53 protein-coding genes and 2 tRNA genes (1 of these 55 running past the window's edge) are annotated in these 57,671 nt (G+C 41.7%); 29 read left to right on the plus strand and 26 right to left on the minus strand.

Going from position 1 to position 57,671, the window contains the following annotated elements:
- Window positions 1–60 precede the first annotated feature (60 nt).
- The 3 genes from ACN0T8_RS11125 (at window position 61) to ACN0T8_RS11135 (ending at window position 1,545) form a co-directional block, all read left to right on the plus strand.
- Window positions 61–135, plus strand: a tRNA-Gln gene (locus ACN0T8_RS11125).
- A gap of 121 nt (window positions 136–256) precedes the next feature.
- Window positions 257–341 (plus strand) — tRNA-Leu (locus tag ACN0T8_RS11130).
- A gap of 166 nt (window positions 342–507) precedes the next feature.
- Window positions 508–1,545, plus strand: a complete 1,038-nt coding sequence (locus ACN0T8_RS11135) for a lactonase family protein (protein WP_417880700.1) — start codon at window positions 508–510, stop codon at window positions 1,543–1,545.
- Window positions 1,546–1,633: 88 nt separating this feature from the next.
- Here the strand turns inward: ACN0T8_RS11135 and ACN0T8_RS11140 are convergent, their stop codons facing one another.
- Complete coding sequence (locus tag ACN0T8_RS11140; RefSeq protein WP_417880701.1) at window positions 1,634–2,815, minus strand: 2-octaprenyl-3-methyl-6-methoxy-1,4-benzoquinol hydroxylase; 1,182 nt, start codon at window positions 2,813–2,815, stop codon at window positions 1,634–1,636.
- A 302-nt stretch (window positions 2,816–3,117) separates the two neighbouring features.
- On the opposite strand from ACN0T8_RS11140, the gene miaB reads away from it, so the two are divergent.
- From miaB to lnt, 5 genes are all read left to right on the plus strand, one after another.
- Complete coding sequence (miaB, locus tag ACN0T8_RS11145) at window positions 3,118–4,542, plus strand: tRNA (N6-isopentenyl adenosine(37)-C2)-methylthiotransferase MiaB (protein ID WP_417880702.1); 1,425 nt, start codon at window positions 3,118–3,120, stop codon at window positions 4,540–4,542.
- Window positions 4,543–4,628: 86 nt separating this feature from the next.
- Window positions 4,629–5,747: a PhoH family protein gene (locus tag ACN0T8_RS11150; RefSeq protein ID WP_417880703.1), complete on the plus strand. Its 1,119-nt coding sequence runs from the start codon at window positions 4,629–4,631 to the stop codon at window positions 5,745–5,747.
- A gap of 8 nt (window positions 5,748–5,755) precedes the next feature.
- Window positions 5,756–6,220, plus strand: a complete 465-nt coding sequence (gene ybeY / locus ACN0T8_RS11155; RefSeq protein WP_417880704.1) for an rRNA maturation RNase YbeY — start codon at window positions 5,756–5,758, stop codon at window positions 6,218–6,220.
- Window positions 6,221–6,428: 208 nt separating this feature from the next.
- A complete protein-coding gene (gene corC / locus ACN0T8_RS11160; protein WP_417880705.1) occupies window positions 6,429–7,334 on the plus strand; it encodes a CNNM family magnesium/cobalt transport protein CorC in 906 nt (301 codons plus the stop codon).
- Between the two features lie 20 nt (window positions 7,335–7,354).
- Window positions 7,355–8,875, plus strand: a complete 1,521-nt coding sequence (lnt, locus tag ACN0T8_RS11165; protein ID WP_417880706.1) for an apolipoprotein N-acyltransferase — start codon at window positions 7,355–7,357, stop codon at window positions 8,873–8,875.
- A 106-nt stretch (window positions 8,876–8,981) separates the two neighbouring features.
- Here the strand turns inward: lnt and ACN0T8_RS11170 are convergent, their stop codons facing one another.
- Window positions 8,982–9,464: a zinc ribbon-containing protein gene (locus ACN0T8_RS11170; RefSeq protein WP_417880707.1), complete on the minus strand. Its 483-nt coding sequence runs from the start codon at window positions 9,462–9,464 to the stop codon at window positions 8,982–8,984.
- 139 nt (window positions 9,465–9,603) lie between these two features.
- Between ACN0T8_RS11170 and leuS the strand changes: the two genes are divergently transcribed.
- The 10 genes from leuS (at window position 9,604) to ybeD (ending at window position 20,730) form a co-directional block, all read left to right on the plus strand.
- Window positions 9,604–12,198 (plus strand): leucine--tRNA ligase, encoded by a 2,595-nt coding sequence (leuS, locus tag ACN0T8_RS11175; RefSeq protein WP_417880708.1) that lies wholly within the window; start codon window positions 9,604–9,606, stop codon window positions 12,196–12,198.
- A gap of 178 nt (window positions 12,199–12,376) precedes the next feature.
- The gene (gene lptE, locus ACN0T8_RS11180) at window positions 12,377–13,078 is read left to right on the plus strand and encodes an LPS assembly lipoprotein LptE (RefSeq protein ID WP_417880709.1); all 702 of its coding nucleotides are present in this window, start codon (window positions 12,377–12,379) and stop codon (window positions 13,076–13,078) included.
- A 5-nt stretch (window positions 13,079–13,083) separates the two neighbouring features.
- On the plus strand, window positions 13,084–14,121 hold the full coding sequence (gene holA / locus ACN0T8_RS11185) for a DNA polymerase III subunit delta (RefSeq protein ID WP_417880710.1): 1,038 nt from the start codon (window positions 13,084–13,086) through the stop codon (window positions 14,119–14,121).
- A gap of 105 nt (window positions 14,122–14,226) precedes the next feature.
- Entirely contained in the window at window positions 14,227–14,544 is a 318-nt protein-coding gene (gene rsfS / locus ACN0T8_RS11190) for a ribosome silencing factor (protein ID WP_417880711.1), read from the plus strand.
- A 28-nt stretch (window positions 14,545–14,572) separates the two neighbouring features.
- Window positions 14,573–15,043: a 23S rRNA (pseudouridine(1915)-N(3))-methyltransferase RlmH gene (gene rlmH / locus ACN0T8_RS11195; protein WP_417880712.1), complete on the plus strand. Its 471-nt coding sequence runs from the start codon at window positions 14,573–14,575 to the stop codon at window positions 15,041–15,043.
- A 6-nt stretch (window positions 15,044–15,049) separates the two neighbouring features.
- Window positions 15,050–16,957 (plus strand): penicillin-binding protein 2, encoded by a 1,908-nt coding sequence (mrdA, locus tag ACN0T8_RS11200; RefSeq protein ID WP_417880713.1) that lies wholly within the window; start codon window positions 15,050–15,052, stop codon window positions 16,955–16,957.
- 1 nt (window position 16,958) lies between these two features.
- Entirely contained in the window at window positions 16,959–18,083 is a 1,125-nt protein-coding gene (rodA, locus tag ACN0T8_RS11205) for a rod shape-determining protein RodA (protein WP_417880714.1), read from the plus strand.
- Between the two features lie 4 nt (window positions 18,084–18,087).
- Window positions 18,088–18,873 carry a septal ring lytic transglycosylase RlpA family protein gene (locus tag ACN0T8_RS11210; protein ID WP_417880715.1) on the plus strand — a complete coding sequence of 262 codons (786 nt, stop codon included), beginning with the start codon at window positions 18,088–18,090 and terminating at the stop codon, window positions 18,871–18,873.
- A 146-nt stretch (window positions 18,874–19,019) separates the two neighbouring features.
- Entirely contained in the window at window positions 19,020–20,207 is a 1,188-nt protein-coding gene (locus tag ACN0T8_RS11215) for a serine hydrolase (protein WP_417880716.1), read from the plus strand.
- Between the two features lie 253 nt (window positions 20,208–20,460).
- Window positions 20,461–20,730, plus strand: coding sequence for a DUF493 family protein YbeD (ybeD, locus tag ACN0T8_RS11220; RefSeq protein WP_027697515.1), 270 nt, complete (start codon window positions 20,461–20,463; stop codon window positions 20,728–20,730).
- 70 nt (window positions 20,731–20,800) lie between these two features.
- Here ybeD and ACN0T8_RS11225 read toward each other — a convergent pair whose 3' ends face one another.
- Window positions 20,801–20,950 carry a hypothetical protein gene (locus ACN0T8_RS11225; protein ID WP_417880717.1) on the minus strand — a complete coding sequence of 50 codons (150 nt, stop codon included), beginning with the start codon at window positions 20,948–20,950 and terminating at the stop codon, window positions 20,801–20,803.
- Between the two features lie 116 nt (window positions 20,951–21,066).
- On the opposite strand from ACN0T8_RS11225, the gene lipB reads away from it, so the two are divergent.
- Both lipB and lipA read left to right on the plus strand, forming a co-directional pair.
- Window positions 21,067–21,759 carry a lipoyl(octanoyl) transferase LipB gene (gene lipB, locus ACN0T8_RS11230; protein WP_417880718.1) on the plus strand — a complete coding sequence of 231 codons (693 nt, stop codon included), beginning with the start codon at window positions 21,067–21,069 and terminating at the stop codon, window positions 21,757–21,759.
- Window positions 21,760–21,795: 36 nt separating this feature from the next.
- Window positions 21,796–22,761, plus strand: a complete 966-nt coding sequence (lipA, locus tag ACN0T8_RS11235; RefSeq protein WP_417880719.1) for a lipoyl synthase — start codon at window positions 21,796–21,798, stop codon at window positions 22,759–22,761.
- A gap of 193 nt (window positions 22,762–22,954) precedes the next feature.
- On the opposite strand, the gene ACN0T8_RS11240 is transcribed toward lipA, so the two are convergent.
- The 7 genes from ACN0T8_RS11240 to ACN0T8_RS11270 form a co-directional block, all read right to left on the minus strand.
- Complete coding sequence (locus ACN0T8_RS11240) at window positions 22,955–24,205, minus strand: glutamate-5-semialdehyde dehydrogenase (protein ID WP_417880720.1); 1,251 nt, start codon at window positions 24,203–24,205, stop codon at window positions 22,955–22,957.
- Window positions 24,206–24,233: 28 nt separating this feature from the next.
- On the minus strand, window positions 24,234–25,388 hold the full coding sequence (gene proB / locus ACN0T8_RS11245; RefSeq protein WP_417880721.1) for a glutamate 5-kinase: 1,155 nt from the start codon (window positions 25,386–25,388) through the stop codon (window positions 24,234–24,236).
- 167 nt (window positions 25,389–25,555) lie between these two features.
- Window positions 25,556–25,942 (minus strand): sigma factor-binding protein Crl, encoded by a 387-nt coding sequence (crl, locus tag ACN0T8_RS11250; RefSeq protein WP_417880722.1) that lies wholly within the window; start codon window positions 25,940–25,942, stop codon window positions 25,556–25,558.
- Window positions 25,943–26,028: 86 nt separating this feature from the next.
- On the minus strand, window positions 26,029–27,270 hold the full coding sequence (gene frsA, locus ACN0T8_RS11255; RefSeq protein WP_417880723.1) for an esterase FrsA: 1,242 nt from the start codon (window positions 27,268–27,270) through the stop codon (window positions 26,029–26,031).
- Window positions 27,271–27,298: 28 nt separating this feature from the next.
- Window positions 27,299–27,577, minus strand: coding sequence for a GNAT family N-acetyltransferase (locus ACN0T8_RS11260; RefSeq protein WP_417880724.1), 279 nt, complete (start codon window positions 27,575–27,577; stop codon window positions 27,299–27,301).
- A gap of 139 nt (window positions 27,578–27,716) precedes the next feature.
- Window positions 27,717–28,181 (minus strand): xanthine phosphoribosyltransferase, encoded by a 465-nt coding sequence (gpt, locus tag ACN0T8_RS11265; protein WP_417880725.1) that lies wholly within the window; start codon window positions 28,179–28,181, stop codon window positions 27,717–27,719.
- Window positions 28,182–28,219: 38 nt separating this feature from the next.
- Window positions 28,220–29,515 (minus strand): NCS2 family permease, encoded by a 1,296-nt coding sequence (locus ACN0T8_RS11270; RefSeq protein ID WP_417880726.1) that lies wholly within the window; start codon window positions 29,513–29,515, stop codon window positions 28,220–28,222.
- A 766-nt stretch (window positions 29,516–30,281) separates the two neighbouring features.
- Here ACN0T8_RS11270 and ACN0T8_RS11275 point away from each other — a divergent pair.
- Window positions 30,282–31,754, plus strand: coding sequence for an aminoacyl-histidine dipeptidase (locus ACN0T8_RS11275; protein ID WP_417880727.1), 1,473 nt, complete (start codon window positions 30,282–30,284; stop codon window positions 31,752–31,754).
- A 72-nt stretch (window positions 31,755–31,826) separates the two neighbouring features.
- Here the strand turns inward: ACN0T8_RS11275 and dinB are convergent, their stop codons facing one another.
- From dinB to bolA, 10 genes are all read right to left on the minus strand, one after another.
- On the minus strand, window positions 31,827–32,885 hold the full coding sequence (dinB, locus tag ACN0T8_RS11280; RefSeq protein ID WP_417880812.1) for a DNA polymerase IV: 1,059 nt from the start codon (window positions 32,883–32,885) through the stop codon (window positions 31,827–31,829).
- 167 nt (window positions 32,886–33,052) lie between these two features.
- On the minus strand, window positions 33,053–33,286 hold the full coding sequence (nqrM, locus tag ACN0T8_RS11285; RefSeq protein ID WP_417880728.1) for a (Na+)-NQR maturation NqrM: 234 nt from the start codon (window positions 33,284–33,286) through the stop codon (window positions 33,053–33,055).
- A 12-nt stretch (window positions 33,287–33,298) separates the two neighbouring features.
- Window positions 33,299–34,309, minus strand: coding sequence for an FAD:protein FMN transferase (locus ACN0T8_RS11290; protein WP_417880813.1), 1,011 nt, complete (start codon window positions 34,307–34,309; stop codon window positions 33,299–33,301).
- 189 nt (window positions 34,310–34,498) lie between these two features.
- Window positions 34,499–35,731: an NADH:ubiquinone reductase (Na(+)-transporting) subunit F gene (gene nqrF, locus ACN0T8_RS11295; RefSeq protein WP_417880729.1), complete on the minus strand. Its 1,233-nt coding sequence runs from the start codon at window positions 35,729–35,731 to the stop codon at window positions 34,499–34,501.
- Between the two features lie 31 nt (window positions 35,732–35,762).
- Complete coding sequence (nqrE, locus tag ACN0T8_RS11300; protein ID WP_417880730.1) at window positions 35,763–36,359, minus strand: NADH:ubiquinone reductase (Na(+)-transporting) subunit E; 597 nt, start codon at window positions 36,357–36,359, stop codon at window positions 35,763–35,765.
- Window positions 36,360–36,364: 5 nt separating this feature from the next.
- Window positions 36,365–36,994, minus strand: a complete 630-nt coding sequence (locus ACN0T8_RS11305) for an NADH:ubiquinone reductase (Na(+)-transporting) subunit D (protein WP_417880731.1) — start codon at window positions 36,992–36,994, stop codon at window positions 36,365–36,367.
- Complete coding sequence (locus ACN0T8_RS11310; protein ID WP_417880732.1) at window positions 36,994–37,764, minus strand: Na(+)-translocating NADH-quinone reductase subunit C; 771 nt, start codon at window positions 37,762–37,764, stop codon at window positions 36,994–36,996. The genes ACN0T8_RS11305 and ACN0T8_RS11310 overlap by 1 nt, the downstream gene beginning before the upstream one ends.
- Window positions 37,754–38,998 carry an NADH:ubiquinone reductase (Na(+)-transporting) subunit B gene (locus ACN0T8_RS11315; protein ID WP_417880733.1) on the minus strand — a complete coding sequence of 415 codons (1,245 nt, stop codon included), beginning with the start codon at window positions 38,996–38,998 and terminating at the stop codon, window positions 37,754–37,756. The genes ACN0T8_RS11310 and ACN0T8_RS11315 overlap by 11 nt, the downstream gene beginning before the upstream one ends.
- A 3-nt stretch (window positions 38,999–39,001) precedes the next feature.
- Complete coding sequence (locus tag ACN0T8_RS11320; protein WP_417880734.1) at window positions 39,002–40,342, minus strand: Na(+)-translocating NADH-quinone reductase subunit A; 1,341 nt, start codon at window positions 40,340–40,342, stop codon at window positions 39,002–39,004.
- Window positions 40,343–40,705: 363 nt separating this feature from the next.
- A complete protein-coding gene (gene bolA, locus ACN0T8_RS11325) occupies window positions 40,706–41,014 on the minus strand; it encodes a transcriptional regulator BolA (protein ID WP_417880735.1) in 309 nt (102 codons plus the stop codon).
- 170 nt (window positions 41,015–41,184) lie between these two features.
- On the opposite strand from bolA, the gene ACN0T8_RS11330 reads away from it, so the two are divergent.
- The 7 genes from ACN0T8_RS11330 (at window position 41,185) to csdA (ending at window position 48,388) form a co-directional block, all read left to right on the plus strand.
- A complete protein-coding gene (locus ACN0T8_RS11330) occupies window positions 41,185–42,348 on the plus strand; it encodes a methyltransferase (RefSeq protein WP_417880736.1) in 1,164 nt (387 codons plus the stop codon).
- 11 nt (window positions 42,349–42,359) lie between these two features.
- Window positions 42,360–42,935 carry a YajG family lipoprotein gene (locus ACN0T8_RS11335; protein WP_417880737.1) on the plus strand — a complete coding sequence of 192 codons (576 nt, stop codon included), beginning with the start codon at window positions 42,360–42,362 and terminating at the stop codon, window positions 42,933–42,935.
- Window positions 42,935–43,477 (plus strand): peptidylprolyl isomerase, encoded by a 543-nt coding sequence (locus ACN0T8_RS11340; RefSeq protein ID WP_417880738.1) that lies wholly within the window; start codon window positions 42,935–42,937, stop codon window positions 43,475–43,477. The genes ACN0T8_RS11335 and ACN0T8_RS11340 overlap by 1 nt, the downstream gene beginning before the upstream one ends.
- Window positions 43,478–43,592: 115 nt before the next feature.
- Window positions 43,593–44,936 carry an AmpG family muropeptide MFS transporter gene (locus tag ACN0T8_RS11345; RefSeq protein ID WP_417880739.1) on the plus strand — a complete coding sequence of 448 codons (1,344 nt, stop codon included), beginning with the start codon at window positions 43,593–43,595 and terminating at the stop codon, window positions 44,934–44,936.
- A 283-nt stretch (window positions 44,937–45,219) separates the two neighbouring features.
- Window positions 45,220–46,035: an outer membrane protein OmpK gene (locus tag ACN0T8_RS11350; RefSeq protein WP_417880740.1), complete on the plus strand. Its 816-nt coding sequence runs from the start codon at window positions 45,220–45,222 to the stop codon at window positions 46,033–46,035.
- Between the two features lie 133 nt (window positions 46,036–46,168).
- Window positions 46,169–47,053 (plus strand): ketopantoate reductase family protein, encoded by an 885-nt coding sequence (locus tag ACN0T8_RS11355; RefSeq protein WP_417880741.1) that lies wholly within the window; start codon window positions 46,169–46,171, stop codon window positions 47,051–47,053.
- 105 nt (window positions 47,054–47,158) lie between these two features.
- The gene (gene csdA / locus ACN0T8_RS11360) at window positions 47,159–48,388 is read left to right on the plus strand and encodes a cysteine desulfurase CsdA (protein ID WP_417880742.1); all 1,230 of its coding nucleotides are present in this window, start codon (window positions 47,159–47,161) and stop codon (window positions 48,386–48,388) included.
- Window positions 48,389–48,550: 162 nt separating this feature from the next.
- On the opposite strand, the gene csdE is transcribed toward csdA, so the two are convergent.
- From csdE to mltA, 3 genes are all read right to left on the minus strand, one after another.
- On the minus strand, window positions 48,551–48,982 hold the full coding sequence (csdE, locus tag ACN0T8_RS11365) for a cysteine desulfurase sulfur acceptor subunit CsdE (RefSeq protein ID WP_417880743.1): 432 nt from the start codon (window positions 48,980–48,982) through the stop codon (window positions 48,551–48,553).
- 246 nt (window positions 48,983–49,228) lie between these two features.
- A complete protein-coding gene (gene tcdA, locus ACN0T8_RS11370; protein ID WP_417880744.1) occupies window positions 49,229–50,047 on the minus strand; it encodes a tRNA cyclic N6-threonylcarbamoyladenosine(37) synthase TcdA in 819 nt (272 codons plus the stop codon).
- Window positions 50,048–50,215: 168 nt separating this feature from the next.
- A complete protein-coding gene (gene mltA / locus ACN0T8_RS11375; RefSeq protein WP_417880814.1) occupies window positions 50,216–51,298 on the minus strand; it encodes a murein transglycosylase A in 1,083 nt (360 codons plus the stop codon).
- A 292-nt stretch (window positions 51,299–51,590) separates the two neighbouring features.
- Between mltA and argA the strand changes: the two genes are divergently transcribed.
- Window positions 51,591–52,928 carry an amino-acid N-acetyltransferase gene (gene argA, locus ACN0T8_RS11380; RefSeq protein WP_417880745.1) on the plus strand — a complete coding sequence of 446 codons (1,338 nt, stop codon included), beginning with the start codon at window positions 51,591–51,593 and terminating at the stop codon, window positions 52,926–52,928.
- Between the two features lie 139 nt (window positions 52,929–53,067).
- Here the strand turns inward: argA and ACN0T8_RS11385 are convergent, their stop codons facing one another.
- The 3 genes in view from ACN0T8_RS11385 to recB are tightly spaced (at most 34 nt apart) and all read right to left on the minus strand, a layout consistent with a single transcriptional unit that may run on beyond the window.
- Entirely contained in the window at window positions 53,068–53,532 is a 465-nt protein-coding gene (locus ACN0T8_RS11385; protein WP_417880746.1) for a YhcH/YjgK/YiaL family protein, read from the minus strand.
- 34 nt (window positions 53,533–53,566) lie between these two features.
- Window positions 53,567–55,918: an exodeoxyribonuclease V subunit alpha gene (gene recD, locus ACN0T8_RS11390; RefSeq protein WP_417880747.1), complete on the minus strand. Its 2,352-nt coding sequence runs from the start codon at window positions 55,916–55,918 to the stop codon at window positions 53,567–53,569.
- On the minus strand, window positions 55,918–57,671 hold the 3' portion of the coding sequence (recB, locus tag ACN0T8_RS11395; RefSeq protein WP_417880748.1) for an exodeoxyribonuclease V subunit beta. 1,921 nt of this gene lie beyond the right edge of the window; 1,754 of the gene's 3,675 nt are visible here — the last part of the coding sequence; the start codon falls outside the window, past its right edge — the gene reads right to left on this strand; the stop codon is at window positions 55,918–55,920. The genes recD and recB overlap by 1 nt, the downstream gene beginning before the upstream one ends.

Raw genomic sequence — 57,671 nt, forward strand, 5'->3', positions numbered from 1 at the left:
TTCAAGTCTCTCCGACCGCACCATAATTAAAACGTTTCTCGAGTATCGAGTTCCGTCAACTGGGCTATCGCCAAGCGGTAAGGCACCGGCTTTTGATGCCGGCATTCCCTGGTTCGAATCCAGGTAGCCCAGCCATATTAAAGTTCCTAGTGCCTGGTTTTCTAGTTTCTAGGAAGAGCAAAAGCTCATAAAACGTTATTAAGATTCTCCAATTATCTTTTTAACTATGAATTCTTCTTAATCCATAAGAAGCGCTGCGGACGTGGCGGAATTGGTAGACGCACCAGATTTAGGTTCTGGCGCCGCAAGGTGTGAGAGTTCAAGTCTCTCCGTCCGCACCATTATTTAACAAAGCCCACTTAATTGTGGGCTTTGTTGTTTCTGAAGCTCTTAATTTCTATTTTTTGCCATTCATATCACCCAATCTCTTTGCATATTATTTTTCTTATCGATTAAAACACCGCAAAATGTTATTCAATATTTTCAATAAAAGGTGAAAAGAAAGTAATGACAGATTTATCACTTATCATTGGTGGTTATACCGATAAAAATGAAGCTACCGGGCTTTACTTGGCAAAAATAGATACCAAAACTGGCCATCTATCCCTCAAGCCATCACAGATAACTTTACGTCACCCTTCTTATTTCGATATCCATAATCAAACGCTGACTGTTATTTCAGAAATACTCGAAGCACATAAACCCAGCATTCAGCAGTACTCATTACAGAATCACCAAAACGAGCTAGAAACAAAATTCTCATTATCCGGCAGTGCGCCTTGTTATGTTCAAAATCATATCCAGAATCACCTAGTCACCACGGCTCAATATGGTTCAGGTCATATTGATATTTTTACTACTGATATCAATCACCATATCACTCAACACCTACAAACGATCGATAGTCAATCTTTGTGCTCATCAGAAAATCAAGAATCACACGCTCATCAATCACTGATTCTCAATGATCCAAAAACCTTAGTTACTGTTGATTTGGGTTGTGACTGTATCGGCTTTTTCCCATTTGATGCCACAGAACAAAAATTCTCAATTGAGCAACATTACTTCATCGAACTTCCCGATGAAAGCGGCCCGAGACATATGGTGTTTGATAAACAAGAACGTTTTGGGCTGCTCTTATGCGAGATATCAGAACAGCTCTTCACCCTATTTAAACCACAAGATAAGTGGCAAGTACTTTCCAGCCAACCTGCTTTCCCTAATACTCAAAATGGACAAGCAGCAGGCGCAATAAAATTTTCGCCAGATGAACGCTTTATTTATCTAACAGGGCGAAGACAAAACCTGATCGCATGCTTTGAGTTCAATAAGCAAACCGGGGAAGCGAACTATGTATTTTCGACTGATTGTGGTGGGGACTTTCCTAGGGACTTTGCTATCTCACCTTGTGGGCAGTGGCTCGTTGTTGCCAATCAAAACAGCAATAACTTGGCAACCTACCATAGAGATATTTCAACAGGGAAATTGGAAGATACGGGGTGTAGGCAAAAAATGCCGTCACCGGTTTGTGTGAAGTTCAGCTGAGCCACGAGCCACGAGCCACGAGCCACGAGCCACGAGCCACGAGAATATATTATTTGCAGCTTGAATAGAAACAAGCTGCACGACAACATTATAGACCGAGTGCATACTTGAGTACTTGCTTCTTAACTTCACCAGAATGCTCAGCCGCTTTTAACGCAACGTTCCTAAGGAGTTTTAGTGGTGGGATATCATTACTGAATGTTTTATAGAAAAAATCCATTCCGCTTTGCATCAATAAATTATCTGTACGTCTTTGCTTTTGATAATCCACAAAAGCCTGATCAGAATCGAGGCCCTTATCAGCAATAGTATCCAGCAGAGCTGAGACATCTTTAAAACCTAAGTTAACACCTTGCCCTGCTAATGGATTAATCGTATGAGCCGAATCTCCAACGAGTACACAACGGTTAGCAAAATAGGCTTGAGCATGACGACGAGTAAGGGGGAAAGAGCCTGCTTGCAAAACCGAAACATCACCAAGTTCCTTGGGGAAATGCGTCCGCACTTCTTGGCGTAAAGCTTCCGACGATAAAGATTGCAATTGCTTAATGCGCTTAGGACTGTCATACCAGACCAATGACCCTTGCTGAACACCATCACTCGTTGCAGCTAACGGTAAGAACGAACGAGGGCCTGAAGGAGTAAACCATTGCCATGTTACATCACGTTGAGAGCCATCAGCTAAGTTTGGCAGCGCAACATTAATTAGCATGCAACGTTGGCGATAATCCCACGCGGTGATTCCAATATTTGCCTGTTGACGTACTTTCGAATTGGCACCATCTGCCCCTACTACCCATAAAGCTTCTAAGCATTCACCTGAATCCAAATGAACCTTGGTAGATTCAGCCAGAAACTCGAGTCTATCTAAGTTATTTGGACACATGACCGTTAAATTAGGATAAGCATCAAATTGCTCCCACAAACCTAGCTGTAATAAGCGATTTTCTACCATATAGCCAAGTTTATCGAGATTAATATCATGGGCATGAAAGCGAGTACGGCATTCAGGGTGCTCCCAAGTTTCGAGACCTAAGTATGGCGTAACCCGTTTATCTGCTACTGGTTGCCAAGCATCAAGCTGGGTTAAAAGATCAACCGAGGCTTTTGAAATAGCAGACACTCGTAAATCCATCGGTTGTGACGCTTCAAATGGCAATGGAGATTTGCCTTCAATTAAAGCTACTGTCTTTTTTTGCTTAGCAAGCCCGACTGCAAGCGCCGCCCCGACCATTCCACCACCAATGATCACCACATCAAACTTAGACATACCCAACCTCAATAAAAATTCTCTACACCATTCTACCCCAAACAAACTCTTTTTCAGCCATGCGATTAAAATTCTTCGACTTTCTTCCTGAATAAATCCCTACCCAAATTATGTCTATAATACAAACAAAGGATTGTGCTCTTAAGATCTATACTTCAAGTGCAAAGGGTATAGTCAGGTTGGATTTAAACCAGTACAATACGCGGCTTGCTAGATTGAAGTCTGATTTTAAATGGCTCTCAACTAGCATAACGATGAGCAAAAGCTCAACCCAACACTGATTTAATACGAGCGAATGTGAAATGAGTAAGAAACTGCTAATTAAAACTTGGGGCTGTCAGATGAACGAATACGATTCATCGAAAATGGCCGACCTACTTAATGCCGCAAATGGATATGAACTAACCGAAGATCCAGCGGAAGCAGATGTATTATTACTCAATACATGTTCGATTCGTGAAAAAGCACAAGAGAAAGTTTTCCACCAGCTGGGTCGTTGGAAAACCTTAAAAGACAAAAAAGAAGGTGTGGTTATTGGCGTGGGTGGTTGTGTAGCGACTCAAGAAGGTGACCATATCCGTCAACGTGCGCCATTTGTTGATGTAATCTTTGGTCCACAAACGCTTCACCGTCTACCGGAGATGATCAAACAGTCACAAGCTAACACTGGTCCTGTGATGGATATTTCATTCCCAGAGATCGAAAAATTCGATCGCCTCCCTGAACCTCGTGCTGACGGTGCGACTGCATTCGTGTCTATCATGGAAGGTTGCTCAAAATACTGTACTTACTGCGTGGTCCCTTATACTCGTGGTGAAGAAGTTAGTCGCCCGATGGACGATGTATTATTTGAAATCGCCCAGCTTGCCGAACAAGGCGTGCGAGAAGTTAACCTACTAGGGCAAAATGTCAATGCGTACCGTGGCCCGATGCACGATGGCGATATCTGTACTTTTGCTGAATTGTTACGTTTAGTGGCATCTATTGATGGTATCGACCGTATTCGCTTTACCACAAGCCACCCATTAGAGTTTGGTGATGACATCATTGCGGTATACGAAGATACGCCAGAGCTAGTAAGCTTCTTACACCTACCGGTACAAAGTGGCTCAGATCGCATTCTTACTATGATGAAGCGTCCACATACTGGCCTTGAGTATAAATCGATTATTCGTAAACTGCGTAAAGCTCGTCCTGATATTCAAATCAGCTCTGACTTTATCGTTGGCTTCCCTGGTGAGTCGAAGAAAGACTTTGAAGATACAATGAAGCTTATCAAAGATGTTGATTTTGATATGAGCTTTAGCTTTATTTTCTCTCCTCGCCCAGGTACGCCTGCGGCAGACTACCCATGCGATGTACCTGAATCTGAGAAGAAAGAAAGATTGTATGAGCTTCAACAACAAATCAATGCACAAGCTATGCGATACTCTCGCTTAATGCTGGATACTGAGCAACGCATTCTTGTTGAAGGTCCATCGAAGAGAAACTTGATGGAATTACGTGGCCGTACAGAGAACAACCGAGTCGTTAACTTTGAAGGTTCAGCAGACTTAATTGGTCAATTTGTAGACGTTCATATTACTGAAGTTCACCCTAACTCACTTCGTGGTACTTTAATTCGTACTGAAGCGGAAATGGGCTTACGCTCAGCAGTATCTCCGGCTGAAATGATGAAAAAAACACGGAAAGAAGATGAATTAGGGGTTGTTACTTTCACACCCTAACACCATCTATAATATATACAGATAGTTAAACAAAGCGGTTCGACACGCTGATATTAAAGCACGAACCGCTTTTTGCGAGGGAAACAGTGAGCAATAAAATTGTAACGCTTGAAGTAAACCTAGAACCTTCCGATAACCACAGACTTTCGAGCTTATGTGGACCATTTGATGACAACATCAAACACCTTGAACGCCGATTAGGTGTAGAGATAAACCATCGTAGCAACTTCTTCACGATTACCGGCAAGCCTCATACTACCGCGGCTGCTTTGGATATCATCAAAACTTTATATGTTGATACGGCACCGGTTCGTGGAACGATTCCAGATTTGGAACCAGAACAAATTCACTTAGCGGTAAAAGAGTCTGGTATTCTTGAACAACATCAAGAGCAGCCGATGGAGTACGGCAAAGAAGTCTTCATCAAAACCAAAAAAGGTATCATTAAGCCTCGTACGCCAAATCAAGGTCAATACCTAGTCAATATGGTGACCCATGATATTAGTTTTGGTATTGGGCCTGCCGGTACAGGTAAAACCTACCTTGCGGTTGCCGCTGCGGTTGATGCATTAGAGCGCCAAGAGATACGTCGTATTCTATTAACCCGTCCAGCGGTTGAAGCGGGTGAAAAACTCGGTTTCTTACCGGGTGATTTAAGCCAGAAAGTCGACCCTTATTTACGTCCACTTTATGATGCCTTATTTGAAATGCTGGGCTTTGAGCGCGTTGAAAAACTAATTGAGCGTAACGTCATTGAAGTGGCACCGCTTGCTTATATGCGTGGTCGTACCTTAAATGATGCCTTTATCATTCTTGATGAAAGCCAAAATACCACAGTAGAACAGATGAAAATGTTCTTAACTCGTATCGGCTTTAACTCACGTGCAGTGATCACTGGCGACGTTACCCAAATCGATTTACCTCGTGGTGCTCGTTCAGGCTTGCGTCATGCCATCGAAGTACTGTCAGAGGTAGAAGACATCAGCTTTAATTTCTTCCTAGCCGATGACGTTGTCCGTCACCCAGTGGTTGCTCGTATCGTTAATGCTTACGAGAAATGGGAAGCGCAAGATCAAAAAGAAAAGAAAGCGATAGAAAAGCGTCGCCGAGAAGAAAGAGAACAACGTGAAGCTCAAGCAGCTGCGTTATTTTCGGCTGCTAATCCTCAGCAAGCCAGTCCTCAACAAGAGCAAGATGCGGAATAATACAAACTATGGCTATTGAACTCGATCTTCAAATTGCAGTCGAAGAAACGACAGGGCTTCCTACCGAGGCCCAGTTACAACAATGGTTGGAATCGGCGATTACCTTATTTCAGCCTCAAGCAGAAGTGACTATTCGCATTGTTGAAAACGAAGAAAGCCAACAATTAAATCGTGATTACCGAGGTAAAGATAAGCCAACTAACGTGCTATCATTCCCTTTTGAAGCGCCTCCAGGTATCGAAATCGACTTACTTGGCGATCTGATTATTTGTAAGCAAGTGGTTGAAGCAGAAGCAAAAGAGCAAAGTAAACCGCTGTCTGCGCATTGGGCTCATATGGTTGTACACGGTAGTCTTCATCTGTTAGGTTATGACCATATTGAAGATGAAGAAGCTGAAGAAATGGAAAACATTGAAACCGAAATCATGCAAAAGCTCGGATTTGATGACCCGTACATTTCTGAAAAAGAATAGGTGAACCGTTACTTAATGCGACTGGTATAATTTAATAACTATACCCAAAATAATTGGAGTTGCAGTGAGGCGACAAGTAAATGAGGCCCCATGAGTTTAGCTTGTCTAAATGATGGGGGTGAATCAGCGTTGTCAACAAAGCTGCTACTTCAAGTACGAAGGGTATCGCGAGCTATCCGCTTTTGATAGCGTTAATGAAAGAGTAGACATGAACGACAGTACCTCGCCTTCACATAATGAAGGCAATAATGATAAATCTGAAGGTCCCAGTAGAAAATCCTTCTTCGAACGCCTAGCTCATCTATTTCAAGGTGATCCTAAAGATCGCCAAGAGCTCGTCGAAGTATTTCGTGATTCAGAAGAGAACGATCTGATCGATCCTGACACACGAGATATGCTTGAAGGAGTGATGGAAATATCGGAAATGCGAGTACGTGACATTATGATCCCACGCTCGCAAATGGTCACTATTAGCCGTGACTATGACCTAGATTCTTTAGCGACCTTAATCATTGATGCGACTCACTCTCGCTACCCTGTGATTAATGAAGATAAAGACCATATCGAAGGTATTTTACTTGCCAAGGACTTATTACGTTACTTGGTGTCAGACAGTACTGAATTCATCTTAAATGAAGTAGTACGTCCTGCGGTTGTTGTTCCAGAAAGTAAGCGTGTTGATCGCCTACTAAAAGAATTCCGCGAAGAGCGTTACCACATGGCTATTGTGGTCGATGAGTTTGGTGGGGTTTCTGGCCTTGTCACCATCGAAGATATTCTTGAAGAAATCGTGGGTGAAATCGAAGATGAATTCGATGATGAAGAAGCCGCCGATATTCGCCAACTGAGCAAGCACACCTTCTCAGTTCGTGCATTGACCGATATTGATGATTTCAACGATACCTTTAACACTAATTTTAGTGATGAAGAAGTCGATACTATTGGTGGACTGGTTACTCTAACCTTTGGTCACCTACCAGAGCGTGGTGAAGCGGTTGAACTGGATGGCTACAATTTTAAAGTGACGGCAGCAGACAACCGTAAAGTGATTCAACTACAAGTCACAATTCCAACCAACTCAGAAACCAATATCGAACCTGAAAGTAACAATTAGCAGCGAAGCCTAATTAACTTATGAAAACAATTTGGATTCAGCGCATTGGGCGGCCTTTATTGGCCGCTTTTATTGGCGCGACAACTACCCTTGCGTTTGCGCCATTTTCTTACTGGCCCATTGCGATTTTAAGCCCTTTCATTCTGCTACTACTTCTTGATAAACAATCCATCAAGTTTGGTTTTTGGATTGCTTTTGCTTGGGGCTTAGGCCAATTTGGCACAGGTATAAATTGGGTGCATGTCAGTATCGATACCTTTGGTGGCATGCCTAAGATTGCCAGCGTTACTCTCATGAGTTTGTTAGTGGCTTATTTAGCGCTCTATCCAGCTCTATTTGGCGCCCTGCTCAACCGTTTCTTCCCGAAAACAACGATCCAACGTTTAGTGATTGCTGCCCCGATCATTTGGCTTATCACCGATTGGCTACGTGGTTGGGTAATGACTGGCTTTCCGTGGCTATGGTTAGGGTACAGCCAAATTGATAGCCCACTGAATGCGTATGCACCAGTATCTGGTGTGGAAGCGATTACCCTTATGCTATGGCTTATTGCGGGTAGTTTCGCCTTGATCGCTATGACAAAAAAATGGTCTTACTTAGCAATACCTACTGCTGTTTTCGTGGTTGCTTTTGCTTTAAACCAAGTATCATGGGTAAAACCGGATCCTTCGACCAAAACCTCATTTGCACTTATCCAAGGCAATATCGATCAAAAAATGAAGTGGGTACCGAGTCATCGCTGGCCTACCTTGATGAAATACACCGATATCAGCCGAGACAATTGGGGCACCGATATTATTATTTGGCCTGAAGCGGCAATTCCGGCTTTAGAATCTGATTTGCCAGCATTTCTACATAATTTAGATACTGCTGCAAAAGCTAATAACAGCGCTTTAATTACTGGCATATTATCACAAGATGATATGGGACGTTTTTATAATAACGTTCTAACACTCGGCCAAAATGGCCTAGGTCCATACGATTATGATACGGCTAAACGCTATAGCAAGCACCATTTATTACCTTTTGGTGAATTTGTACCATTTGGTGACTTGTTGCGCCCTATCGCACCTTTCTTTAACTTGCCTATGTCTTCGTTCCAGCGTGGTGATTTCATTCAACCGAACCTCATCGCCGATGGCCGTCACCTAGTCGTCGCTTTATGTTATGAAATCATTTTCAGCGAACAAGTACGCCAAAATGTTACGCCTAATACTGATTTCATATTAACGCTTTCTAATGATGCTTGGTTTGGCCATTCAATTGGTCCATTACAACATATGGAAATTGCTCGTATGCGCGCCTTAGAGCTTGGTAAACCGCTTATCCGTGCCACCAACAACGGCGTAACGGCCGTAACCGATTACAAAGGCCGCATTACTAAACAAGTACCACAGTTCCAGACTGAAGTATTAAAAGCCGAAGTAACATCGACATCAGGCAATACTCCTTATCGAACGTTAGGCTCTTGGTTGTTGTACCTATGGTGTGCCGCGGGATTATTTATGATTTGGTTTCAACAAAGAAAAGCGAATAAATAACCTCTACTCCGAATAACGAAAAAACTTTCTGATTCTAAAAAACTGATTTATGTAAAACAATAAAGCCACGTAAGTCATTCAACTTACGCGGCTTTTGATAGTTCGATTAAGGCTTTAATGGCACGCGAGTAAAGGCACCATTACCACATTGGATACAAGGGATGATTTCACATGGGTGGCTGTATTCTTGTCGATGACCACATTTTTCACACACTAAAGCGCCTAGCCCGATCACATCCCCCACTTCATAAAGCCCCTTATGCTCAATATCTTGAAGTACTTCCATCCACTCAATTTGAGTTTTATCAGTAATATCGAGTAAGCCTTGCCAAATAGATTCTGCAATAACGTCTCTAAATGGGTCATTAGCAATCGCTTCTTTGTCTTTTTCATAATTTTCCGCAAACTCTTTAAGATCCGACTTCACATATCGGCTAATAAGCGCGTACTCATCTTTAGTCATGTCTTTAGTCGCTTGCCACATCTTCTTGGGCGTATCGAGCGCTTTATTTATCTCTTCCGGCGTATGCTTTAAGCTTTCAATAATCTCTTCTAACAGCTTTTTATAGTCCTGGTTACGCTTTGACATATTGCTCTCCTTAACCATCTAGTTAACTACAGGGTCACATTGCCTATTGTTGTGCGCAACCCCTTTAAGGTATTCTATGCTGATCAAGTATTATCGGTTTTAACCGATCTCACAAATCTACGATTACCGGATATCATCGATGCAAGAGCATAAAGTGAAATTATCAGAACATTATAATCCTCAAGACATTGAACCAAAGGTTCAACAATACTGGGATGACAAAAAAATATTTGAAGTAACAGAAGATCCAAGTAAAGAAAAATTCTACTGCTTGTCTATGTTCCCTTACCCAAGTGGCCGCCTGCATATGGGGCACGTTCGTAATTACACTATCGGTGATGTGGTTTCTCGCTACCAGCGTCTGCAAGGCAAAAACGTCATGCAACCTATTGGTTGGGATGCGTTTGGTCTACCCGCTGAAAATGCTGCGGTTAAAAACAAAACTGCGCCAGCGCCTTGGACTTACGAAAACATCGAATACATGAAAAACCAGCTTAAATTATTAGGCTTTGGTTATGACTGGAACCGTGAATTTGCGACTTGTACACCTGAATACTACCGTTGGGAACAAGAGTTCTTCACCAAATTGTATGAAAAAGGCCTAGTCTACAAAAAAACTTCTTCTGTAAACTGGTGTCCGAACGACATGACGGTTCTGGCTAACGAACAAGTAGAAGACGGTTGCTGCTGGCGTTGTGACACGCCAGTTGAGCAAAAAGAAATTCCACAGTGGTTTATTAAAATCACTGAATACGCACAAGAGTTATTAGACGATCTAGATAACCTAGACGGTTGGCCTGAGATGGTTAAAACCATGCAGCGCAACTGGATTGGTCGCTCTGAAGGCGTTGAATTAACCTTTAAAGTAAAAGACCAAGCTGATCTTGAGGTGTATACCACACGTCCTGACACGCTAATGGGTGTGACTTACGTAGGTATCGCTGCTGGTCATCCATTGGCAAACATTGCTGCACAAAATAATCCAGAGCTTGCGGCTTTCTGTGAGGAATGTAAAAACACCAAAGTTGCAGAAGCTGAACTGGCAACGATGGAAAAGAAAGGCATGGATACTGGCCTGACAGCCATTCATCCATTAAACGGCAAAGAAGTACCGGTTTATGTGGCTAACTTTGTGTTAATGGATTACGGCACAGGTGCGGTAATGGCAGTTCCATCTCACGATCAACGTGATTTTGAATTCGCAACCAAATACGGCCTAAACATCGAAGCGGTCATTCTTGATGAAGAAGGCAACCAACCTGACGTTTCTGAAGCCGCTTACACCGAAAAAGGGAAGTTATTTAATTCAGGCGAATTTGACGGTCTTGATTTTAAAGAAGCTTTTGATGCTATCGCTGCGAAATTAGAATCTGAAGGTAAAGGTAAGAAAACCGTTAACTTCCGTCTACGTGACTGGGGCGTATCTCGTCAACGTTACTGGGGTGCGCCAATTCCAATGGTGACCACAGATGACGGTGAAGTGCATCCAGTTCCTGCTGACCAACTTCCGGTTATCCTGCCTGAAGATGTGGTCATGGATGGCGTAACTAGCCCAATTAAAGCAGACAAAGCTTGGGCAGAAACGACTTTTAATGGCGAGCATGCACTACGTGAAACCGATACTTTTGATACCTTTATGGAATCTTCTTGGTACTACGCACGTTACTGTTCTCCACAAGCGGACGATATTCTAGATCCAGAAAAAGCCAACTACTGGCTACCTGTGGATCAATATGTAGGTGGTATTGAACACGCTTGTATGCACCTATTGTACTCACGCTTCTTCCACAAATTATTACGTGACGCAGGTTATGTGACTTCTGATGAGCCGTTCAAGCAACTGCTTTGTCAAGGTATGGTGCTCGCGGATGCTTTCTATCACACCAATGAAAAAGGCACTAAAGAATGGATCGCTCCAACAGATGTCACCGTTGAGCGTGATGGTAAAGGCCGTATTGAAACAGCGATTGATAACCAAGGTCGTAACGTTGAACACTCTGGCATGATCAAAATGTCTAAGTCGAAAAACAACGGTATTGACCCACAAGAAATGGTGGATAAATACGGCGCAGATACTGTTCGTTTATTCATGATGTTTGCTTCTCCGGCTGATATGACGCTGGAATGGCAAGAATCAGGCGTAGAAGGTGCAAACCGTTTCTTACGTCGTGTATGGAAACTAGTGGGTGAGCATACTTCTAAAGGTGATGTTGAAGTTTTAAATATTGCAGCGTTAACCAGCGCTCAAAAGGCGCTACGTCGTGATGTTCATAAAACGATTGCTAAAGTGAGCGATGATATTGGCCGTCGTCAGACCTTCAACACTGCCATCGCCGCTATCATGGAATTAATGAACAAGCTAGGTAAAGCACCACAAGAAAACGAACAAGATCGCGCGATTCTTGATGAAGCACTAAAAGCGGTTGTTCGCATGCTTTACCCTATCACTCCACATATTTGTCATGAATTATGGAACGCTTTAGGTGAATCGGATGTCGATAGCTGTGAGTGGCCAACATTTGATGACAAAGCCTTAGTGGAAGATGAAAAACTGATTATCGTCCAAGTGAATGGTAAGCTTCGAGCGAAACTAACGGTTCCTGCAGATATCAGTAAAGATGATGTTGAAGCGATGGGCTTAAGTGATGAGAATGTGACTAAGTTCACCGATGGTTTGACTGTACGTAAAGTCATTTATGTACCAGGGAAACTATTGAATATCGTTGCTAACTAATCATTAGCACAAATAAAAAATTAAAAGCGTAGGCATCGAAAGGTGCTTACGCTTATCTTATAGGTTTTTAGCAAAAGAATTTATAAGATAAGCACCGTACGTATATACCCAAAGTAATTGAAACTGCAACTTCAAGTACAAAGAGTATTATATTTAAACCGATTAGAGGTACTCATTAGTGGCACATTTGTTTTCTCGTTCTCATGTACGTTTTCTTGCCATTATCGGCCTAGCTATGATGACTAGTGCATGTGGTTTCCACTTCAGAGGCAGTTATCTACTACCCGAAGAAGTTTCAACCATTTCTGTTACCAGTTTTGACTCTTATAGCCAAATCACTCGTGATGTGAAAAACCAGTTACGCCTTAACGGTGTGGATGTTGTTTCTCCAGGTGCTAATATCACCAACTTACACCTAGTCAGTGAAACCGCCAATGATGACAGTGATAATGGTCGAACCTTATCCTTGTACCAAAACTCTCGAGCAGCGGAATATGAATTGTCTTATCGTGTGTCTTACCAAGTGTCGGTTCCGGGTTACGACAAAAAAACCTTTAACGTCAATATTACCCGCAGTTACTTAGATAACCCATTAGCCGCACTGGCAAAATCGGTTGAACGAGATTTGATTGTTGAAGAGATGCGTGAACAAGCTGCTGAACAAATTCTACGTCAGATGGCTCGTTTAAAAGCCCAGCTAGTTGTGACTCCAGCGGAAAGTGATGAACGACAAGATTTCCCAACCAATATTGATGGTACTGAGAATCAACCAGACACCATCACTATTGATGAAGGCGTAGAGCAAACAACTTTTACCAGTGAAGTATCAAGCGATAGTGACGAGTCAGTCACCAGAGATTCTTCAACTGAAGCTCCGTAATCACAATGCGTATATTTGCCGATAAACTCGCTGAAAACCTCGAACGAAAATCCTTCCCTATTTATTTATTAATGGGGAACGAGCCGTTATTGCTGCAAGAAAGTAAAGATCTTTTGTATAAATCGGCCAAAAATAAAGGCTTCTTAGATAAACAGCGATTCACTCTCGACAAGCAAGTTGATTGGAATCAGATATTTGATTGCTGCCAAGCGTTGAGCTTATTTTCTAATCAGCAGATTATTGAGTTAGAGATTCCCGACACTGGTGTCACCGCGGCGATCGCCAAAGAACTGGTTAACTTAGCGGACATGTTAAATCCTGACATTTTATTGATCGTGATTGGCAATAAGCTATCGCGCGCTCAAGAAAATACCAAGTGGTTCAAAGCATTACATAAAAATGGTCTATTAGTTAGCTGTAATAGCCCAGAGCTTCGTCAGTTACCACAATTTGTCCAACAACGTTGTCGTAAATTAAAACTCACCCCCGATGCGGAAGCGGTACAAATGCTAGCGCAATGGCATGAGGGTAACTTACTAGCTCTGGCGCAAAGCTTAGAGAAATTAGCGTTATTGTACCCAGACGGTAATCTGACCCTACCAAGAGTAGAGACATCACTAAGCAGACATAACCACTTTACCCCTTTTCAATGGACCGATGCCCTCCTTGCAGGCCAAACCAAACGAGCTCAGCGAATCTTGCGTCAACTGCAAGCCGAAGGCCAAGAAGCCATTATATTACTGCGTACAATCCAAAAAGAGCTCTTCCTGCTCATCGAAATGAGACAAGCTTTTGATCATGGCGCAGTACTCGGTAAAATATTTGATCAACACCGAATCTGGCAAAACAAACGCCCGCTCTATACATCGGCACTACAACGATTAAACTTAGCGTTTTTGCAAAAACAAGTTCACCTGTTGTGCCAAGTAGAACTGTCGGTCAAAACAACGTTTGATCAAGACCCTTGGCCAAAGCTCAGCCAACTATCCATCGAGCTATGCCAACCGACAGTGGCGCTATCTCGTTTAGAGCAACCTATTTGACCACCCAATAGAATCGACTTTCAATTCGGTGGATTCTTTCCAAACCCGGTATTTCTCCTTACCATTAAGAAGTACCATTAAATACCATATTAAAGAGGCAATACTTTGCAACTGAATGAGTTAAAAGATTTTCTTGCTGATAAAGCAGATGACATGAAAGCGGAAAACATCATCACACTAAATGTTAAAGGTAAATCAAGCGTAACTGATTACATGATCATATGTACTGGTACTTCAAAACGCCACGTTGCTTCCATTGCAGATAATGTTGCGAAAGAAGCGAAAACCGCCGGCATCGAAGCTTTAGGTATTGATGGTGAAGAAGAAGGTGAATGGGTCGTAGTCGATATGGGATCAGTCATGGTTCATATCATGCAAGAAGCGTCTCGTGATTTATACCAATTGGAAAAACTGTGGGGTTAATACTCCACCACTCTATTGGAGCCGGTAAGTGAAAATTCAACTTATTGCAGTCGGAACCAAGATGCCTAAATGGGTCGAAGACGGTTTTTACGAATATCAGCGTCGCTTCCCAAGTGATATGCCATTTGATTTAATCGAAATTCCAGCTGGAAAACGTGGAAAAAATGCCGATATTGCAAGGATTCTGCAAAAAGAAGGCGAAGCGATGCTAGCTGCTGTACCTAAAGGGAATCGCATTATAACATTAGACATTCCAGGCAAACGCTGGGATACCGGTCAATTGGCATCTCAACTCGATGCTTGGAAACTAGATGGTCGTGATGTGTCTATTTTAATTGGTGGGCCTGAAGGGCTTGCACCAGCGTGTAAGGCTGCCGCCGATCAAAGTTGGTCATTGTCACCACTGACTTTGCCGCACCCAATGGTTCGCGTGATTATGGCAGAAAGCCTATACCGAGCTTGGAGCGTCACAGCTAATCATCCGTACCACCGAGAATAATAAAGAATGAGACGTAGACGTAGCCAAATACGTGATTACACTGCTGAAGCTAAATTGTTCGCACGACGCTCAATTGTTGCGTTTATGGGCATTATTGTGTTGGTTGGCATTTTGCTAGCCAACCTTTATTACATCCAAGTCGACCAATATCAAGACTATAAAACTCGTTCAAACGACAACCGAATTAAAATTGTTCCTATCGCGCCCAATCGCGGTCTTATTTATGATCGTAATGGAAAACTACTAGCGTCTAACCGTCCGGTATATAGCCTTGAAATTACACCGGAAAAAGTCCCTGATATCGATAAGACCATCGAAGAACTGCGTAAAATCTTAACGATTACTGATGAGCAAGTTGCTACCTTCCAAAAAGAGCGACTTCACATTAGGCACTACCAGCCTGTTCCTTTGCTAACTCAATTAACGAACGAACAAGTGGCCAAATTTTCTGTCGACCAATACAAATTTCCAGGAGTAGAGATTACTGCCGCATTGAAACGTTACTACCCATACGGCTCGGTACTAACGCATGTTTTAGGTTATGTGTCTCGCATCAATGACCGCGATATTTTACGCCTAACCGAAGAAGATAAAATTTCTAATTATCAAGCCACTCGTAATATTGGTAAGTTAGGCATCGAACGTTATTACGAAGATGTTTTACACGGTACATCTGGCTATCAGGAAGTGGAAGTTAATAGTCGAGGTCGCATCATTCGTACCTTAAAATACGTGCCACCTATCCCAGGTAAAGATATCGTTCTCAACTTAGATATTAACCTACAGCAATACGCTTATAAGTTAATGGATCAGCGCCGTGGCTCGATCATTATTCTCGATCCTGCTGATAATGGTGTTCTCGCGATGGTATCTAGCCCAAGTTATGATCCCAATGCCTTTGTTCATGGTATCAGTGGCAAAGCCTATAATAAATTATTAAATGATCCAAACCGCCCATTGGTAAACCGAGCAACCTTAGGTATCTACCCACCTGCTTCGACAGTAAAACCGTTTATTGCAGTATCGGCATTAACCGAAGGCGTGATCACCACTAAAACCACTCGTAATGATCCAGGAATTTGGTACATACCGAATGCACGAAGTCATAAAGGTTATCGTGACTGGAGTCGTTGGGGACACGGTGTGGTTGATGTCAAAAAGTCCATTGAAGAATCAGTGGATACCTTCTATTACCAAATAGCATTTGATCTTGGTATCGATCGCTTATCTAAATGGATGAATAAATTTGGTTTTGGTGAATATACCGGTATTGATTTGCACGAAGAAAGCAGAGCAAATATGCCTACTCGTGACTGGAAAATGGCTCGCCACCGCACCCCTTGGTATCAAGGTGACACCATACCTGTCGGAATTGGACAAGGTTATTGGACTGCAACACCGATGCAAATTGCTAAAGCATTATCGGTATTGGTTTCACACGGTAAAGTTCGAGCACCTCACCTTCTTCGTGCCACTATCGACAAAACCAAACCCGATCAAAAACCAGTATTGAGCCCAATAAAAACATTCCCGACCATTACCGGAGTTAAAGATTCTGATTGGGAAATCGCCAAAGAAGGCATGCACTTAGTCGCAACAGGTTCTCGAGGTACTGCTCGCCGCTCTTTCTATGGTGCAAAATATGAAGCTGCCGTTAAATCTGGTACTGCACAGGTCTATGGATTAAAAGAAGGTGAGAAGTATAATGCTGATGAAGTCGCCGAACACTTACGTGATCACGCATTATTAATGGGTTTCGCACCGTTAAAAAATCCTAAACTTATCCTCGCTATGGTGCTTGAAAATGCTGGTGGCGGTTCTGGCGTCGGCGGCCCAATCGCCCGTGAAATATTTGATCATGTACTCGTTGAATCACCTGATGACGCGGGTGCAGATAAAAAGGATAAAAAGTAGTATGAACATGGACCCTGCCACTGGGCAAAACCGTTCATTTTTCGAACGACTGCATATCGACCTACCTCTATTACTTGGTATCTTATTATTGATGGGAATTGGCTTAGTTATCATGTACAGCGCCAGTGGACAAAGCTATGAGATGATGGACAAACAAGCCATGAGAATGTTGCTATCTCTAACCGTCATGCTTGCTGTTGCCCAAGTAAAACCAAGAACAATAGAATCCTTAGCGCCAACCTTATACTTAATCGGGATTATTTTATTGCTCGGTGTATTATTCTTTGGCGAGACCTCAAAAGGTGCTCAACGTTGGTTAAGTCTAGGCTTTGGCCCTCGCTTTCAGCCATCTGAAGTTTTGAAATTAGTTGTGCCTTTAATGATTGCAAGGTATATCGGAAAACAACCTCTACCACCGACATTCCGCACTTTGGCAGTATCATTAATTTTGGTCTGCTTACCGACTATTTTAATCGCTAAACAGCCGGACTTAGGAACATCAATATTGATTGCGGCTTCCGGTCTTTTCGTTATTTTCCTCGCGGGTATCCGTTGGAGAATTATCATTACTGCAGCAGCGGCGGTTGGTGGGTTCATTCCAATCCTCTGGTTCTTTTTAATGCACGAATACCAGAAAACTCGGGTTAGAACATTATTTGATCCAGAGTCCGATCCTCTAGGGGCTGGCTATCATATAATTCAAAGTAAAATCGCCATTGGCTCTGGCGGCTTGACTGGCAAAGGTTGGTTGCATGGAACTCAATCTCAACTTGAATTTGTTCCAGAGCGACATACTGACTTTATCTTTGCAGTTATTGCGGAAGAATGGGGTATTATCGGCGTAATATTTTTACTCTCAGTATACTTATTCATTATCGCTCGTGGCTTATATTTAGCGACACAAGCGCAAACCGCTTTCGGGCGAATGATGGCTGGCAGTGTTGTACTTAGCTTCTTTGTTTATGTTTTTGTCAATATTGGCATGGTAAGCGGCATTTTACCTGTAGTTGGTGTACCTTTACCGCTAATCAGCTATGGCGGCACCTCGATGATCACTCTATTGGTTGGTTTTGGTATTTTAATGTCAATTCACACTCATAGAAAAATGCTTTCAAAGGCGAATTAAATTAATGAAAAAATATTGCCGTTACGGCCTATGGCTGGCCTTCACACTTTTAGCGGGTTGCTCATCGTCTCCAGATGAGCGATATAAACTATCAGATGATGTCGCACCTGAAGATCCAATTTCTGTCGCCAATGTAGAAGATGCTCATCCTCGCTATGAGCCTTTTAGCCCTGGTGGCAACCGAGATTACACCCTACGAGGTAAAGATTATAAAATCGTTAAAGAAACCAAAAACTTTACTCAATCAGGCTATGCCTCTTGGTATGGTAAGAAATTTCATGGTCATTTAACATCAAACGGCGAAGTCTACGATATGTATTCCATGTCAGCGGCGCACAAAACCTTGCCTATCCCTAGCTATGTCAAAGTCACCAATACCGAAAATGGTAAAACCGCTATCGTTCGAATTAACGACCGTGGACCATTTCATGACGGCCGAATTATTGATTTAAGTTACGCTGCAGCCTACAAACTTGGTGTCTACCAAGCAGGTACTGCTCCAGTTAAAATTGATTATATTACGGTTCCCAGAAGCAAAGTAGATCATGCTTATTCCAAACAAGAGTACATGATCCAAGTTGCCGCCGTTTCTAATTTCGAAAAAGCGCGAACTTTAGCAAAAAATCTTGGTCAAAAATACGCATCACAATACAGTGTCGAAAACTCGAGCAGTATTAATCGCATCATGCTTGGCCCTTGGAAAGTTCAAGATCAAGCGAATGAAGTGCTTCATAAACTTCAACAAAGCGGCTACCAATCCGCCTTTATGAAGCACCGAACACGTAAATAAAATCAACAAAAACTTAGCGCTTTATCGTCTAGCGATTAAACGATGTTGCTAATTTCGTAGACTTTGATCCATATCTGATTTCTAGAGAAGTTTCTGTTAGAATGCGAAAAATTTACTTCCACTAAAATATTGATAGCATTTATCTCATGAAAAATACGGCTAAATATCTAACATCATTGCTAGTACCTTCATTAGCACTTTCAGCATCTTTGGTTTCATTGAATGCTTCTGCATCCGATCCTATCGTAGTACCTAATGCTCCAGAAATTGCAGCAAAAAGCTTTGTGTTAATGGATTACCATTCAGGCAAAATTTTAGCTGAGAAAAATTTGGATGAGCGTCTCCATCCTGCGAGCTTAACTAAAATGCTAACCAGCTATGTAATTGGTCAAGAACTTAAATCAGGTAGCATTTCACGCTCTGATGAAGTTGTGATCAGTGAAAAAGCTTGGGCGAAAAACTTCCCTGATTCTTCAAAAATGTTCATTGAAGTGGGTAAAACCGTAACGGTTGATAAATTAAACCAAGGTATTATCGTCACTTCAGGTAACGATGCTTGTGTTGCAATGGCTGAGCACATTGCCGGTTCTGAAGATTCATTTGTCGACTTAATGAACCAATGGGCACAAAAAATCGGCATGGTGAATTCTCACTTTGTGAATGCTCATGGCCTAGACAATGATGAGCATTACTCGACTGCACACGACCTTGCAATTTTAGGTGCTGCATTAATTCGTGACGTACCAGAAGAGTACAAAATCTACTCTCAAAAATCATTCACTTATAACGGTATTACTCAATACAACCGTAATGGTCTATTGTGGGATAAGAGCATGCACGTAGATGGCATTAAAACAGGCCATACAAGCGGTGCAGGCTATAACCTAGTAACCTCTGCAACAGAAGGCGATATGCGCCTAGTATCTGTTGTAATGGGCACTAAAAGTGAAAACGCACGGAAAGCAGAAAGCAAAAAGCTTCTCAACTTCGGCTTCCGCTTCTTTGAAACCGTTGCACCACACAAAGCGGGCGAAGAGTTTGTTAAAGAAAAAATCTGGATGGGCGATAAGAGCGAAATCTCTTTAGGTGTGCAAGAGAATACTTTTGTCACTGTGCCTCGTGGTCAAGCGAAAAACCTAGCGGCTAGCTTTGTATTAGATAAAGAGCTTAAAGCTCCTATTAACAAAGGTGAAGTAGTTGGTAAACTGTTCTACCAATTAAATGGTAAGGATGTTGCTGAGTACCCACTTGTTGCTCAAGAAGATGTAAAAGAAGGAGGTGTTTTCAGCCGCCTAATCGATTACATTGTTCTACTATTTAAGAGTTGGTTCTAAGTCTCTTACAGCCAATAAGTAGAATTAACTAACATCAATAGCCGCATTCATTGCGGCTTTTTATTTTTTGATATCTTTAGAAGATTTAAATGATAAATCGTTAATTTTATTTAAATTCCTAATCAATACCCCATCAACTTAAAACAAATGCACATAATCTATGCGATATGGATAGTACGTGATAGTTGAGATCCTACGTCAATCCCATTACTATTCACGCTTTATCGCACCTTTCCCCTTTCAGGAGCACGGTATGCAAGAGCAACCAAAACTAAAAGATTTACTTGAATTCCCATGCCAATTTACCTACAAAGTGATGGGCTATGCGAAGCCAGAGTTACCGGATCTTGTTCTCAGCGTTATTCAAAAACACGCACCAGGTGATTACTCTCCAAGCGTTAAACCAAGTGGTAAAGGTACCTACAACTCGGTATCAGTCACCATTACTGCCACTTCAATTGAGCAAGTTGAGACCTTATATAAAGAGCTTGGTGAAATTGAAATCGTACGAATGGTTTTATAATATTTTTTAAAAGAACCTTTTATACCCAAATGACTTCAAGATGCAGAATTCAGAGCTATCATCCAATCCTTTAGGCAAGGAAGATTGGCGAAGGAATGTAAGCACCTTTCAAACCAATCTGACGCAGCATAAAGCTTGTTTTATTCTTGCTGAAACTTGCACCTGAAGTTACTTGGGTATATACAAACCAAGTTTGGATCGGTTCAAATAACGACAACAAATCACTATACCCTTACTACTAGTGAGTAGTTACTGGCACTAAAGAGGTTTATAATCGTTAGCTGATCCAATTTTAACCTCCTTAAATACACATCACTCTGCGTTAGGATTTTGCTCATGGATAGTCAATCAACTCAGGCCGAGACATTAGAACTCCCTACTGCATCACCAAATCATGTTGTGATTAGGAAACTCGGTCGTCAAGACTACCTTCCCATTTGGCAAGCAATGCATCGATTTACTGACCAAAGAAATGCTCAGACAGTTGATGAAGTTTGGCTAGTTGAACATAATCCCGTATTCACCCAAGGCCAGGCTGGTAAAGTAGAGCATTTATTAAATACTGGAGATATTCCCGTAGTGCAGAGTGACCGTGGAGGTCAAGTGACCTATCATGGGCCGGGGCAAATTGTCGCTTATTTCATGATAAACTTACGCCGTAAAAATATCGGTGTGCGTGAACTGGTAACAAATATCGAAAACATCGTCATTGCCACTCTCAATGAATTTGATATCACATCTACCGCACGACCAGATGCTCCGGGTGTGTATGTTGAACAGCGTAAAATCTGCTCATTAGGTTTACGCATTCGTAAAGGATGTTCTTTTCATGGCCTAGCCTTAAACGTCAATATGGATTTATCACCATTTTTGCGTATTAATCCTTGTGGGTATGCAGGTATGGAAATGATACAAGTGAAAGATGTTAACGGACCAAACTCCGTTGCCAGTGTTGAAGCCGTGTTAATTGAAAAAATCACTCAGCAACTTGAATATACTCAAGTTGACGTTACGACAGAAAGCCGCTGAAAATCAGCGTCCGCTTTAAAAAGTAAGTAGGAAGTTATGAGTAAACCAATCCAAATGGAAAAAGGCGTTAAGTATCGTGACGCTGATAAAATGGCACTAATTCCAACCAAAACGGTTGCCGTGGAAAAGACGGAGATCTTACGCAAGCCGGAATGGATGAAAATAAAACTGCCCGCGGATAGTCAACGTATTCAAGATATCAAAGCTGCGATGCGTAAAAATGATCTTCACTCAGTTTGTGAAGAAGCATCTTGTCCAAACCTTGCAGAATGCTTTAATCACGGTACCGCAACCTTTATGATTTTAGGCGCAATTTGTACTCGCCGTTGCCCTTTTTGTGATGTGGCACATGGTCGTCCTAATGCACCGGAAGCCAACGAACCACAGAAACTGGCGCAAACTATTTCTGATATGAAACTAAAATACGTGGTGATCACCTCAGTTGACCGTGATGATCTACGTGATGGCGGCGCACAACACTTTGCTGAGTGTAATAAAGCGATTCGTGAAAAAAATCCAAATATTAAAATTGAAACCTTAGTACCTGATTTCCGTGGTCGTATGGATGTTGCACTAGATCTAATGAAAGACAACCCACCAGATGTGTTTAACCACAACTTAGAAACTGCACCTCGCTTATACCGCCGAGCTCGCCCTGGTGCCAACTATAAATGGTCTCTGCAACTCCTGCAGAAATTTAAAGAACAGCATCCGCATATTCCAACCAAGTCAGGCTTAATGATGGGCTTAGGTGAAACTAAAGAAGAAATTATCGAAGTACTAAAAGATCTACGATCTCATGGCGTGACTATGTTGACACTAGGACAATACTTAGCGCCAAGCCGTCACCACTTACCAGTTGAACGCTATGTACCGCCTTCTGAGTTTGATGAGCTTAAAGAAATCGCTCTAGAACTAGGCTTTACCCATGCAGCATGTGGACCATTTGTACGTTCTTCATACCATGCCGATATGCAAGCACAAGGGATTGAAATTAAGTAAACAACGAAGCTCGGTATGCGGGCGCTTCGCTGCTCGTGACTCGAAAAAGAAAGGTTAATTTTGAGTTTATAGCTTTGAGATAAGCATAAAAAAGATCGCGACTTAAATCGCGATCTTTTTTGTTTCTGGTAACTTCGCAGTTCGGAAAGGACAACGTCGAGAAACGAGCTTCCGAGTCACGAGATTCAGCTGTTTATTGTCGAATTAAATAATCCGCCTTACCCACCCACTTATAGCTTGTTAGCTCTTCTAAGCCCATAGGGCCGCGTGCATGCAGTTTCTGTGTAGACACTGCCACCTCTGCACCCAAACCAAATTGAGCACCATCAGTGAAGCGTGTAGAAGCATTTACGTATACTGCTGCCGAACCTGCCGAGTTAATGAATAATTCAGCGTTACGAATGGATTCTGTCATGATGGCATCTGAATGGCTCGCATTATGTACCTGCATATGGTCAATCGCTTCCGCAATATCGCTAACGACTTTAATCCCTAAGGTATAGCTTAACCATTCAGTATCAAAGTCGCCTTCTTGTGCATCACGTACTTGTTCATTTTTACCTAATATTGCTTTTGCTTTTGGTTCAGCCACTAAGGCGACTTTTTCACCGAACCGTTTTGTTAATTTAGGTAAAAATTCAGCGGCAACTTTTTCATGCACCAATAACGTATCAAGAGAGTTACAAGCCGATGGACGTTGTACTTTCGCATTTTCAATCACATCGATAGATTTTGCTAAATCTGCCGTTTCATCGACAAAAATATGGCTAATCCCAAAACCACCAATGATCACAGGAATCGTGCTATTTTCTTTACACATTTTATGCAGCCCCGCACCACCACGAGGAATGATCATATCGACATAATCATCCAGTTTTAGCAATTGTGAAACCAATTCACGATCAGGCTTTTCAATGTACTGCACGGAAGCAGCAGGTAAGCCGGCTTTTTTAAGTGCAATTTGAATCACTTTGACCAATTCCATATTAGAAAAGAAGGTCTCTTTGCCACCACGTAAAATACTGGCATTACCAGTTTTCAAACACAAAGCGGCAATATCAATCGTCACATTAGGGCGTGCTTCATAAATCACACCGACAACACCTAAAGGCACGCGACGACGTGAAAGTGACATGCCATTTTCTAGAACCTTGCTATCAATCTCACTACCAACTGGGTCATTCAGGTTAATTACATTACGCACATCAGCCGCAATGCCCGCTAAACGAGACTCATCGAGCAACAAACGATCTAAAAGCGCTTCGGTTAACCCCGCTTGACGGCCTAATTCAATGTCTTGAGCATTAGCCTCTAAAATCGTACTTGCGTTTGCTTCAAGCTCATCTGCAATGATAGAGAGTGCTTTATTTTTTTGAGTGGTTGAGGCTGTCGTTAACTGAAATGCGGCTTGCTTTGCCGCTTGACCCATTAATGTTAAATCCACAATCTTTTCCTTAAATTCTTTTGCCAAACTATTCTTGAATAACAACTAAATCATCACGATGAATAATGGTAGCACCATACGCATAGCCTAGTGTTGCTTCAATCTCAGTACTGTGTTTACCGATCAATAGTGCTAATTCGGTATCTGAATAGCTCACAATACCTTTGGCTAACAATTGCCCTTTCTGATTACGTAAGCGAACCACATCTCCACGAGAGAAAGCACCTTGAGTTTGCGTGATGCCCTTAGCTAATAAACTACTGCCTCGCTCGATAACCGCTTTAGCGGCACCGTCATCTAAAACTAAATCGCCCACAGAAGCAGGGCCAGCTAAGATCCAGCGTTTACGATTTTCTAATGACTCTTCTAAAGCCAAAAAACGAGTACCTTGAGGATTATCACTTAAGGTATCAATTATTACATTCGGACTGCTTCCTGCAGCTATCACCACTTCAATGCCAGTACGTCTTGCAATATCCGCCGCCTGTAACTTCGTCGCCATACCGCCCGTACCTAAAGTTGTCCCACTGCCTCCTGCGATTTTACGCAGAGTTTCATCAATGGTTTTCACTTCTCGGATTAATTCTGCATCAGGGTTCTTTCTAGGATCTGCCGTGAATAAGCCCGACTGATCAGTCAATAGCAATAATTTATCGGCGCTACATAAAATACCAACTAATGCCGAAAGGTTATCATTATCGCCAACTTTAATTTCGGCTGTTGCTACCGCATCATTTTCATTAACCACGGGTACAATGCCGTGTTCAATCAAGGTATTAATGGTATCTCGCGCATTCAGAAAACGTTCACGGTCTTTCAAATCAGCACGAGTAAGAAGCATTTGGCCAATTTTAATTCCGTACAATTCAAATAATGATTCCCAAACTTGAATCAAGCGGCTTTGCCCAACGGCGGCCAATAATTGCTTGCTTGCCATTGAGTTGGGTAATGTAGGGTAACCAAGATGCTCTCGTCCTGCAGCAATTGCCCCCGAAGAGACAATTACGATTTGATGGCCTTGGTTTTTTAACTCTGCACATTGGCGAACAAGATCAACCATACGAGCTTTATTAATTTCTAAAGTTCCGCCGGTCAGCACGCTGGTTCCCAGTTTTACCACTATGGTTTGAGATTCCAGTTGGCTGTTGTTTCCGTTTTGATTTGAAGAGGCTTGAGTTGACATGTGTTTCCTGTCAAAAATGAAAATTATAAAAGGGTATACCCAAGTAAAAGATATCTTGATGTTGTATCAATACAAACGCCATTTCACAAGTAAAACATAAGGCGTGTTGCGGATAATCCACAAACACGCCCTACAATATTCTCTATTCGGGATAATGTTTCGGCTAATTACAGAGTATCAACCGAATTTTTATGAAGATTAACCGTGTAGTTGTAATTTCCAGACAATACAGAAACGAGCTTTTTATGAAATTCGTCTAATGTCCTTTCCACTTCAAGTTGTGTTTTTTTAGGGATAGCCATATCAACCCAATCACCTTTTTCATCGTATTTACCCAAGGTATAGTTGGCGATAAAGTTATCATTTTGCTTACTTAACTCTAACCACCAGCCCCAAAACTCTCTTAACTCTGGTGACTTTTTATCATCCACACAGACAGACAAGCAATCAAACAAGTAAATCCCTGACTTACATTCACCTTCACGTAAATAAGGGCCAATCGCTTTCAAAGCGGTCATTAAACGATAGTGAGTTGGTGCAGAAGCGTCAGTCATTGAATTCTCCATACATTATTATAATTTAAGAAGATCAATAATCCATTGACCTCAGTTATCTATAGTTCACTATTCGATCACAAATGTCACTTTTTGAGTGCTACTTTCAACCAGTCGACTGCAGAAGTGAGCGCTTGATCATAACCCTGTGAAATTGACTTTGTTCTCAATTCAATCGCTTTACCACCATGACTAAAACTTGCCAGACTCTGATTATCCATCTTAGAACCTACCGGATCGCCTTCTAATCCCAACGCTAAAATTGGTACGGTTGTTTTTCTCCCAGCAAGCAAACCTTGTGATTTCAATGACCACGCACGAACTTGCTTAGAAAAACTCGTAATATCCACGGCGTTTTTACCCATGCGAGATGCCAAAGTATCCAAGTACATCTTCGGCATTATGCTGAATTTATTCGCATCAGACAGTAGATCATGAATAGGTGCACCTAAAGCAACGCACGCTGTTATTTTGTCTTGCTCGATAAATGAAAGCCTTGCCATCACATTGCCAGCAAATCGGAAACCGACTAAGCCAACTTTATAGTGATCAACCCAAGGGATATTTGGCAACTCATTCAGTACTGCTTGATGTAGGCAGCTTGAATCTTCGGTCATTGACCAATGAATATTGGCACCAACACCCGGCATATCGACCGTAAGCATGCCTATCTCATGTTTGGCAAGAAAGTCTCGAAATAAACGCCACATGTCGGTTTGTAGGCTATCAATTCCCGCACTCACGATCACAACAGGTAGCGACTTTTCTGTGTGAGGTAGATGAAGATTAGCCATGATCTTTTTGTTTTTATATGGGACTTTCAGTTGCTTTGTGACATAAGGGCTATGTTCCATCGCATCAGAATAAGCTTTATTGGCAAGCACTTGAGCCTGAATAGAGAGATTATCCCCCTTAAGGTGTGGATAGCTGGCAACGCTAAAGCATAAGCTAGCAATAAAGTATTCATTCGAAGCTACCTCGCCACTCAGTTGAGCTGCCTTTTTCTGATGAATCGCACCTTGTTGCGACCATTCATATGACCAGTTTCCTGGACGATATCCAGCTACAGTATCAAGCCAATCAGGATGATTATGTTTGTTACCTGAACTAGCGATACGAGCAAGGACTGATTCAATTTCAATTGGGTCTAACCCCTGCCAAATCCACTGCATACGCCGCAAAGCTCGATACCAGGCACTTTTGCTACGTTTTTGATTACTATCCAATAATGCCTGACTTTCCGATAGATAGCTGATGAAACTTGACGTTTCTTTGGCATGCTGATGCTTTTTAAACAGTGATTCAGATAAATTCTTACTTGGTTCCAAGGAATATCTCCACTCGCTTTTTCAATCATTATTTCGCCAGCAAATGCTGCCATTTAGCATGACGCTCTAGATATACCACCGCATAACTACAAACCGGTCGGACTTTTAGATTATGCGAATCAATATCAGCCAGCACAGTTTCCATTAAGATTTTGCCACAACCTTGTCCGCGTAATTCATCAGGTACAAAAGTATGGGTAATCGTTAAAACATCATTATGTTGGAGGTAATCTAAATGTGCCCAATAATTCGCTATCACTTCAACTTCATAACGCTGCTTGGATTGATCATGTTTGAGTGCGGTCATATAAAATCCTTCAAATAAAAATCAATAGCTCGAATGGGTAGAATAACGCTTACCACCTAGGTTATGCCAATCAATTCATCGCAAAAAAACAAAAAACCCCGCAAATTGCAGGGTTTTTATCACTTAATAAAATATTGGGTTATTTTTGCTTACGATTGACTGGTTCTTCAAATTGAAGCGTCATATCCCAAGGCTGCTCAATCCATGTATCTTGAGGAATATCAACAATATATTCATCGACAAGAGCTTGGCCAGCAGGCTTAGCACATACCGTAATAAGTTTAGCTTTAGGATACATCTTACGAATATGGCGAGCAGTATCGCCACTATCTACTAAATCATCGACGATCAAGAAACCATCACCGTCACCTTCAATCGTTTTTAAGACTTTCATCTCACGCTGGTGATCGTGGTCGTAGCTAGAAATACAAATCGTATCAACATAGCGAATACCAAGTTCACGAGCCAAAATAGCTGCAGGTACTAAACCACCACGGCTAACACCAACAATACCTTTCCACTGTTCAGCTGGCATTTGCTTGGCCGCTAATTGACGACAATACATTTGCATATTGTCCCAAGTGATCACGAATTTATTACTCATAATATAAAACCTGCTTTGTTTTTGTTTCTAAAGTGCAATTAAGCACCCGTAAGAATGAATTTCAACAAGAATACTAAGGCTAGAATCCAAACGCCAATGTTCACTTCACGCGCTTTACCGCTAAGTAGTTTAATCGCTGCATAGGTCACAAAACCCATTGCGATACCTTCAGCAATCGAAAAGGTTAATGGCATTAATAAGCAAACTACGGCCACTGGTGCCGCTTCACTTAAATCGTCCCACTCAATATTAACAAGACCAGATAACATCAAGATAGCCACATAAAATAATGCGCCTGTTGTTGCATAGGCTGGAACCATTCCGGCTAATGGTGAGAAGAATAATGCAAGAAGGAATAAAATACCAACGACAACTGCTGTTAAGCCTGTGCGACCGCCTACCGCGACACCAGCGGTACTCTCAACAAATGATGTAGTATTTGACGTACCTAATAATGCACCAATCGAAGTAGCCGTTGAGTCAGATAAAAGCGCTTTATTCAAACGAGGAATCTTACCATCTTTACCAATAAAGCCCGCTTTATTTGCTACACCGACTAATGTGCCAGCGGTATCAAATAAATCGACAAACAAGAAAGCAAATACAACTGAGATCATTCCCACATCTAAAATCGCAGAGAAATCAAGCTGTAAGAAAGTAGGAGCAATACTTGGTGGCATTGAAACAATCCCACCATAAGCCACATCACCTAAAATCACACCAATTGCAGTAATCGCCAAAATAGCAATCATTACCGCCGCTTTGAAGCCACGATGAACGAATACGATGGTTAATATAAAACCTAATGCGCCTAAAATAGCGGGGATCGAGGTTAAATCGCCTACGGTCACCAATGTTGCTGGACTACCGACTACGATACCTGCGTTCTTTAATGCAATTAACGCTAAGAAAAGACCGATACCAGCAGAAATACCTAAACGTAATGACATAGGAATCGAGTTAATAATAAGCTCACGTATTTTAAATAAGCTTAATATGATGAATAGGATACCCGAGCAAAATACTGCTGCCAAAGCGACCTGCCAAGTGTGTCCCATTCCTAGTACAACCGTATAGGTAAAGAAAGCATTTAGCCCCATACCTGGCGCTTGAGCAATTGGGTAGTTTGCATAGAAGCCCATAATGAAACAGCCAATTGCTGCAGCAAGACATGTAGCCACAAAGACTGAGCCATGATCCATTCCAGCTTGAGATAAAATTGCAGGGTTAACAAAAATAATATAAGCCATCGTCAAGAACGTCGTAACGCCGGCTAAGACTTCGGTTTTCACGTTAGTACCGTGCTCCGATAACTTAAATAACTTTTCTAACATGTGATGTTCCTAAAATGTGCGTAGCAGCAAAATCTAAACGGTTGCGCAATCGTTTGAATGAAAAGGCGTGTAGTTTTCCAAATAATGATAATGAAAGCAAACTGTATCTGATACAAATATCAATTTTAATGATTTTTGCTCGAGATACCTCGATGCTTTCACCAAAAGTGGCTTCAGATGCAAATAACTTGAGTATACGAATAAAAAAAAACCACCTAAACAATAGGTGGCGATAGAATGCTGTAACCTTAGCGGCCCATCTATTCCAAACAATAAGGGGTAATACAAACAAACATCGGATCTCTTCAATAACGAGTACCCTAAGTAATGGATACCACTTGCTATCAATCACTCAATATTTGCACACATCTAAGGCAGCAATCACTTCGTGTTTACTATCATTAAATAAGTGACGAGATAATACACGATAAGTAATTAAATTACGAACTATATTTGCAATTACAATTTAATCGAAAAATACACAATAACAATCACTAAAATTAGTAATAAAATTACACAACAGTAAAAACGACTAAGCCTTAAAGTTTGATACACCTCAATTGAAGGTATTTATCTTATCTCTATGCTGTACATCCCGCCTTTCAAGTAGCATTATTCTACTTATACTATACATACCCGCAGTAATTACCTCCGCAGTACAGCGAAAGTACACTGTCAACAAAGCGGTAACTTCAAGTACCAAGGGTATATTTCTACTATCTTTTTAACACCATAAAAGGTAGCAATATTCAGTTAGGAGTCTTTTGTGTCGAATCAACATTCTGAAATCAGTCAACTATCCCCTCAACCTGTTTGGCAATTTTTCGATAAAATCTGCTCCATTCCTCATCCATCAAAACATGAGGAAGCCCTTGCTCAGTACATCGTGGAGTGGGCAACCTCACAAAACTTACCTGTTAAACGTGATGAAGCGGGTAATATCTTTATTACTAAACCTGCAACCGCGGGAATGGAAAATAAAAAGAAAGTCGTTCTTCAAGCGCATATTGATATGGTGCCGCAAAAAAATGAAGACACAACACACGACTTCACTAAAGATCCCATCCAACCTTACATTGATGGGGAATGGGTAACGGCTAAAGGGACGACACTAGGTGCTGACAACGGTATGGGTATGGCTTCATGCTTAGCAGTCCTCGCTTCGACAGACATTAAACACGGCCCATTAGAAGTGCTGCTGACCATTGATGAAGAAGCCGGCATGACAGGTGCTTTTGCCCTACAAGAAGGCTGGCTTGATTCAGATATCCTGCTCAACACCGATTCAGAGCAAGAAGGCGAAATCTATATGGGTTGTGCTGGTGGTGTGAACGCTTCCATTATTTTTGATCTAAAGCGTGAGGCAACCCCAAACGATCACACTACACTAAAACTTGCCGTTAAAGGTTTTAAAGGAGGTCACTCTGGTTGTGATATTCACACTGGTCGCGGTAATGCCAATAAATTTCTTGCTCGCTTCCTATTCAAACAAGCGAAAAACTTAGATTTACGTGTGATTGAATTCCAGGGTGGTAGTCTTCGTAATGCCATTCCACGTGAAGCTGCCGCGATTATCACCGTACCAATAACAAAACAAGCTGAACTGACCGAGGCATTCAATCAATACACGGCTTTAGTTCAACAAGAACTTGGTCAAATTGAAACCGCACTAACTAGTCAAATTACTGAAGCTAGCAGCCAATTCTCACCATTGACTCAATCTGTTCAATCACGCTTTATTGCCGCATTAAATAGCTGTCCAAATGGCGTAATTCGCATGGATGATAATATTGAAGGTGTGGTGGAAACATCACTCAACGTAGGCGTAATCACGACAGAAGAAAACAAAATCACCATTCTTTGCCTAGTTCGCTCATTGATTGATTCTGGCCGAGAAATGGTTGAAGGTACTTTGGCATCGTTAGCGGAACTTGCTGGCGCCAATATTCAATTTGATGGTGCTTATCCTGGTTGGAAACCGGATCCAAACTCACAAATCATGCATATCTTCCGAGAAGTTTATGAAGACATTTATGGCCGTAAACCAAACATTATGGTAATCCATGCAGGTCTTGAATGTGGTCTATTTAAGAAACCATACCCGAATATGGATATGATTTCGTTTGGCCCAACCATTAAGTTTCCACATTCTCCAGATGAAAAAGTAGAGATCGCCAGTGTGGCACTTTACTGGGAGCAAATGATTGCCATTTTGGAAAATATTCCAGAAAAAGAGTAAATACGTTGCTCGGTTAGCGTTTCTCGTTTCTCGATTAGCCCTCGAGAAACGAGACTCGCCACTCGAGAATCGTTAAATCAAACACAGTTGCCTTTCTAGCTCCTCTGGCTTTAGCATCACACTAACCCCAAGCAAACGTATTTCACGTCCCTTTTGACGAGTCAGCACTTCTTGTAGCAATTCCTTATAATCTTCGAGCTTAAATAACTGAGCATTATGCTCAATTGTTGTTTGTTGAAAATCAGAAAACTTTACTTTAATACCTTGTTTAGTAATTGCTTTTGATGGTGAAACTTTAAGTAATCGCTTATCTAATTCTGGGTAGAGCTTTTGCTCAATAACTTGCCAACATTCATCAAAGCTTGAAATATTCTCACTAAAGGTTCTTTCAACTCCCATCGATTTACGATTGCGTTCAACAACCACTTCACGATTATCAATACCATTACTTTTCTTCCATAAAGAAGCGCCCAGCAAGCCAAACTGACTTAATAAATCACGATAATTAGATTGTCGAACATCCAAACAAGTATACAAACCAGCTTGATGTAGTTTCTCAATGGTTACTTTACCAACACCCGGAATTTTCTCTAATACTAGGCCATCAATCGTTTGCTGAACCTTCTCTGGTGGAATAACAGTAATACCATTAGGTTTGTTTAGATCAGAAGCTATCTTAGCTAAGAATTTAAGTGGAGCAACTCCAGCTGATGCGGTTAGATTGAGTTCACGCTCAATATCGGCCCGAATGGCTTCCGCAATTAAGGTCGCCGAGCCATGTAGTATTTTACTATTGGTGACATCTAAATAAGCTTCATCTAGGGATAGTGGTTCAATCACTGAAGTATAACGGGAAAATATTTCTCGAATCTGCTTGGATACTTGGCGATAAACACTCATTCGTCCATTCACCAAAGTTAAATGTGGACATAACTGATAAGCTTTTGCTGTGGATAGTGCTGATCGCACCCCATATTGCCGCGCGATATAGTTACAAGTACTGATCACACCACGCTGCTTACTGCTTCCTCCTACCGCAAATGGGACATCGCGGTACTGAGGGAAATCTCTCATTTCCACTGCAGCAAAAAAGCAGTCCATATCAATATGAATAATTTTACGATCAGCCATCATTACAATCCACCATCACAATAGCTAGCCATCAATACAATTAGCACAATTACTGTATAAAAACACAGTTAAATAATAGCGCTATTTGTCAAAACTACCAAACAATAAAAATGCCCCAACTCTTGTAAGAAGGGGCATTGAAATAGAAATATCGATATTAAATCATTTTACATGATTCGATCACTTTCCCATTTCGCTAATTTTTCAGCTCTTAGGGCTGCTTTCGCTTCACGCTTTTTCCGTGCATCACAAGGCTCAGGGCAATTGCAGACCTTATCGACGCCTACCGCACCTAAACCACCACAGCTACCTTTTACCACTTTATTTTGAAAAATGTAGCCTACTGACATGGCTACAATGACAGCCAAAAATATTAAAAATGTAATTCCATAAGTTGCCATAAAGCACCTCGTTTAATGTGTGTCTTTCAAATACGGCTTAAACGCATCTGAACTGAATTCTTTAAAACCATCTTCTGTTTTTACAATATATAAAACAGGGATATTATTTTGATTGGCAATACGCAATCCGTCTTCTTCACCCAATACCATCAAGCCAGTCGACAAACCATCGGCGGTCATACAAGAGGGATGTAAAACCGTCACTGAAACCACTTTATTACTAATTGGGTTACCTGTTTTCGGATTAATAATATGCGAATAGCGAACACTATCTTCTTCAAAGTAGTTACGGTAATCGCCTGAAGTCGCAATCGCCATATCACCCGGTTCAATAATATTTTCCACTGAACGCTGATTCACAACTGGTTTTTCTACCGCGATACGCCATGATACACCATCACGGTTCTTACCTTTAACACGAATTTCACCGCCCACTTCAACCATGTAATTATGAATGCCAACAGATTCTAAATAATCGGCAACTTCATCCGTACCACGGCCTTTCGCAATACTTGATAAATCCACATACAACTCTGGAATATCCTTGATTAAAGCATCACCGGTTTCGCTGAGGTGTTCAATACCCGTTATTTTACGACGCTCAGATAACATTTCAGGGGTTGGTACGACATCAGGGCGATCTTCTGGACCAAATCCCCATAGGTTCACAATAGGCCCAACCGTTACATCCATCGCGCCTTCAGTTAGCTTATTAATGCGCAACGCTTCACGTACTACCGCTGCCGTATCACTAGAGACAGGAAAAGGTTCATTATTCGTATGTTGGTTAAAACGGCTTAATTCAGAGTCCTCTCTGTAAGTCGACATTTCATCGTTGACCTTTTCTAATACTTTGTCGATTTCTTTTTGTAAAACCTCAGGCTTTAGCTGCCCGTCTTGAACAATATATTTAACATTATAGCCAGTTCCCATCGTGGGACCGGATAAATGCACTTGCTCTGCAGGCTTGGAACACCCCGTTAACAATAAACCAAAAACAATGATAAAAAGCCAAGTTTGCATTGACTTAGCAAGTTGAATCATTCGTAATTTCACTTGCTTACTCCTTTGAAAGGTATTAATAAAAACATTAGAAATCAGCGATAAATGCTTGTCAGATATATCCATTTCTAATGATTCTAAAAAACTATTCGCTTTAAAAAACAATGGCTGACTTAAGTAAGTCAGCCATTATTATCAGAGGCTTAGTGATTAGCCGCCGAAATCATCCAATAGAATGTTTTCGTCTTCTACACCAAGATCTTTCAACAATCCGATAACGGCTGCGTTCATCATTGGTGGACCACACATGTAGTATTCACAATCTTCTGGAGCTTCATGATCTTTCAAGTAGCTTTCGTATAGAACATTGTGAATAAAGCCAGTCTTACCTTCCCAATTATCTTCTGGAAGTGGATCAGACAATGCACAGTGCCATTCAAAGTTATCATTCTCAGCAGCTAGACCATCAAAATCTTCTACGTAGAACATTTCACGCTTAGAACGAGCACCATACCAGAAGCTCATCTTACGCTTCGACTTCAGACGCTTAAGCTGATCGAAAATATGTGAACGCATTGGAGCCATACCAGCACCACCACCAATAAACACCATTTCCGCATCAGTATCTTTCGCGAAGAACTCACCAAATGGACCTGAAATCGTACACTTATCGCCTGGTTTCAGAGACCAAATGTAAGAAGACATGATACCTGGTGGTACATCAGGATTATTAGGCGGCGGCGTAGCAATACGCACATTTAGCATAATAATACCTTCTTCTTCTGGATAGTTCGCCATCGAGTATGCACGGATAGTTTCTTCTTCTACTTTTGATTCGTAGCGGAACAAATTGAACTTTTCCCAGTCTTCAAGATATTCTTGAGGAATATCAAAGTCAGAGTATTTAATATGGTGCGCTGGCGCTTCAATTTGAATATAGCCACCGGCACGGAATGGCACAGACTCACCATCGGGGATCGCAATCTTAAATTCTTTGATGAAGGTCGCTTCGTTATTGTTAGAAATAACTTCACATTCCCATTTTTTCACACCAAAAATTTCTTCAGGCAACTCAATTTCCATGTCAGTTTTCACGTTAACTTGACAAGCTAAACGTTCACCTTCACGGGCTTCGCCTTTAGATATGTGATCTAATTCGGTTGGTAGAATATCACCACCACCAGATTTAATTTTAACACGACACTGGCCACAAGAACCACCGCCACCACAAGCTGAAGACACAAAGATGCCAGAGCTTGATAATGCGCCAAGTAGCTTGCTACCTGCTGTCGTAACAATGGCTTTTTCAGGATCACCATTTACAGAAATCGTAATGTCACCATCTGGAACCAGTTTAGATTTAGCAAATAAAATCACTAAGACTAAAGCTAGAACGATCAGAGTAAACATCGCGACGCCAAGGAGAATAACATTAGTATCCATCGATTATTCCTTATGTTTGGGGGCGTTTACCCTAAAGTTGAATACCAGAGAAAGACATGAAGCCTAACGCCATAAGACCCGCGGTAATGAAAGTAATACCTAGGCCACGTAGACCTGGAGGTACATCTGAATATTTCATCTTCTCACGGATACCTGCTAACGCAACGATAGCTAACATCCAACCTAAACCTGAACCGAAGCCATATACGATTGATTCTGTGAAATTATAGTCACGTTGAACCATAAACGACACACCACCAAAGATGGCACAGTTAACAGTAATTAACGGCAGGAAAATACCTAATGCGTTGTACAAAGGTGGGAAAAAGCGATCAAGAACCATTTCCAATATTTGCACTAAGGCGGCAATAACACCGATGAAAGTAATGAAGTTTAGGAAGCTTAAATCTACCCCCTGAACCAAGGCATCTTCTTTCAGAATATAGGTATAAACTAGGTTGTTTACTGGTACCGATACAGTTAGTACAACAACAACCGCAACACCAAGACCGATAGAGGTTTTTACTTTTTTCGATACCGCTAGGAACGTACACATGCCTAAGAAGAAAGACAATGCCATGTTCTCAATGAAGATCGAACGAACGAGTAAGCTAATATAATGTTCCATTGCGATTACTCCTTAGCTTCTACTTGTTCTGGTTTCATTGTACGGATAATCCAAATTAAGAAACCAATGATGAAGAATGCAGAAGGCGCAAGTAACATCATACCGTTTGGCTGATACCAACCACCGTCTGAAATTAATGGCAACACTTGCATACCGAAGATACTACCTGAACCTAAAAGCTCACGGAAGAAACCGACTACGATCAATACAAAGCCATAGCCTAGACCATTCGCAATACCATCAATAAATGACGGGAATGGTGCTTCTTTCATTGCAAATGCTTCTGCACGACCCATTACGATACAGTTAGTAATGATCAAACCAACAAATACCGATAACTGCTTCGAAATATCGAAGAAGTATGCGCGTAATACTTGGTCTACCACGATTACTAACGATGCGATGATCGCCATTTGTACAATAATACGAACACTATTAGGAATATGGTTACGCATTAGAGATACGAACAAGTTAGAAAATGCGGTTACAAACATTACAGCTAATGTCATAACAAATGCGGTTTCCAACTTAGTTGTTACTGCCAGTGCAGAACAAACACCTAACACTTGTAGTGCAATCGGGTTGTTATCTAATACTGGAGAAACAATAGATTTTCTTAAGTCTTTTGCACTCATTAGTTCAGTTCTCCTGCTCGTACTTTAGCTAGGAAAGGACCATAGGCCTTATCACCTAACCAGAAGTCGAAAATGTGCTGAACACCATTACTTGTTAGCGTTGCACCAGACAAACCATCAATACCGTGTTCAGATCCTTCAGGTGCTCCACCTTTCACGATCTTAATTGCAGGCTGATTGTTTTCATCAAACAATTTCTTACCTTCAAATTGAGCACGCCATTTCGGGTTTTCAACTTCACCACCAAGTCCCGGAGTTTCACCTTGTTCATAGAATGTGATGTCACTTACTGTGTTACCGTCTGTTTTAACAGCAACGAATGCATACATCATAGACCAAAGGCCACTACCATTAATTGGTAAAATAACTTCCTTAACTTGTTCGCCGTCTTTCACTAAGTAAACCAGGCCTTTATTTGGAAGACGCATAATTTTAGCGATATCTTCATCAGCTGATAGCTTAGTCGATTGACTTGGATCTTTTGCTGCAGCACGCATATCATATTGAGTTGCGTCACCTTCCACAAATTCTCCAGTAGAGAAGTCAATTAAACGAGGTTCAATACTTTCATCGTAGATAGATTGGATTTCGTTTGCATTTTTCGCATCAAAACCAGCAACCGCTACGATGTTGCTTTGAACATCAAGTTTAGCATTTGCGACTTGTTTTGGTTTTAATAGTACCGCTGCCGTTGATACTACAACTGAACACACAAGGCTCAGAGCAATAACGGTAATTAGGGTACCTTTAATGGAATCTTTATTTGCCATAGCGAGCTTGTCTCCTCTTGACGTTCTTCTCAACGACAAAGTAATCGAATAGAGGTGCAAATAGGTTAGCAAATAGGATCGCTAGCATCATACCCTCAGGGTAAGCAGGGTTAACCACACGGATAAGTACACACATCACACCGATCAATGCACCATATGCCCACTTACCTTTATTAGTAAATGATGCTGATACAGGGTCTGTCGCCATGAAGATCATACCGAATGCAAAACCACCTAGCACTAAGTGCCAGTACCAAGGCATAGCAAACATTGGGTTCGAATCTGAACCGATAAGGTTAAAGATTGTTGATACAGCAGCCATACCAATCATTACACCCGCAATGATTCGCCATGATGCAATTCGCATATAAACGATCATCAAACCGCCAAGAATTAGAGCTAAGGTAGAAACCTCCCCCATAGAACCTGGGATATTACCGATGAATGCATCCATCCAAGAAATTGAATGACCTGTTACAGTATTTACTAATGAACCGTGACCACCTTGAGCCCATTGGCTAAGCGCCGTAGCACCAGAGAAGCCATCCGCCGCAGTCCAAACTGTATCACCAGAAATTTGTGCTGGGTATGCAAAGAATAGGAAAGCACGACCAGCCAACGCTGGGTTTAGGAAGTTACGACCAGTACCACCAAAGATTTCTTTAGCAACAACAACACCGAAAGTAATACCTAATGCAGCTTGCCATAGTGGCAATGTTGGCGGCACGATTAGCGCAAACAAGATAGAAGTAACAAAGAAACCTTCGTTAACTTCATGCTTACGAACCATACAGAATAATACTTCCCAGAAACCACCTACTGCGAAAACAACTGCGTAGATAGGCAAGAAGTAAGTTGCGCCGAGCAACATCATACTGCCCCAACCGGCTTGGTCAGTCAGTGTGCCACCGAGCATTTCAGTTAACCAGTAATGCCAATCACCAGAAATAATTGTGGCAAATTGTTCACCAGAATACATCTGATTAAGCGCGACAATCGCTTGATGACCAGTATTGTACATACCCCAGAACATTGCTGGAAATACCGCTAACCAAACCATGATCATAATACGTTTTAAATCAACACTATCACGAACATGAGAACTGCGTTTTGTTACAGTACCTGGGGTGTAAAGTAGCGTTGCTGCTGCTTCATACAAAGCAAACCAACGCTCATGTTTCCCACCAGGTTCAAAATGCGGTTCAATATCTTCTATAAATTTCTTAAGGCCCATGAATTAACCTTCCTTCTCGATCTTGTCTAGGCAATCGCGAAGTAAATCGCCATATTCATATTTGCCAGGACATACAAAGGTACATAACGCCAAATCTTCTTCATCCAGTTCTAAAACGCCTAAACGTTGTGCACTATCAGAATCCCCAGCACAGATATCACGAAGCAATAATGTTGGTTCGATATCTAATGGCATTACACGCTCATAGTTACCAATCGGTACCATAGAACGATCACTACCATTTGTCGTAGTAGTCATATTGAACACACGATTTGGGAATAAGTGACTTAAGAAAGCACGAGTTACAGAGAACTTATGCGCGCCAGGCATTGCCCAACCGAAGAGTTCTTTTTCACGACCTTCATGAAGAACCGATACTTGTGTATGGTAACGACCAAGGTAAGCATGAGGACCCGATGCTGTAGTACCTGATAATACTGAACCTGAAATTACACGAGCTTCACCTGGTAAAATTTCACCTTCAGTTAAATCCTCTAGATTTGCACCAATACAAGTGCGAACTAAGCGAGGTTCTTTGATTGCAGGACCAGCTAATGAAACCACACGATCAGTGTAAATTTCACCCGTAAGGAATAGCTTACCGAACGCGATAACATCTTGGTAGTTTAAGCTCCAAGCAACATTTTCTAAGTTCACTGGGTACAAGTGATGCATGTGAGTTCCCGCTAAACCAGCTGGGTGAACACCTGCAAACACATGCTCTTCTACATTAGGTTGAGAAGATTGTGGCAATGTTGTTGGCGCTTTACACACGTATACCTTGCCATCTGTTAATACAGATAGAAGATCAAGACCCGCTGTAAAGGCTTCTGCTTGCTCATTAATAATCACGGCAGGATCTGCTGCAAGTGGATTAGTATCCATTGCAGTAACAAAGATTGCCTGAGTGGTCGAATCGATTGCTGGAACCTTGCTAAACGGACGAGTTCGCAATGCAGTCCACATACCAGAGTCAACAAGTTGAGTCTTCACCGCTTCACGGTCAAGCTTCGCTAGTTGATTGGCAGTGTAGCTTTCGAAAGTCACTTGGTCACTACCTGAAACTTCAATCACAACAGATTGAAGAACACGTTTTGCACCACGATTCACTTCGATAACTTTACCGCTTGCAGGTGAAGTGTATTGAACGCCAGGATTCTTTTTATCTACAAAAAGAACTTGCCCCTTTTTCACTTCATCATCAACGCGAACATGCATTGTTGGACGCATGCCCACGTACTCTTCGCCAAGCAAGGCGACTGTTTTGATGGACTTACCATCATTAATCACCTGAGCAGGAACTCCAGCAATAGGAAGATCCAAGCCCTTTTTTATTGTAATCATACGCGCTTGCACTACTTTATTTTAAGGAAATAAGATTCTTTTAATTGCGTAACTTAAAGACACGACTTTTTTGTGTCCGCCTCTGATTTTTAAGTAAAAATCAGAGTCGCAACATCCATATAAAAAGGCCTAATTTTATCAATAAGCTCTTCTAGGTGCCGTATTCTAGCATTTTTTATGAACGCCTTGCCATTCTCATTAGGGGTATTCAGCTATTTTTTTACAGCTAAGTTAACGGGATTAAATACAAAATTGTATATATTTGAAGCACACCACAATTATTGTTATCCGTTTGTTCAAAACATTTTACTTCTCAAACGAAATAAGCCCTTACCAAAAAAGGGATTTTACGATCATCGGTATTTATTTACCGCCCCCCGCACATTTTGGTGAGTCAGGTACAGCTCCACTCACCTGTTGCCATTCCAATTGAGTATAAGCATGAATCGATAAAGCATGGATATGATTCTCTAGCTCATCACTTAGTGCGGCATTAATCGTCCGATGACGAGCAATCAATTTTTTATCTTCAAATTTCTCACTCACCACCACCACTTTAAAATGACTTTCAGAACCTGGTGGTACGTTATGCATATAACTTTCATTTTGAACATCTAAATGAATAGGATTAAAAGCCGCTTGTAGTTTTCTTTCGATAAGATCTTGAATCATGTTACTCACCCTTCTAATTATTGCTTTCAAGATGCCATGAAAACGGTTCAAAACTCAATGGAATTAATGTAACCATGACATTCATAATTATGTTTCTACTATCTTGTTCAAACACCTTCTGCGACAATACAACACCTCAAGTGCCTTAAGACACAAAATAAAGATAAAGTATGAAGACTGAATTAACATTACATGATCGCACCTTAACCTTGTCCCGCTTTCCTAAACGTGCCAATGAAACATTACAAGCTTGGGATGCTGGCGATGAATATTTGATTAATCATGTAGAAGATATGGCTCTCCCTACGGGTCAAAACATCCTCATTCTCAATGATCATTTTGGTGCGCTCTCATGTTGGTTTTCAACGCAACATAACGTCACTATGATGAGTGATTCATTTATTTCCCACAAAGGTACTCTGAGAAATTTACAACGAAATAAATGCCCTAAAATCCAATTTTTAAATTGCTTGCAAGCGATCCCTCAGCAAGTTGATTTGGTATTAATGCAACTACCAAAAAGTAATCGCTTACTAACCTGGCAGCTTTATCAGTTACGTAACGCCATTTCAGAAGGCTGCCCGGTGATAGGGGTAAATAAAGCCAAAGAAATCCATACCTCTACCCTCAACTTGTTTGAAAAACACTTAGGCGAAACCAAAACCTCGCTGGCTTGGAAAAAACATCGCTTAGTGTTCTCGAAAGCCAATTGCCAACCAATCATTCCGATACCAGTAGAATGTGAATGGCAGGTAGACAATGAAGATATCATTTTATCCAACTATGCCAATGTCTATTCAGGTGAAAGATTAGATCTTGGCGCAAGATTCATGCTGGAACATATTCCAGTCGATAAAGAATTACGACACATCATTGACCTTGGTTGTGGTAACGGAGTGTTATCTATTAAAGCCGGTCAACTTAACCCTCAAGCAAGAATTACCAGCATTGATGAAAGTTTTATGGCGGTTGCCTCAGCACAAAAGAATTTAGAACAAAATCTCGGCCCAGATAGAAACATTCAAGTTATCGCTAATAACTGTTTAGATGGAATGAAAGACAACAGTAGTTACCTTGTATTGTGCAACCCTCCTTTCCATCAAAACAACACCATTACCGATCATATCGCTTGGCAAATGTTTTGCGATGCCAAAGAGGCATTGAACCATAATGGTAAATTGCTGGTCGTAGGGAATCGACACTTAGAATATCCAACCAAGTTATCACGCTTGTTTGGTGCTCAACAAGTGACAATCGTGGCGGAAAATAATAAATTCGTCATTATAGAAGCAATCAAAAACAACGATTTAAATAAAAAACTGAATACTAAATAAGGATATATGAGATGAAGAAGCTGATTATGTTATGCGCTGCTTTGGTGTTAACGGCTTGTGCCAGTGTTTCTCAGACTGATTTGATTAACCTTACGCCATCTTCAACACTTAGCTCAAGTAAAGTTGCTGATGGTTTAGCCTTTACCCTCACTAGCCAAGATATTCGCAGTGCGCAATTTATTGCCGTAATCAAGCATGATGGTGAAGAACAAGCTCAACCTATGCACGCAAAACAAAATGTGCGAAGAGCCTATGAAGCAGCCGTTTATCAACAGTTCTTCTCGCAAGGTTTTACTATGACTAAAAACAGCAACAACATTGTTAATGTACAAGTCGTTGATGCAGTCGCAACTGTTAACCAATCTCCAATGAAATACAATATCGAAGGTAAAGTGACACTAAAAATCACTGCTGAAACACCAAACGGTAAGTTCGTTCGTACCTATACTGGTACAGGTACCAAGTCAGGCTCATTTACTGCCGATAAAACCGATGTCGAAGAAGTGATTAACCGCGTATCAAGCCGTGTATTGACGACCATTGCCAAAGATTCAGAATTAACAAAATACATGAAAGGTAACTTTTAATGAAAAAGATCTTATTTGGATTATTGATGTTATTTAGTACGACAAGCTTTGCAGCGCCAAACGTTGAGTTTGAAACTACCATTGGTAATTTCACGATTGAACTGAACCAAAAACAAGCGCCAATTACAGTAGAAAACTTTCTAAAATATGTTAACGATGGAAGCTATGTGGGCACTCAATTTCACCGTGTAATCCCTGGCTTTATGGCGCAAGGTGGTGGTTTTGATAAAGACATGAATGAACGTTCAAGCTATGCACCAATTCGTAATGAAGCCAGCAACGGACTTGAAAACTTAACCGCAACCGTAGCAATGGCACGTACTAATAATCCAAATTCAGCCACTCGTCAGTTTTTCATAAACTTGAACGATAACGACTTTTTAAACTTCTCACGTAACTCTGCAGGTTATGCCGTTTTTGGTAAGGTCATTGAAGGTTTTGATGTCGTAAGAGCAATGGGCCAAAAACCAACTCGCTCATTAGGCATGATGAAAGACGTTCCCGTGACACCGATTTTCATCACTAAAGTCACAGTAAAATAACAAACCTAAAAATAATGATAAAACAATAATTTATTTAGCCATCTTAACTTGATGGCTAATTTTTCTATGCTGCAGTAATTTATTTGCATAGCCGAGTATAACCAAGGAGAAGTTCATGGCCTCTATGACCTGGAAGGCAACCATACAAACCTACTTAGATAAACGTTTATTGTGGGTGTTCATGTTAGGTTGCTCTAGCGGCTTTCCTTGGGTATTAATTGGCTCAAACATGTCCGGTTGGTTAGCTGATGCAGGGCTAAACCGTACAACCATTGGTTATTTTGGCGCTGTTTTTGCGGTTTATGCGATTAATTTTTTATGGGCTCCGTTAATCGACCGAGTGAAAATCCCACTACTACACAAATGGCTAGGCCAACGACGTAGTTGGATCTTTTTATGCCAAACCATCATGCTGATTTGCACCTTCTTCTTGGCCGGTCTTAATCCTAGTAATAACTTAATTTTAATTTCTGCGTTTGCATTGGCGATCTCAACCGCTTCCGCCACTCAAGATATTGCCATTGATGCTTTTCGTATTGATAGTTTTCCTAAGAGTAACAACAGTAAACTACCACAAGCTTCTGCAATGGCCGTGATTGGTTGGTGGACAGGCTACTCTCTGCCCGGCTATCTCGCTTTTTCCAATGCTGATGCTTATGGTTGGAATGATGTCTACTACGGCATGACTTTAGTCATCGTATTATTAATGTTGTTTACTTTATTGACTGGCGAACCAGAAACGCAACGTGATCAACTTCAACATCAAGCAGAAAAACGCCATGCAAAAGTTGTCAATTCAAAAGTGGCGGCTTGGCTTACGGTAACCGTCGTTGAACCTTTCTTAGATTTCTTCCGTCGTAATGGCGTTGGTGTTGCGATCACTTTGTTACTGTTTGTTTTCTTATTCAAAATCGGTGAAGCATTTCTTGGTCGCATGTCGATTGTCTTTTATAAAGAAATCGGATTTACCAACGAACAAATTGGCGAATATTCCAAACTGATCGGTTGGGGCGCGACGATGTTGTTTACCTTTGTTGGCAGTATGTTCAACGTTCGCTTTGGTATTGTGAAAGGATTAATGATAGGCGGTATTGCCATGGCAAGCAGTAACTTAATGTTTGCATGGATTGCTTCGGTCGGCCCAAATGAACACCTACTACTTGCGACGGTATTAGTCGACAACTTCACTACGGCATTTTCGACAGTAGCATTTGTTTCTTTCTTAACAGTATTAACTGGACAAGCTTTCTCGGCAACTCAGTATGCATTATTAGCTTCATTGGGTAACTTTGGTCGTACGACTCTAGCTTCATTCAGTGGTGAACTGGTGGATAGCTTAAATAGTTGGCCTCTGTTTTTTGTTGTCACCGCGATAATGGTGATCCCAAGTTTAATTATGCTGTACACATTACGTTATTATTTCCACGATTTACTGGAAAAGGCACGTAATCAACAATAACTTCCCCAGCGATAACCTTACCAACTAGAAAAGTATAAAAAACGCCAAAGCAACCGCTTATCTTGGCGTTTTTTGTTCCACATTCAAAAACCTGTACAGATTTCAGCATCTAGTTCCATCAAAGATCTTTCTAATGTGAGTTATGTCTCAATAAATATTTAGGTTTGCAGGTTTTATCACTTACAAATGAGATTGAAACCGCTATTATCTGCGCCAATTGAAAAGTCCACACCTTTAATCGGTGTACCTATAAATTTAACCAGATAAAAGAGAGCCCACTATCATGCGTAAAACACTTTTAGCTCTTAGTCTTGCTGCTGCTTCAACGCCTGTTTTAGCTGCAGACTATTCAGATGACATTCATAAGAATGACTATAAGTTTCTCAACTTTAACCTAATGTATTCTGTTGGAGAAAAACCGGAAGCTAGTTCTGGCTCTAACGCTCATGATTACTTAGAAATGGAATTTGGCGGCCGCTCTGGTATCTTTGACCTATACGGTTATGTCGATATCTTTAACCTATTAAGTAATGATGATTCTGACGATACAGATAAAGCAAATGGACAAAAAGATAAAATCTTTATGAAATTTGCTCCTCGAATGTCAATTGATGCAATGACTGGCTACGATCTATCAGTTGGCCCAGTGCAAGAACTTTACGTTGCTTCACTGTTTGAATGGGATGGTGGTCGTGACACAACTTTTGGTGTTAACACACAAAAAATCGGTCTAGGTTCTGATATCAACATGCCTTGGTTTGGCAAGATGGGTCTTAACCTTTATGCTACTTACGATTCAAACAAGAACGACTGGAATGGTTACCAGGTTTCAACAAACTGGTTCAAGCCTTTCTACTCATTCAGTAATGGTTCATTCTTATCATACCAAGGCTACATCGATTACCAATTTGGTATGAAAGATAAGTATTCAACTGCCTCAAACGGCGGTGCTTGGTTTAACGGTCTATACTGGCATAGTGAACGCTTTGCTGTGGGCTATGGCTTAAAAGCTTACTATAATGTCTACGGTATCAAAGACACTAACGATCTAGAATCGACAGGCATCTCTCACTACTTCGACGTAACTTACAAATTCTAATCACTGGCAACTCAGTTGCTTGATTAAAACTATTGCTAAGCTACTTATGGCGCAGATTGAATATTCAGTCTGCGCCATTTTGCTATTTGCGATAAACTAAGCTTCGAATAGAGTAAATAGAAATGGAAAACGAATGAAGATTGGTATCATTGGCATTGGCGCACTAGGTTCACTATGGGCAACTAAATTGCAGCAAGCTGGTCACGATGTACTTGCGATCACTCGCGATCACTCACATCGTTCCATTTCGATCGCTCTTGATGAGCAAGCGAAATTCGAGATTCCCGCCAATAGCCTAACTCAACTCAGCACTTGCCAAACTATTATCATCACAGTGAAATCCACTCAAGTAACACAAGCCATAGAGCCTTTATTTAACTACTTATCTGCCGATATACCGCTTATCTTTCTTCACAATGGCATGGGGGCACTTGACCAACTTAGCGAGCAGTGGAATCAACACCCTTTATTTTTAGCCACCACTACTCAAGCCGCTTTTAAGCCAAACTCACAACAAGTAAAACATACCGGCATTGGTCAAACCTTGATTGGTCCATACCGAGCAACCAAGTTAACACCTCAACTAGACTCGATTATTCAAGAGCTAGATTCTGCACTACCTAAGGTAATGTGGCACAACCATATTAATGACGCGCTGTGGCAAAAATTAGCCATCAATTGTGTTATTAACCCTATGACCGCAATTTACCAATGCAAGAACGGTGAATTACTGCAAGCGCAATATAAAACGGAAGTCGATAACTTAATTAATGAGTGCCAGCAGGTGATGCAAGCGGCTGGACATACCCCATCGTTAAACGAATTATCCACCACCATTAAACAAGTGATGCTTGCCACTGGCGATAATTTTTCATCCATGCATCAGGATATTCACCACCAGCGCACCACTGAAATTGAATTCATCACTGGTTTTCTAGTCAAACAAGCACAACGCTATAATATTGAAGTTCCAAACCATCAACGGCTATTTCAGAAAGTGAAACAATTAGAAGAGTAAGGCGTAGCTGTTGCGAGTTGCGAGTTGCGAGTTGCGAGAAAAGTTTAAGCCCATTCTAATATGTTCTATACTTCGCCCACTTCATTGACGTAACAGGTTTATTTAATGTCTTCTTCGACTCACTTTGACATTCAGGCGATTCGCCAGCAGTTCCCTTTTCTTAATAATGATACGCCAATGGTTTACCTTGATAGCGCCGCAACCACACAAAAACCTCAATGTGTGATTGATGCCATTAGTCACTATTACGCCAAGCAAAATGCCAACGTGCATCGTGGTAGTCACAGCTTAACGGCGCAAGCAACCACTCAATTTGAGCAAGCGCGTGAATGTGTGCAACACTTTATTAATGCGGATTCGAATAAAGAAATCATTTGGACTCGCGGAGCAACCGAAGCGATAAACTTAATCGCACAAACTTATGCTCGTAGCACTTTACAAGCAGGCGATGAGATTTTAGTTGGAGAAATGGAACACCACGCTAATATCGTACCATGGCAGATCGTCGCACAACAAACTGGCGCTAAAGTAGTTAAAGTGCCAATGACCTCAGATTGCCAATGGGATATGCAAGCCTACCAAACCCTTTTAACTGAGAAGACCAAAATTGTTGCCGCGGCGCACATCACCAATGTCACCGCGACTCGCCAACCTATTGAGAAAATCATTCAACTTGCTCACCAATTTAATGCGATTTGCGTAATTGATGGCGCACAAGGCGTTGTGCATGAAAGTATTGATGTTCAAGAACTTGACTGTGATTTCTATGTTTTTTCTGGACACAAACTTTACGCTCCTACTGGAATCGGTGCACTATATGGCAAGCAGTCTATTTTAGAGTCAATGCCGGTATGGCATGGTGGTGGTAAAATGGTAGAGAAAGTGAGTTTTGAGCAAACCTCTTATTCTGCCCTACCAGGAAAATTTGAAGCCGGTACTCCAAATGTGGCAGGAGCAATAGCCTTAGCCACCGCAATTGAATGGCTAAATCAATTTGATAGACAGCAAGTAGAAGCTCACTATCAGCAACTACTCAACCAACTCATCGCTGGGTTAAATAACATTGATGGCCTGCGAATTATTGGCTTACAACCTAATGCCAGTGTGGTGAGCTTTACCTTACAGCTTGATGGTGAAGATATTCATCACAACGATATTGCGACACTACTCGATCAACAAGGCATTGCAGTACGTTCCGGTCATCATTGTGCGCATCCACTAATGGACGTACTAGGGATCAACGGAACGGTGAGAGTTTCTTTGGGGATTTATAACAACGACAAAGATATTGATATGTTGTTAGCTGGCCTAAATAAAGCTATCGACCTGCTTTAATTTCGTCGATTTATTTATACCAATCAAATTAATTAGCTGAGCAGAGATTACGAAGGAAAAAGCCTTGAGAACAAGACATAAATTTTCGATAAGTAGTTGCTCTACAATCAAAATTTATAACGCAGTTATCGAGGCTTTTCACAAGTAAGAATGATCAGATAATTAGTGAGATTGGTATGACTCTACCAATTGCTGAATTTGCTCAACAATGGCTTTAAGCCCATTACCACGTGATGGGCTTAAATGATCAATCAGCCCCAGTTGTGAAAAATAGTCTGGTGTATCAAAAGCGTTAATCTCAGCAGTGGTTTTCAAATAAAAAGCCGCCAAAACCAAGGCAATTAAACCACGCACAATTCGTGCATCTGAATCAATTTGAAAATGCCAACGCTGACCATCAAATTCCGACAATAGCCATACTTTACTCTCACAACCTGAAACGAGAAGCTGTTCTTGCTTTAACTCATCATCCATTTTCGGTAGTAATTTCCCCCACATGATCACCTGACGATAGCGATCCTCCCAGCTCGAAAAGCCAGACATGATTTCTATGATCGTATCTGTAGTAATGGTGTTGCCAAATGGGTGAGTCATAATAGGGTCTCGTGTTTCTAAATTCCGTCATTCCAAAAGTGAGGCACGAACTGTTTGGAATCTCCTATAACACTTTGAGTCTCAAATCGTGGTAGGAGATCCTGAACTACGCTCCTTCGTCGCTTTTCAGGATGACGAAAATATTTTTATTATTAATAATTTACAATGTCACTTTCTCTTCCTAGTCATGAGAAGCGAAGCGCCCGAGCCACGAGACTCGCTCTCCTAGGAACTAGGAACTAGGAACTAGGAACTAGGAACTACTTTATACTTCTGAATCAACTTCTCAACAATCCTTGATACCGCAACAAATCCAAAAGTAGCAGTTACTACGGTAGCAGCGCCAAAACCACTGGCACAATCCATACGTTTTGGACCTTCAGCGGTGGATTTGGTCGCACATACACTACCATCTGCTTGAGGGTATTTCAGATGCTCGGTTGAGAACACGCAATCTATACCAAATTTTCGTTGCGGATTTTTGCTAAAATTATGATGACGGCGCAGCGTATCTTTTAATTTCTTGGCTAATGGATCTTGAATCGTTTTAGTTAAATCAGTAATTTGAATCTGTGTCGGGTCGACCTGTCCACCAGCACCGCCAGTGGTGATTACTTTGATCTTGTTACTGCGGCAATAAGCTAATAATGCCGCTTTCGGTTTAATACTATCAATCGCATCTAGCACGTAATCAAAGTCTTTACTGATGTACTGGCTAACATTGTCTGGCGTAATAAAATCATCCACCAAGTTAACTTTGCATTCAGGATTAATCAAAGCAACACGCTCAGCCATCACTTCAATTTTGCTCTGCCCAACCGTACCATTTAAGGCGTGAATTTGACGGTTGATATTGGTAACGCAAACATCATCCATATCGATCAGCGTTAATTCACCGACACCAGTACGCGCTAATGCTTCAACGGCCCATGAACCCACGCCACCAATACCTACCACGCAAACATGAGCGGCGCGCAGAACATCTACTTCACTATTACCATACAAACGACGTGTGCCGCCAAAGCGTTGGTTGTAGCTATCAGAAGCAGGAGGAAGAGTATTCATGGTGAACCTTAATTAACGCAATAAAAAGAGCGCGTATTATAGAGGATAAGGATACGTGGAGCTAGAGCGCTTCGCTTCTCGTGACTCGTTTCTAGAAAAAGATTAAAGCACACCCGTTACCGTTGTCGAGCAACGAGCAGTGAAACGCCCGAGCTTCGAGCCTCGCTCTTAATTCGCTGGAATCTGCAACGGTGGCGCGGTTAAATCTAACTTCCACACTCGGCCAAAGTGACGATAGTGACCTGCGGCAATACCGGAACGTGCGCCCATGCCATGATATAAATCTAAGTGACCGCCTTTCACTGCGCCGCCGGTATCAAGCACGATCAATAGTTTAAGCACATGAACGCCTGTCCACTTGCCATTGGCATCCAGTAGAGGAACTTCAGCTAGAATTGGGGTTCCCATTGGGAAAATACTGCGGTCACCGGCAACCGATGCCATTGGTAACAAAGGAATGCCCGCCGCGCCGACTACATCAGCCGTCGCTTGACGATCAAAGAATACATAAGAAGGGTTTTGTTCTAATACTTCTTGTACGGTTTCTCTGTCATTTTCCGCCACCCATTCTTTAATGGCTTTCATCGACATTCTTTCTTTCGGAATCAAGCCGCGCTCGATCAGAATTCGCCCAATACTCACATAAGGGTGGTTATTTTTACCAGCATAAGCAAAGTAGTCCAGTTCATCGTTATCGGCATAATGAACAAAACCACTTCCTTGTACTTCCATCAAAAATGGATCGATCATATTGGATGCATAACCAAGCTCTAAACCTTTTCCTTCGAGTGCACCCTCATAGATTTGCGCGCGAGTAGGACACACTGAACCACATTGAGGTTTGGCGTAAACTGGGTATTTGAATAAATGATCTGGCGTATGACGCATTTCAATCACAGGAGAGAAATAGCCGGTAAACAGAATATTGCCCTTTTTATCCGCGCCCGCTAACTGCTCAACATTAACGCCATATTTAGCTAACTCACTCGTATCACCACTTTCTTGCGCCCATACCTTTAATTGCGCGTATAAATTTTGGTATTTCGCTTTCAGAGATGGTGAGGTTTCTTCTACTTTTTCCGCTTGTGCCGCGAAGGTATTAAAATCTCGTGGCGCGTCGGTTTCAATCTTATCAACATGCTCTAAGGTGGTATCTAATTTACCATCCAAATATTGCTGACCACGCTCAGTCGGTTGGGCACAACCAAATAAGATTAACGCTGAAGTCAGCATCAAAGTACGAGTCAAAATAGGCTTTGCCTGAGAAGAAAAAAATGGGCGAGAAACAGCAAGCGAGTTAAACACGAAAAATCACCAATTAGATAAAATAAACGGATTGAAGAATGACAAAAATCCCCTCACCATACAAGCAAGAAACGATAGATTGATACACATTCATTTCACACCAGAGTAGCGTGGGATTTGAAGCAGTTGTCAGAACGATAACAAATTCACAATTTAATCTCTCTTAATAAAAATAACCATTGCCATAAAGTGAATTATTAGTCATTATTTAAGCATAATAAATCAAGGAGTAGGTGTTGTGAAGTTACGTAGTACAGCTTTAGTTAAAGGATTCCGCCAATCCGCCCCCTACCTAAACGCCCACCGCGGCAACACCATGGTCTTTATGCTCGGTGGTGAAGTCTTTACCGATGCCAATTTCGATAACATCATTAATGACATCGCACTATTACACAGCTTAGGTGTACGTATTGTGCTGGTTTATGGTGCACGCCCGCAAATCAATGACAACTTACAAAATAATCATTATGAATCGCAATACCATAAAGGCATTCGGATCACTAATGAGCCTGCGCTTAACCTTGCGATGCAAGCCGCTGGCCGATTACAACTGGCTTTAACCGCCCGTCTTTCTATGAGCTTGAACAATACACCGATGCAAGGTACTCAACTCAATGTGGTTAGTGGTAATTTTGTGATCGCCCAACCATTAGGCATTGATGATGGGGTTGATTATTGCCACAGTGGTAAAGTAAGACGTATCGATACCGATGCGATTAATCGTATGTTGGATATGGGTTCCATTGTAGTAGTCGGCCCAATTGCCAGTTCAGTAACAGGTGAAAGCTTTAACTTGATGTATGAAGATGTCGCCACTCAAACAGCGATTCGATTAAAAGCTTATAAGCTGATTGGCTTTTGTTCTGAACAAGGGATTTTAGCGCAAGATGGCCGAGTGATTCCTGAACTATTCCCTAGCTGTGCAGAAAAACTATTGCAAGAAATAGAACAAAAACAAGATACCAAAACTGGCTACACCAGCGGTACTTTCCGTTTTTTACGTGGCGCATTAACCGCGTGTCGCGCTGGCGTACCTCGTTGTCACTTGGTTAGCTACAAAGAAGATGGTGCACTACTGCAAGAGCTATTTTCTTTTGATGGCATAGGTACTCAAGTAGTAATGGCCAGTGCCGAACAAACACGCAATGCACAAATTCATGATATTGGCGGCATTCTGGATTTAATTCAGCCTTTAGAAGAGCAAGGAATTTTAGTACGCCGCTCACGTGAGCAACTAGAGCAAGAGATCCATCAATTTACTATTATCGAGAAAGACCGTTTAATCATCGGTTGTGCAGCACTTTACCCATATATCGAAGATAAAATGGCAGAGATGGCTTGTGTCGCAGTTCACCCTGATTATCGTGATGGCGACCGTGGAGTGATGTTACTAAAACACATGAGCCAAGAAGCCAAAAACATGGGCATCAATAAGCTGTTTGTTTTAACTACCCACAGCCTACACTGGTTTCGTGAGCAAGGTTTTGAAGAAGTCGGCGTGGATTCACTACCAATGGAAAAGCGTGGTTTATATAACTACCAACGTAAGTCGAAGATATTGGTGTTGAAGATATAAATAGGTTTCTAGGGGACTAGTCCCTAGATTCGCTGCGCTGCTAGGAAAGCAAGAGACGAGTCTAGGCTTCGCGTAGCTCGTTACTCGAATGTTACTTAGAATCATCGAGTAACGAGACACGTATTTTCCGAGTAACGTGCTATATCAAACCCCTATGCACTTTCACTACTGCTTTTCTTACCACCATTGGCTCACGTGTTGCACATTGTGGACGATGAGATTCACCTGGGTAGAAGATAATAAAATCGCCCTTTCTTAACGAAATAAAGCTTTCATTGCTTACTTCATTAAACAGCAGTACGTCATTGGTGTAGTCTGGCTTATCAAGTAAAGCTTGTGGGGTTTCTATCGAATAACCAAAAGTTTCCTCACCCTCTAAAAGAATTTGAATATCCAAATAATCACGATGAATTTCAGTTTTACGCTCTTCACGCGCTTCTGTTTCAGGTGTCATTAGAAAACAAAAAACGTTATCGCCATCAATATCATAACGGCCATTTTCTTGATTATCTTGTGCGATTTTCAAAGCTTGGTGGATATAATTTAAAAATGTGTCTGGGAGAATAGAACTCCACTCCAAGCGTTCAACGTTGCCAAAAAACATGCTTCACCTTCACTATTTTGTTTATTGTTTATATTTAGTTTTTTATTAGCTTATCACTTAACCCGCTAGAACGTAGGGTCTTTACGCTAACACCTTGCGCTAAGATCGCTGGATTGGCAAATAAATCTAAGCACGATTTGGCTCGCGTCACGCCAGTATAAATCAGCTCTCGAGTTAATATTTGATTCATTTTATTTGGCAGTAACATCACGGTATGAGTGAATTCACTACCCTGTGATTTATGAATCGTCATCGCAAACGCCAGTTCATGCTTTGGTACTCGACTCGGCAATACGCCTTTAATTCGTCCATCGGGCATTTCAAAAAATACTCGTAGCCGTGGTGTCGTCTCGCTTTCATCCAATAGACAAATACCGATATCACCATTATGTAACCCTAACGCACTATCATTTTGGCTAATCATGACTGGCCTACCGACGTACCAATGTTCATTTTCAACTGGATTGATTAGCTTATTACGAGCCAGTGACCCTTCCACCAATTGGTTCATACGCTCTACGCCAAACTCCCCTTCTCGCACTGCGCATAATAATCTCGCTTGAGAAAAGGCTTTTAATATTGCTTGAGCTTTTTGCTCCATCATGGCTTTGGTTGGCGCTTCAACCGAGGCAAACAAATCCCCTTGAATGACCGAACCACCTCCTGAATTAACCGCTTGATTGAGCTGCTGGCAATAAGGTAAATAAGCTTCCGTCATCATCTGACATAGCGCGCTTTGTGCTTGCACAAGATCGAGACTTTCTGGAGAGCTGTCTGTCGATGAATTTGCTTTAATGACATGCAAATGAATATCTTCAAAGCCTTGCTGCCACACCTTCTCCACTTGTTTCGCTGAGCCCGCATTAATCGCTTTTGCCAATTGTCCTACTCCAGATCTCGCATGGAAGCGGTAGCTTTTTTGCAGCATGCACAAACTATCCGAAATAGCATTAGCTTTGATTGCGGACTGAGGTTCAGCTAAGGTTTGATACCCCGTTAGATCAGCAAGAAGATGACCAAACTCAGCTTGATAACCTGATGAAGTAAACTGACAGATATCACCTAAAATCGCTCCAGCTTCAACTGAGGCTAACTGATCTTTATCCCCCAATAAGATCAAACGTGCATGACTTGGTAACGCTTGCAGCAACCGGAACATCATAGGCAAATCGACCATAGAAGCTTCATCGACCACTAGGATATCCAAATGTAAGCGGTTCGATTGATTGTATTTATACTCAACCGTATTGGGTCTCGCACCTAACAAGCGATGAATGGTACTAGAATGCGCTGGCATCATCGCTTTGATTTCATCACTTACTGGTAATTGTTCAATCGCCAGTCCAATAGATTCCGTCAAGCGTGCAGCCGCTTTACCAGTTGGCGCAACTAATTTAATGATTGGAGCTTGTTTGCTAATCGCTGCTTGTGAAGCTGATTCTTGTAAAACTAATTGCTGTTGAGATTGAGTAATTAATGCAGCCAATAGTTTGGCAACCGTGGTGGTTTTACCGGTTCCCGGTCCACCAGAAATCACCGAGAACTGACGAGTTAACGCCACAGCCGCCGCCACTTTTTGCCAGTTCAAACACACAGATAAAGGCACTAGCGTATCAAGTTCATTAAGCTGATCGACTTGCTTTGCTTGAATTAACACGCCGTCAATGCGGCTCCAATCTAATCCATCGGTTTGCACCACATCAAGCATTTCACACACCAAACGCTGACGCTCAATTGAACTCGTATGCTCACCACTTTGTAATCCATCCCAAAGATAAAGGTAGTCACGATCAAATAATTCATTAAGCGCTTGTTTCATCGCCGCAAATGCATCGGGTTCAGCGCTTAAAGTTTTCGCGCGCGCCATAAAACCATCTGCAACTTGTGACTCATAATGCCAATAACGAGTTAGGTACAAGCGGTCTTGTTCAAGCACTAATGGTAGCGGTAGTGGCTGCAAACTGGCTTGGTTTATTTGTGCTAATCCCACCACAGCATTGGATTGGGAAGCATAGTTTTCAACTAACGCCAACCAATCAACACCTTGTAATTGAGAGAATAGATCGGCAAAGCGGCTTGCTAATTCTGGATGTTGGCGAGTCAAAAAAGGTAAAGATAAAGTTTGTTGAAGATCGAGCTCACTTAAGCGCAAACAAATATGGCCGCGACCAAACTCATAACTAACAAGGCCAGCGAGTAACGCGATATGATCCGCTTGGTGGCGACAATCCAGACTAGCGTCGTGATTAGCTAGCAGGCATTGTTGATGGATAAAGCGAGCAAACTGAGCGTCAATGGCTCGAATTACACCAAGTTTTTCAAGAGATAACAGCAAGTCTAGCGCTGAGTTACCTTCTACCGTCGACGAGTTGATAGTCTGAATCATTATGCCGACTCTCCATCTAATAAGCGGTCAAATTGCTGCAAGAAAGCTTCGCTTGGTTTGGCTGAAAATACGCCATATAGAGGATCACTCTCTCCTTTCGGGGCGTCTTTTTGAGCGCCTGCAATATCATGTCCCTCAGCAGCAAAGCCACGTAAAAACAGATAGTACACGCCACCAAAATGTTGCTGATAATCATAATCCACAAGTCGACTTTGTAAGAAACGGTGCAGTGCTAAAGCATAAATTTGATACTGGAAATCATAACGGTGATCGATCATTGCATGATTAAGGTTGTCAGGATGATAATCTTCGATCGAATAACCAAGGTGGTTAGATTTCCAATCTAAAATGTAATACTTACCTTGATGTTCAAACACCAAATCAATAAAGCCTTTCAGCATACCTTTGGTTGGCATAAAGCCTAGCTCACCGGCAACGTTTGATAGCTCATCATGATCTTTTACCAAGCGATTAAGCTGGCTAGATAATAGAGATTCAACGGGGAGTAAGAACTCCATTTCCACCAGCCTTTGAGTGGGTACTTTCTCTCCCAAACGCAGTCCATTTCCATCTAAAGGTGTTTGCATCACTTGAGTGATCATCGCTTGAATCGCGGGCAGCCATTGCAGGTCGTATTGTTCTTGTTGCAATAAATCGGTAATGATCTGAGTGTTTTCCGGACTGGTTGCCGGCTCGGTAAATTCAATCTCTTCGAAAATCGTATGCAAGAAAGTACCCGGTCGTGCGCCTCGTGGAAATTCAAACATAGACCAAGGGTCGACGCTGTTTTGCTCTTCAATCTCAATAGAGACACCAACTTCTACTGTGTTGGTATTTTCCGCCGCGTCCGAATCTATCGGTTTTTGCGCATCGATTGCTACATCAAAATCCGCCGTATCACCTTGACTATGCGCTGCATGATGACCTTGTTTTACTAAGCTTGAATAGCTGGTCATGCGCCATTGACGATCAATCGAGGCACTAAAGCGTTTAGCTTGTAAATTAGGTTGTTCGGTTTGAATCGGCGCAAAACGTTCGCTTGGCGGTTGCGGGAAATCCAGCATTTCAACACTCGTCACATCCTTAACCAATTGCTGACAGGCTGCCATTAGTTCGGCGCTTTCTTTAGCTTGATGATGTTGCAAGATCGCGCCAAGCGCACTTAAATGAGCGGTTGATTCATCCTTTTTGCTGTTGCCTTTTTTCAGTGGTGCAAGACCAATAATACAGCCGTACACCGCGCGAGTAAGAGCAACATAAAGCAAACGTAGATCTTCGGCTAAGCGTTCTTTTTCGGCCAACGCTAAACCGTCATCAGGCTTGGATAAATCTAAAATAGTTTGCTGCTTATCGACCTGATAATACTTGGCTACCTTGGCAGCTTTAAAGTTATTGGCAAACGGTAAGAACACTAAATCGTATTCCAAACCTTTTGATTTATGAATGGTGATGATTTGCACCAAGTTACGCTCAGATTCTAAACGCTGAGTTTGCTCGCTAATTTCGCCATCGTGCTGTTCAATATTTTCAGCCAACCAACGAATCAGCGCACTTTCACCTTCTAGCGATAAACTAGCTTGTTGCACCAATTCAGATAAATGCAGCAAGTCGGTTAATTTGCGTTCACCATGCGTTTCCAATAACCAACGCTCGGCGATTTGTCGCTGGCTGATCACCGCGCGCATCATAGGTAGAACGCCACGCTTTAACCACAGTTGATGGTACTGCTCAAACTCATTAACCACGTTCTCCC

Origin of the sequence: Vibrio sp. (assembly GCF_048266485.1) — a bacterium.
In the GTDB taxonomy this organism is placed as follows: Bacteria; Pseudomonadota; Gammaproteobacteria; order Enterobacterales; family Vibrionaceae; genus Vibrio.

Coding starts and splice junctions, on each gene's coding strand:
- ACN0T8_RS11135 (WP_417880700.1), top strand. CDS start 508: ATGACAGATTTATCACTTATCATTGGTGGTTATACCGATAAAAATGAA.
- ACN0T8_RS11140 (WP_417880701.1), bottom strand. CDS start 2,815: ATGTCTAAGTTTGATGTGGTGATCATTGGTGGTGGAATGGTCGGGGCG.
- miaB (WP_417880702.1), top strand. CDS start 3,118: ATGAGTAAGAAACTGCTAATTAAAACTTGGGGCTGTCAGATGAACGAA.
- ybeY (WP_417880704.1), top strand. CDS start 5,756: ATGGCTATTGAACTCGATCTTCAAATTGCAGTCGAAGAAACGACAGGG.
- corC (WP_417880705.1), top strand. CDS start 6,429: ATGAACGACAGTACCTCGCCTTCACATAATGAAGGCAATAATGATAAA.
- lnt (WP_417880706.1), top strand. CDS start 7,355: ATGAAAACAATTTGGATTCAGCGCATTGGGCGGCCTTTATTGGCCGCT.
- ACN0T8_RS11170 (WP_417880707.1), bottom strand. CDS start 9,464: ATGTCAAAGCGTAACCAGGACTATAAAAAGCTGTTAGAAGAGATTATT.
- leuS (WP_417880708.1), top strand. CDS start 9,604: ATGCAAGAGCATAAAGTGAAATTATCAGAACATTATAATCCTCAAGAC.
- holA (WP_417880710.1), top strand. CDS start 13,084: ATGCGTATATTTGCCGATAAACTCGCTGAAAACCTCGAACGAAAATCC.
- mrdA (WP_417880713.1), top strand. CDS start 15,050: ATGAGACGTAGACGTAGCCAAATACGTGATTACACTGCTGAAGCTAAA.
- rodA (WP_417880714.1), top strand. CDS start 16,959: ATGAACATGGACCCTGCCACTGGGCAAAACCGTTCATTTTTCGAACGA.
- ACN0T8_RS11210 (WP_417880715.1), top strand. CDS start 18,088: ATGAAAAAATATTGCCGTTACGGCCTATGGCTGGCCTTCACACTTTTA.
- ACN0T8_RS11215 (WP_417880716.1), top strand. CDS start 19,020: ATGAAAAATACGGCTAAATATCTAACATCATTGCTAGTACCTTCATTA.
- ybeD (WP_027697515.1), top strand. CDS start 20,461: ATGCAAGAGCAACCAAAACTAAAAGATTTACTTGAATTCCCATGCCAA.
- lipB (WP_417880718.1), top strand. CDS start 21,067: ATGGATAGTCAATCAACTCAGGCCGAGACATTAGAACTCCCTACTGCA.
- lipA (WP_417880719.1), top strand. CDS start 21,796: ATGAGTAAACCAATCCAAATGGAAAAAGGCGTTAAGTATCGTGACGCT.
- proB (WP_417880721.1), bottom strand. CDS start 25,388: ATGTCAACTCAAGCCTCTTCAAATCAAAACGGAAACAACAGCCAACTG.
- crl (WP_417880722.1), bottom strand. CDS start 25,942: ATGACTGACGCTTCTGCACCAACTCACTATCGTTTAATGACCGCTTTG.
- ACN0T8_RS11260 (WP_417880724.1), bottom strand. CDS start 27,577: ATGACCGCACTCAAACATGATCAATCCAAGCAGCGTTATGAAGTTGAA.
- gpt (WP_417880725.1), bottom strand. CDS start 28,181: ATGAGTAATAAATTCGTGATCACTTGGGACAATATGCAAATGTATTGT.
- ACN0T8_RS11270 (WP_417880726.1), bottom strand. CDS start 29,515: ATGTTAGAAAAGTTATTTAAGTTATCGGAGCACGGTACTAACGTGAAA.
- dinB (WP_417880812.1), bottom strand. CDS start 32,885: ATGGCTGATCGTAAAATTATTCATATTGATATGGACTGCTTTTTTGCT.
- nqrM (WP_417880728.1), bottom strand. CDS start 33,286: ATGGCAACTTATGGAATTACATTTTTAATATTTTTGGCTGTCATTGTA.
- ACN0T8_RS11290 (WP_417880813.1), bottom strand. CDS start 34,309: ATGCAAACTTGGCTTTTTATCATTGTTTTTGGTTTATTGTTAACGGGG.
- nqrF (WP_417880729.1), bottom strand. CDS start 35,731: ATGGATACTAATGTTATTCTCCTTGGCGTCGCGATGTTTACTCTGATC.
- nqrE (WP_417880730.1), bottom strand. CDS start 36,359: ATGGAACATTATATTAGCTTACTCGTTCGTTCGATCTTCATTGAGAAC.
- ACN0T8_RS11305 (WP_417880731.1), bottom strand. CDS start 36,994: ATGAGTGCAAAAGACTTAAGAAAATCTATTGTTTCTCCAGTATTAGAT.
- ACN0T8_RS11310 (WP_417880732.1), bottom strand. CDS start 37,764: ATGGCAAATAAAGATTCCATTAAAGGTACCCTAATTACCGTTATTGCT.
- ACN0T8_RS11315 (WP_417880733.1), bottom strand. CDS start 38,998: ATGGGCCTTAAGAAATTTATAGAAGATATTGAACCGCATTTTGAACCT.
- ACN0T8_RS11320 (WP_417880734.1), bottom strand. CDS start 40,342: ATGATTACAATAAAAAAGGGCTTGGATCTTCCTATTGCTGGAGTTCCT.
- bolA (WP_417880735.1), bottom strand. CDS start 41,014: ATGATTCAAGATCTTATCGAAAGAAAACTACAAGCGGCTTTTAATCCT.
- ACN0T8_RS11330 (WP_417880736.1), top strand. CDS start 41,185: ATGAAGACTGAATTAACATTACATGATCGCACCTTAACCTTGTCCCGC.
- ACN0T8_RS11335 (WP_417880737.1), top strand. CDS start 42,360: ATGAAGAAGCTGATTATGTTATGCGCTGCTTTGGTGTTAACGGCTTGT.
- ACN0T8_RS11340 (WP_417880738.1), top strand. CDS start 42,935: ATGAAAAAGATCTTATTTGGATTATTGATGTTATTTAGTACGACAAGC.
- ACN0T8_RS11345 (WP_417880739.1), top strand. CDS start 43,593: ATGGCCTCTATGACCTGGAAGGCAACCATACAAACCTACTTAGATAAA.
- ACN0T8_RS11350 (WP_417880740.1), top strand. CDS start 45,220: ATGCGTAAAACACTTTTAGCTCTTAGTCTTGCTGCTGCTTCAACGCCT.
- ACN0T8_RS11355 (WP_417880741.1), top strand. CDS start 46,169: ATGAAGATTGGTATCATTGGCATTGGCGCACTAGGTTCACTATGGGCA.
- csdA (WP_417880742.1), top strand. CDS start 47,159: ATGTCTTCTTCGACTCACTTTGACATTCAGGCGATTCGCCAGCAGTTC.
- csdE (WP_417880743.1), bottom strand. CDS start 48,982: ATGACTCACCCATTTGGCAACACCATTACTACAGATACGATCATAGAA.
- tcdA (WP_417880744.1), bottom strand. CDS start 50,047: ATGAATACTCTTCCTCCTGCTTCTGATAGCTACAACCAACGCTTTGGC.
- ACN0T8_RS11385 (WP_417880746.1), bottom strand. CDS start 53,532: ATGTTTTTTGGCAACGTTGAACGCTTGGAGTGGAGTTCTATTCTCCCA.
- recD (WP_417880747.1), bottom strand. CDS start 55,918: ATGATTCAGACTATCAACTCGTCGACGGTAGAAGGTAACTCAGCGCTA.